The 54,557-nt window shown below is 46.3% G+C and carries 65 protein-coding genes and 1 tRNA gene (1 of these 66 running past the window's edge); 28 read left to right on the forward strand and 38 right to left on the reverse strand.

Annotated elements, in window-relative coordinates; genetic code table 11:
* Nucleotides 1-727 precede the first annotated feature (727 nt).
* The 3 genes from ABU165_RS22135 to ABU165_RS22145 form a co-directional block, all read right to left on the reverse strand.
* On the reverse strand, nt 728-1,312 hold the full coding sequence (locus ABU165_RS22135; protein ID WP_318061019.1) for a GNAT family N-acetyltransferase: 585 nt from the start codon (nt 1,310-1,312) through the stop codon (nt 728-730).
* A 54-nt stretch (nt 1,313-1,366) separates the two neighbouring features.
* Nucleotides 1,367-2,275, reverse strand: a complete 909-nt coding sequence (locus ABU165_RS22140; protein WP_306010616.1) for a DMT family transporter — start codon at nt 2,273-2,275, stop codon at nt 1,367-1,369.
* Between the two features lie 154 nt (nt 2,276-2,429).
* A complete protein-coding gene (locus ABU165_RS22145; protein ID WP_009795389.1) occupies nt 2,430-3,131 on the reverse strand; it encodes an MgtC/SapB family protein in 702 nt (233 codons plus the stop codon).
* A 251-nt stretch (nt 3,132-3,382) separates the two neighbouring features.
* On the opposite strand from ABU165_RS22145, the gene ABU165_RS22150 reads away from it, so the two are divergent.
* Nucleotides 3,383-3,455: transfer RNA gene (locus ABU165_RS22150), tRNA-Ala, on the forward strand.
* A 398-nt stretch (nt 3,456-3,853) separates the two neighbouring features.
* On the opposite strand, the gene ABU165_RS22155 is transcribed toward ABU165_RS22150, so the two are convergent.
* The 3 genes from ABU165_RS22155 to ABU165_RS22165 all read right to left on the reverse strand — a co-directional run bounded on the left by ABU165_RS22155 (nt 3,854) and on the right by ABU165_RS22165 (nt 6,885).
* Nucleotides 3,854-4,663, reverse strand: a complete 810-nt coding sequence (locus tag ABU165_RS22155; RefSeq protein ID WP_009795391.1) for a YitT family protein — start codon at nt 4,661-4,663, stop codon at nt 3,854-3,856.
* A gap of 97 nt (nt 4,664-4,760) precedes the next feature.
* A complete protein-coding gene (locus ABU165_RS22160) occupies nt 4,761-5,846 on the reverse strand; it encodes a nitric oxide synthase oxygenase (RefSeq protein ID WP_318061018.1) in 1,086 nt (361 codons plus the stop codon).
* A 52-nt stretch (nt 5,847-5,898) separates the two neighbouring features.
* Nucleotides 5,899-6,885, reverse strand: coding sequence for a Gfo/Idh/MocA family protein (locus tag ABU165_RS22165; protein ID WP_318061017.1), 987 nt, complete (start codon nt 6,883-6,885; stop codon nt 5,899-5,901).
* 138 nt (nt 6,886-7,023) lie between these two features.
* On the opposite strand from ABU165_RS22165, the gene ABU165_RS22170 reads away from it, so the two are divergent.
* Nucleotides 7,024-7,812 (forward strand): SDR family oxidoreductase, encoded by a 789-nt coding sequence (locus tag ABU165_RS22170; RefSeq protein ID WP_318061016.1) that lies wholly within the window; start codon nt 7,024-7,026, stop codon nt 7,810-7,812.
* Nucleotides 7,813-8,227: 415 nt separating this feature from the next.
* Entirely contained in the window at nt 8,228-9,214 is a 987-nt protein-coding gene (locus ABU165_RS22175) for a potassium channel family protein (protein WP_318061015.1), read from the forward strand.
* Between the two features lie 6 nt (nt 9,215-9,220).
* Here the strand turns inward: ABU165_RS22175 and ABU165_RS22180 are convergent, their stop codons facing one another.
* From ABU165_RS22180 to ABU165_RS22195, 4 genes are all read right to left on the reverse strand, one after another.
* Nucleotides 9,221-9,628 carry a YugN-like family protein gene (locus ABU165_RS22180; RefSeq protein ID WP_009795397.1) on the reverse strand — a complete coding sequence of 136 codons (408 nt, stop codon included), beginning with the start codon at nt 9,626-9,628 and terminating at the stop codon, nt 9,221-9,223.
* Entirely contained in the window at nt 9,621-9,794 is a 174-nt protein-coding gene (locus ABU165_RS22185; RefSeq protein WP_009795398.1) for a hypothetical protein, read from the reverse strand. Before ABU165_RS22185 ends, ABU165_RS22180 begins: the two co-directional genes overlap by 8 nt.
* Nucleotides 9,775-11,124: a glucose-6-phosphate isomerase gene (locus ABU165_RS22190; protein ID WP_009795399.1), complete on the reverse strand. Its 1,350-nt coding sequence runs from the start codon at nt 11,122-11,124 to the stop codon at nt 9,775-9,777. Before ABU165_RS22190 ends, ABU165_RS22185 begins: the two co-directional genes overlap by 20 nt.
* 192 nt (nt 11,125-11,316) lie before the next feature.
* Complete coding sequence (locus ABU165_RS22195; protein ID WP_094769481.1) at nt 11,317-12,480, reverse strand: iron-containing alcohol dehydrogenase; 1,164 nt, start codon at nt 12,478-12,480, stop codon at nt 11,317-11,319.
* A gap of 175 nt (nt 12,481-12,655) precedes the next feature.
* Here ABU165_RS22195 and ABU165_RS22200 point away from each other — a divergent pair, with 175 nt between their 5' ends.
* Nucleotides 12,656-12,886 (forward strand): DUF378 domain-containing protein, encoded by a 231-nt coding sequence (locus ABU165_RS22200; RefSeq protein WP_009795402.1) that lies wholly within the window; start codon nt 12,656-12,658, stop codon nt 12,884-12,886.
* Nucleotides 12,887-12,958: 72 nt separating this feature from the next.
* Here ABU165_RS22200 and ABU165_RS22205 read toward each other — a convergent pair whose 3' ends face one another.
* Entirely contained in the window at nt 12,959-14,149 is a 1,191-nt protein-coding gene (locus ABU165_RS22205; protein WP_009795403.1) for an ornithine--oxo-acid transaminase, read from the reverse strand.
* Nucleotides 14,150-14,444: 295 nt separating this feature from the next.
* Here ABU165_RS22205 and ABU165_RS22210 point away from each other — a divergent pair, with 295 nt between their 5' ends.
* A complete protein-coding gene (locus ABU165_RS22210) occupies nt 14,445-15,848 on the forward strand; it encodes a sigma-54 interaction domain-containing protein (RefSeq protein WP_170939581.1) in 1,404 nt (467 codons plus the stop codon).
* A gap of 52 nt (nt 15,849-15,900) precedes the next feature.
* Here the strand turns inward: ABU165_RS22210 and yugI are convergent, their stop codons facing one another.
* Nucleotides 15,901-16,293 carry a S1 domain-containing post-transcriptional regulator GSP13 gene (gene yugI, locus ABU165_RS22215; protein WP_009795405.1) on the reverse strand — a complete coding sequence of 131 codons (393 nt, stop codon included), beginning with the start codon at nt 16,291-16,293 and terminating at the stop codon, nt 15,901-15,903.
* A 330-nt stretch (nt 16,294-16,623) separates the two neighbouring features.
* On the opposite strand from yugI, the gene ABU165_RS22220 reads away from it, so the two are divergent.
* Nucleotides 16,624-16,974 carry a helix-turn-helix domain-containing protein gene (locus tag ABU165_RS22220; RefSeq protein ID WP_009795406.1) on the forward strand — a complete coding sequence of 117 codons (351 nt, stop codon included), beginning with the start codon at nt 16,624-16,626 and terminating at the stop codon, nt 16,972-16,974.
* A 137-nt stretch (nt 16,975-17,111) separates the two neighbouring features.
* Here the strand turns inward: ABU165_RS22220 and ABU165_RS22225 are convergent, their stop codons facing one another.
* Both ABU165_RS22225 and ABU165_RS22230 read right to left on the reverse strand, forming a co-directional pair.
* On the reverse strand, nt 17,112-18,281 hold the full coding sequence (locus ABU165_RS22225) for an aminotransferase (RefSeq protein WP_094769478.1): 1,170 nt from the start codon (nt 18,279-18,281) through the stop codon (nt 17,112-17,114).
* Entirely contained in the window at nt 18,278-18,778 is a 501-nt protein-coding gene (locus ABU165_RS22230) for an Lrp/AsnC family transcriptional regulator (protein ID WP_022544325.1), read from the reverse strand. The genes ABU165_RS22225 and ABU165_RS22230 overlap by 4 nt, the downstream gene beginning before the upstream one ends.
* A gap of 339 nt (nt 18,779-19,117) precedes the next feature.
* On the opposite strand from ABU165_RS22230, the gene ABU165_RS22235 reads away from it, so the two are divergent.
* Nucleotides 19,118-19,948: an alpha/beta fold hydrolase gene (locus ABU165_RS22235; RefSeq protein ID WP_009795410.1), complete on the forward strand. Its 831-nt coding sequence runs from the start codon at nt 19,118-19,120 to the stop codon at nt 19,946-19,948.
* Nucleotides 19,949-20,504: 556 nt separating this feature from the next.
* On the opposite strand, the gene ABU165_RS22240 is transcribed toward ABU165_RS22235, so the two are convergent.
* Nucleotides 20,505-20,765, reverse strand: coding sequence for a YugE family protein (locus ABU165_RS22240; RefSeq protein ID WP_318061014.1), 261 nt, complete (start codon nt 20,763-20,765; stop codon nt 20,505-20,507).
* Nucleotides 20,766-20,852: 87 nt separating this feature from the next.
* Here ABU165_RS22240 and ABU165_RS22245 point away from each other — a divergent pair, with 87 nt between their 5' ends.
* Nucleotides 20,853-22,022 (forward strand): MalY/PatB family protein, encoded by a 1,170-nt coding sequence (locus ABU165_RS22245; protein WP_318061013.1) that lies wholly within the window; start codon nt 20,853-20,855, stop codon nt 22,020-22,022.
* 35 nt (nt 22,023-22,057) lie between these two features.
* Here ABU165_RS22245 and ABU165_RS22250 read toward each other — a convergent pair whose 3' ends face one another.
* Nucleotides 22,058-22,270 (reverse strand): hypothetical protein, encoded by a 213-nt coding sequence (locus tag ABU165_RS22250; RefSeq protein ID WP_009795413.1) that lies wholly within the window; start codon nt 22,268-22,270, stop codon nt 22,058-22,060.
* Between the two features lie 71 nt (nt 22,271-22,341).
* Nucleotides 22,342-23,097, reverse strand: a complete 756-nt coding sequence (locus ABU165_RS22255; RefSeq protein ID WP_009795414.1) for a peptidylprolyl isomerase — start codon at nt 23,095-23,097, stop codon at nt 22,342-22,344.
* Nucleotides 23,098-23,278: 181 nt separating this feature from the next.
* Between ABU165_RS22255 and kapB the strand changes: the two genes are divergently transcribed.
* A complete protein-coding gene (gene kapB / locus ABU165_RS22260) occupies nt 23,279-23,659 on the forward strand; it encodes a kinase-associated lipoprotein KapB (protein WP_022544326.1) in 381 nt (126 codons plus the stop codon).
* 37 nt (nt 23,660-23,696) lie between these two features.
* On the opposite strand, the gene kapD is transcribed toward kapB, so the two are convergent.
* Nucleotides 23,697-24,317 (reverse strand): 3'-5' exonuclease KapD, encoded by a 621-nt coding sequence (kapD, locus tag ABU165_RS22265; protein ID WP_318061012.1) that lies wholly within the window; start codon nt 24,315-24,317, stop codon nt 23,697-23,699.
* 207 nt (nt 24,318-24,524) lie between these two features.
* Between kapD and ABU165_RS22270 the strand changes: the two genes are divergently transcribed.
* Complete coding sequence (locus ABU165_RS22270; RefSeq protein WP_318061011.1) at nt 24,525-26,348, forward strand: transglycosylase domain-containing protein; 1,824 nt, start codon at nt 24,525-24,527, stop codon at nt 26,346-26,348.
* 45 nt (nt 26,349-26,393) lie between these two features.
* Here the strand turns inward: ABU165_RS22270 and ABU165_RS22275 are convergent, their stop codons facing one another.
* The gene (locus ABU165_RS22275; protein ID WP_009795418.1) at nt 26,394-26,951 is read right to left on the reverse strand and encodes a YufK family protein; all 558 of its coding nucleotides are present in this window, start codon (nt 26,949-26,951) and stop codon (nt 26,394-26,396) included.
* A 161-nt stretch (nt 26,952-27,112) separates the two neighbouring features.
* Between ABU165_RS22275 and ABU165_RS22280 the strand changes: the two genes are divergently transcribed.
* Nucleotides 27,113-27,685, forward strand: coding sequence for a hypothetical protein (locus ABU165_RS22280; protein WP_009795420.1), 573 nt, complete (start codon nt 27,113-27,115; stop codon nt 27,683-27,685).
* Between the two features lie 26 nt (nt 27,686-27,711).
* Here ABU165_RS22280 and ABU165_RS22285 read toward each other — a convergent pair whose 3' ends face one another.
* Nucleotides 27,712-27,948, reverse strand: a complete 237-nt coding sequence (locus tag ABU165_RS22285; RefSeq protein ID WP_009795421.1) for a hypothetical protein — start codon at nt 27,946-27,948, stop codon at nt 27,712-27,714.
* A gap of 419 nt (nt 27,949-28,367) precedes the next feature.
* Between ABU165_RS22285 and ABU165_RS22290 the strand changes: the two genes are divergently transcribed.
* Genes ABU165_RS22290 through mnhG form a run of 7 tightly spaced genes read left to right on the forward strand, consistent with a single transcriptional unit; the run spans nt 28,368 to nt 34,112 of the window.
* Nucleotides 28,368-30,758, forward strand: coding sequence for a Na+/H+ antiporter subunit A (locus ABU165_RS22290; RefSeq protein WP_318061010.1), 2,391 nt, complete (start codon nt 28,368-28,370; stop codon nt 30,756-30,758).
* On the forward strand, nt 30,755-31,177 hold the full coding sequence (locus tag ABU165_RS22295) for a Na(+)/H(+) antiporter subunit B (protein ID WP_009795423.1): 423 nt from the start codon (nt 30,755-30,757) through the stop codon (nt 31,175-31,177). The genes ABU165_RS22290 and ABU165_RS22295 overlap by 4 nt, the downstream gene beginning before the upstream one ends.
* A complete protein-coding gene (locus ABU165_RS22300) occupies nt 31,177-31,518 on the forward strand; it encodes a Na(+)/H(+) antiporter subunit C (protein ID WP_009795424.1) in 342 nt (113 codons plus the stop codon). The genes ABU165_RS22295 and ABU165_RS22300 overlap by 1 nt, the downstream gene beginning before the upstream one ends.
* Nucleotides 31,511-32,992 (forward strand): Na+/H+ antiporter subunit D, encoded by a 1,482-nt coding sequence (locus tag ABU165_RS22305; protein WP_318061009.1) that lies wholly within the window; start codon nt 31,511-31,513, stop codon nt 32,990-32,992. Before ABU165_RS22300 ends, ABU165_RS22305 begins: the two co-directional genes overlap by 8 nt.
* Nucleotides 32,993-32,996: 4 nt before the next feature.
* Nucleotides 32,997-33,473, forward strand: a complete 477-nt coding sequence (locus tag ABU165_RS22310) for a Na+/H+ antiporter subunit E (protein WP_009795426.1) — start codon at nt 32,997-32,999, stop codon at nt 33,471-33,473.
* A complete protein-coding gene (locus ABU165_RS22315) occupies nt 33,473-33,757 on the forward strand; it encodes a Na(+)/H(+) antiporter subunit F1 (RefSeq protein WP_009795427.1) in 285 nt (94 codons plus the stop codon). Before ABU165_RS22310 ends, ABU165_RS22315 begins: the two co-directional genes overlap by 1 nt.
* Complete coding sequence (gene mnhG, locus ABU165_RS22320) at nt 33,741-34,112, forward strand: monovalent cation/H(+) antiporter subunit G (protein WP_094769490.1); 372 nt, start codon at nt 33,741-33,743, stop codon at nt 34,110-34,112. Before ABU165_RS22315 ends, mnhG begins: the two co-directional genes overlap by 17 nt.
* A gap of 46 nt (nt 34,113-34,158) precedes the next feature.
* Here the strand turns inward: mnhG and ABU165_RS22325 are convergent, their stop codons facing one another.
* Nucleotides 34,159-34,542, reverse strand: coding sequence for a PaaI family thioesterase (locus ABU165_RS22325; protein WP_035403284.1), 384 nt, complete (start codon nt 34,540-34,542; stop codon nt 34,159-34,161).
* 372 nt (nt 34,543-34,914) lie between these two features.
* Here ABU165_RS22325 and ABU165_RS22330 point away from each other — a divergent pair, with 372 nt between their 5' ends.
* Nucleotides 34,915-35,097, forward strand: a complete 183-nt coding sequence (locus tag ABU165_RS22330; protein ID WP_009795431.1) for a hypothetical protein — start codon at nt 34,915-34,917, stop codon at nt 35,095-35,097.
* 49 nt (nt 35,098-35,146) lie between these two features.
* Here the strand turns inward: ABU165_RS22330 and ABU165_RS22335 are convergent, their stop codons facing one another.
* Nucleotides 35,147-35,752 (reverse strand): DedA family protein, encoded by a 606-nt coding sequence (locus tag ABU165_RS22335; protein WP_009795432.1) that lies wholly within the window; start codon nt 35,750-35,752, stop codon nt 35,147-35,149.
* A gap of 251 nt (nt 35,753-36,003) precedes the next feature.
* On the opposite strand from ABU165_RS22335, the gene ABU165_RS22340 reads away from it, so the two are divergent.
* On the forward strand, nt 36,004-36,411 hold the full coding sequence (locus tag ABU165_RS22340; RefSeq protein ID WP_009795433.1) for a YuzC family spore coat inner layer protein: 408 nt from the start codon (nt 36,004-36,006) through the stop codon (nt 36,409-36,411).
* A gap of 120 nt (nt 36,412-36,531) precedes the next feature.
* Here ABU165_RS22340 and ABU165_RS22345 read toward each other — a convergent pair whose 3' ends face one another.
* The 3 genes from ABU165_RS22345 to ABU165_RS22355 all read right to left on the reverse strand — a co-directional run bounded on the left by ABU165_RS22345 (nt 36,532) and on the right by ABU165_RS22355 (nt 37,349).
* On the reverse strand, nt 36,532-36,717 hold the full coding sequence (locus ABU165_RS22345; RefSeq protein WP_022544332.1) for a hypothetical protein: 186 nt from the start codon (nt 36,715-36,717) through the stop codon (nt 36,532-36,534).
* Nucleotides 36,718-36,873: 156 nt separating this feature from the next.
* Nucleotides 36,874-37,065 carry a hypothetical protein gene (locus ABU165_RS22350; RefSeq protein WP_022544333.1) on the reverse strand — a complete coding sequence of 64 codons (192 nt, stop codon included), beginning with the start codon at nt 37,063-37,065 and terminating at the stop codon, nt 36,874-36,876.
* A 29-nt stretch (nt 37,066-37,094) separates the two neighbouring features.
* Entirely contained in the window at nt 37,095-37,349 is a 255-nt protein-coding gene (locus ABU165_RS22355; protein ID WP_142385249.1) for a hypothetical protein, read from the reverse strand.
* A 229-nt stretch (nt 37,350-37,578) separates the two neighbouring features.
* On the opposite strand from ABU165_RS22355, the gene ABU165_RS22360 reads away from it, so the two are divergent.
* From ABU165_RS22360 to ABU165_RS22370, 3 genes are read left to right on the forward strand one after another with little or no spacing between them, the layout of a single operon-like run.
* Nucleotides 37,579-38,352 (forward strand): SDR family oxidoreductase, encoded by a 774-nt coding sequence (locus ABU165_RS22360; protein ID WP_009795438.1) that lies wholly within the window; start codon nt 37,579-37,581, stop codon nt 38,350-38,352.
* 26 nt (nt 38,353-38,378) lie between these two features.
* Nucleotides 38,379-38,987 carry a hypothetical protein gene (locus tag ABU165_RS22365; RefSeq protein ID WP_009795439.1) on the forward strand — a complete coding sequence of 203 codons (609 nt, stop codon included), beginning with the start codon at nt 38,379-38,381 and terminating at the stop codon, nt 38,985-38,987.
* Entirely contained in the window at nt 38,977-40,041 is a 1,065-nt protein-coding gene (locus tag ABU165_RS22370; protein ID WP_009795440.1) for an alpha/beta fold hydrolase, read from the forward strand. The genes ABU165_RS22365 and ABU165_RS22370 overlap by 11 nt, the downstream gene beginning before the upstream one ends.
* Nucleotides 40,042-40,240: 199 nt before the next feature.
* On the opposite strand, the gene ABU165_RS22375 is transcribed toward ABU165_RS22370, so the two are convergent.
* From ABU165_RS22375 to ABU165_RS22390, 4 genes are all read right to left on the reverse strand, one after another.
* Nucleotides 40,241-40,834, reverse strand: coding sequence for a sulfite oxidase-like oxidoreductase (locus ABU165_RS22375; RefSeq protein ID WP_101549590.1), 594 nt, complete (start codon nt 40,832-40,834; stop codon nt 40,241-40,243).
* 114 nt (nt 40,835-40,948) lie between these two features.
* Entirely contained in the window at nt 40,949-42,262 is a 1,314-nt protein-coding gene (locus ABU165_RS22380) for a Na+/H+ antiporter family protein (protein ID WP_009795442.1), read from the reverse strand.
* A gap of 266 nt (nt 42,263-42,528) precedes the next feature.
* On the reverse strand, nt 42,529-44,031 hold the full coding sequence (locus tag ABU165_RS22385; RefSeq protein WP_022544335.1) for a leucyl aminopeptidase: 1,503 nt from the start codon (nt 44,029-44,031) through the stop codon (nt 42,529-42,531).
* A gap of 61 nt (nt 44,032-44,092) precedes the next feature.
* Nucleotides 44,093-44,470 (reverse strand): DUF309 domain-containing protein, encoded by a 378-nt coding sequence (locus ABU165_RS22390; RefSeq protein ID WP_022544336.1) that lies wholly within the window; start codon nt 44,468-44,470, stop codon nt 44,093-44,095.
* A gap of 216 nt (nt 44,471-44,686) precedes the next feature.
* On the opposite strand from ABU165_RS22390, the gene ABU165_RS22395 reads away from it, so the two are divergent.
* Together ABU165_RS22395 and ABU165_RS22400 are read left to right on the forward strand one after the other, a co-directional pair.
* On the forward strand, nt 44,687-45,166 hold the full coding sequence (locus ABU165_RS22395) for a divergent PAP2 family protein (protein ID WP_009791424.1): 480 nt from the start codon (nt 44,687-44,689) through the stop codon (nt 45,164-45,166).
* 10 nt (nt 45,167-45,176) lie between these two features.
* Nucleotides 45,177-45,953: a cobalamin-binding protein gene (locus tag ABU165_RS22400; protein WP_094769467.1), complete on the forward strand. Its 777-nt coding sequence runs from the start codon at nt 45,177-45,179 to the stop codon at nt 45,951-45,953.
* Between the two features lie 282 nt (nt 45,954-46,235).
* Here the strand turns inward: ABU165_RS22400 and ABU165_RS22405 are convergent, their stop codons facing one another.
* The 5 genes from ABU165_RS22405 to ABU165_RS22425 form a co-directional block, all read right to left on the reverse strand.
* Nucleotides 46,236-46,946: a 3D domain-containing protein gene (locus ABU165_RS22405; protein WP_101549585.1), complete on the reverse strand. Its 711-nt coding sequence runs from the start codon at nt 46,944-46,946 to the stop codon at nt 46,236-46,238.
* Between the two features lie 334 nt (nt 46,947-47,280).
* Nucleotides 47,281-47,604 carry a YuiB family protein gene (locus ABU165_RS22410; protein ID WP_022544338.1) on the reverse strand — a complete coding sequence of 108 codons (324 nt, stop codon included), beginning with the start codon at nt 47,602-47,604 and terminating at the stop codon, nt 47,281-47,283.
* 158 nt (nt 47,605-47,762) lie between these two features.
* Complete coding sequence (locus tag ABU165_RS22415) at nt 47,763-47,888, reverse strand: YuiA family protein (protein WP_022544339.1); 126 nt, start codon at nt 47,886-47,888, stop codon at nt 47,763-47,765.
* Between the two features lie 153 nt (nt 47,889-48,041).
* Nucleotides 48,042-48,527, reverse strand: a complete 486-nt coding sequence (locus ABU165_RS22420) for an NUDIX domain-containing protein (protein WP_170939579.1) — start codon at nt 48,525-48,527, stop codon at nt 48,042-48,044.
* A gap of 108 nt (nt 48,528-48,635) precedes the next feature.
* Nucleotides 48,636-49,853 carry an NAD(P)/FAD-dependent oxidoreductase gene (locus tag ABU165_RS22425; RefSeq protein ID WP_009791430.1) on the reverse strand — a complete coding sequence of 406 codons (1,218 nt, stop codon included), beginning with the start codon at nt 49,851-49,853 and terminating at the stop codon, nt 48,636-48,638.
* 314 nt (nt 49,854-50,167) lie between these two features.
* Here ABU165_RS22425 and ABU165_RS22430 point away from each other — a divergent pair, with 314 nt between their 5' ends.
* Nucleotides 50,168-51,208, forward strand: coding sequence for an NAD(P)/FAD-dependent oxidoreductase (locus ABU165_RS22430; protein WP_263625372.1), 1,041 nt, complete (start codon nt 50,168-50,170; stop codon nt 51,206-51,208).
* Between the two features lie 52 nt (nt 51,209-51,260).
* On the opposite strand, the gene ABU165_RS22435 is transcribed toward ABU165_RS22430, so the two are convergent.
* From ABU165_RS22435 to ABU165_RS22445, 3 genes are all read right to left on the reverse strand, one after another.
* Complete coding sequence (locus tag ABU165_RS22435) at nt 51,261-51,497, reverse strand: hypothetical protein (protein WP_022544342.1); 237 nt, start codon at nt 51,495-51,497, stop codon at nt 51,261-51,263.
* A gap of 110 nt (nt 51,498-51,607) precedes the next feature.
* Nucleotides 51,608-52,294, reverse strand: coding sequence for a hypothetical protein (locus ABU165_RS22440; RefSeq protein WP_101549583.1), 687 nt, complete (start codon nt 52,292-52,294; stop codon nt 51,608-51,610).
* Between the two features lie 102 nt (nt 52,295-52,396).
* On the reverse strand, nt 52,397-52,762 hold the full coding sequence (locus tag ABU165_RS22445; RefSeq protein WP_009791435.1) for a HesB/IscA family protein: 366 nt from the start codon (nt 52,760-52,762) through the stop codon (nt 52,397-52,399).
* Between the two features lie 194 nt (nt 52,763-52,956).
* On the opposite strand from ABU165_RS22445, the gene ABU165_RS22450 reads away from it, so the two are divergent.
* Entirely contained in the window at nt 52,957-53,649 is a 693-nt protein-coding gene (locus tag ABU165_RS22450; RefSeq protein ID WP_094769463.1) for a DUF2225 domain-containing protein, read from the forward strand.
* A gap of 232 nt (nt 53,650-53,881) precedes the next feature.
* Here the strand turns inward: ABU165_RS22450 and ABU165_RS22455 are convergent, their stop codons facing one another.
* Nucleotides 53,882-54,121 carry a YuzB family protein gene (locus ABU165_RS22455; RefSeq protein WP_009791437.1) on the reverse strand — a complete coding sequence of 80 codons (240 nt, stop codon included), beginning with the start codon at nt 54,119-54,121 and terminating at the stop codon, nt 53,882-53,884.
* A 343-nt stretch (nt 54,122-54,464) separates the two neighbouring features.
* Between ABU165_RS22455 and ABU165_RS22460 the strand changes: the two genes are divergently transcribed.
* A protein-coding gene (locus ABU165_RS22460) for an NAD(P)/FAD-dependent oxidoreductase (protein ID WP_009791438.1) crosses the window boundary here: on the forward strand, nt 54,465-54,557 show its 5' portion. Its footprint extends 975 nt past the window's final position; the window shows 93 of its 1,068 coding nt (coding positions 1-93); its start codon is at nt 54,465-54,467; its stop codon lies beyond the right edge, outside the window.

Genomic DNA, 54,557 nt, shown 5'->3' on the forward strand with positions numbered 1-54,557 from the left:
GACAATCTCCGTCGCTCAGAAGCGACTTTATGAATATAACATCTTCAATCGAAGAAGTCAACATCTTTTTTTGTTTATCAAAACTTGAATTGGATGTTTTCGTTTCTTCCTCGTGAGGACAAGTAATAATATATCATGGTGAAATTACAATTGCAATATAATTTTTTAATTTAATTTCATTTTTTGTCCGTTAATTTTTCAGATTAAGGAATGGTTGAAACACTGCTCTGATGTGTTCCCCTATCTCAATCAGGCTGGGCTTCTTAAAAATGCCTCAGCTGTCGCCCCGTATTCCTGCAATCAACACGAAAAAAAAGAAACTTATATGAATGGGTCATACATTCAAAGCCAGTCCATATAATATATTAACATATTCGAAAGGTGAGATTTATGCTTCAAACCGCCGCACTCTACTTATCATTTATCATGGCTGTATTCTTGTTGGCATTTTCCTATTTCGAAGGAATTAAAATTGCAGACTCGGAAGAAAAAGTCTACGGAGGCACTTTTATTTTCACCACGGTATCCGGTTTTATTTTCTCCGGGCTTACTTTTGCTTTTATTTAATACCAATTAAAAGTGGCCATCCTGCTGAGGATGGCCACTTTTAAGCTTTGCATGAATTCCCCTTACCTTTGCTCTAAAAAGCAAGAAGGGGCGTACGAGCAGGATGAACGGAGGATAAAGGCATCACAGCCTGTATCTGCTTCTCCTCATTCTTTAAGTTTTATTTCTCAAATCTGTCTCTAGTGTACTCCTCCTGCAGCAGCGCAGAAATGACAGCATCTTTGTATATTCCTCTGTGAACAAACCGCTTCCTTAGTATTCCTTCTATTTTAAAACCCTTTTTTTCAAGAAGCTTTTTTGAGGCAGCGTTCTCCGGAAGGTAGACCGCCTCTATCCTGTTCAGGTCCATGCAGATGAAGCCATAGCGGATAATCGCATCCAAGGCTTCTGACATAAAGCCTTTGCCCCAGGTGTCCGGGTGAAGCTCATAACCGATTTCCGCCTTATTATGAAGCTTTTCAACTGAATGGAATCCGCAGGTTCCCTGGAGGGTTTTGTCTTCTTTCCAGCAGATAGCCCACCTGATCTGCATCTCCATACTGTATCTCCACAAAAGACTTTCGAGAAGATCTTCTGCTTCACTGACGGACCTAAAGGGCTCTACATCATAAAACCTGGTTGCTTCAGGATCAGAAAATATGCTGTACAGCTTGGGAATATCATCCGCCTCAGGCTTCCTGAGCAGAAGCCTTTCAGTCTCTATAATGGGGAATTCTGAAGCAAAGGCCGCATCAATCCCTGCCATACCAATCACCCTCCTCTCAATAACACTCAGCATATACAATAAAAGCTTCATTACCTAATGGCTTGGGTGATTTCCGCTTGCTTCTGCCTTCTTTGCTTTCCTCTTCATCATTCTGCCATCTGCAAGGAACAGCATGATCCCCCCGATGACAATCATTCCTCCAGCAGCCTGATACCAGGCCACTAACTCCCCGAGCAAAAAATATGCCAGGACAGCAGCACCCACCGGCTCAAAGAGGATAGCCATAGAAATCGTGGAGGTGCTGAGCCATTTCAGGGACCAATTGAAAAGCGTATGGCCGAGCAGGGTGGGAATAACCGCAAGGAGAATAAAGTAGACCCAGTCGCTTGCGGGGTAAGGCCCAAGAGGCTCACCAACAGCGATTACGTAGATCAAAAGGGTTAAGGCACTTATACTGTACACGGTGAATGTATAAGTAATAAGAGACAGCCTTTTTCGCACTGTCTGCCCAAACATCAGGTAAGCTGTAACCAGTGCACAGGCAGCAAGGGCCAAAAGATCTCCAAACAATGCAGTTCCGCTGACCCTGAAGTCCCCCCAGCTGATAAGTACACTTCCTCCAATAGCTATCACTCCGCTCAATATTGCTTTCACAGTAAACCTTTCTTTGAAAAATAAGTAGGTCCCGGCAAAAGCGAACAGCGGCTGCAAGGTAACAAGGACAGTTGAGCTTGCCACTGAAGTATAGCGGAGAGATTCAAACCAGAGGATAAAATGAAAGGCAAGGAATATCCCGGCTACGGCCGAATACATCCAATCCCGCCGGCCAATCTGTTTGAGCTCTGGCCCATATTTAAATAATACGAGAGGCAGCATCAGCAAAACAGAAAAGAATAAACGATAAAAAGCTATCACTCCTGATGGTGCAGCTGAGAACTTAACCAGAATGGCAGATGTGGAAACAGACACCACACCAATCGCCAATGCTGCATAAGGGTTCATCTTGGGCAAGTCATTGCATCTCCTTCTAAGAAAACTCCAGTTTAGCTATAATATTACACTTACCGGTTTTTACATGGCCATCTTTTTTCGCTTGCAAGTTTCAAATCTAAATAATAAAGCGCCCAGCCCAAGATGGGGCAGGCACTTCTTTGTTCTATTCCCCGCTCTCAACCTCTGCAGCAATCACACCTATCAACGATTTCATCGTATAGTAAACATCGGTCGTATACATGCTCCTCGTTGTAGTTATCACACAATTGATCAATATATCATCTGCTTCCTCTTTGACACGGACCCGCTTGATTCCTAATTTCTTGCTTTTTATTTCCTTCATCAGGGTTGTCAGGTCCGTACATTTCTCAATATACAGCTTTACCCTGATTTCCTTTTCCTTCAGTTTTTTTGGTCCTATCCGTTCAAATAAAGCAGGAATGATTTTAACTCCAATAATGATAAAAATGACTCCCAGCAGCGCTTCTATATAGAACCCTGCACCAATGGTAATGCCAATTCCAGCTGAAGCCAGCACAAGAGCGGCTGTTGTCAGCCCGGAAATAGCTTCGTTGCCCCTGCGCAGAATCACGCCCGCTCCAAGGAATCCTATTCCGCTTATTACATAAGAAGGAATCCGCCCCGGGTCCATCGGCCTTGAATATTCCTTTGAATACAGGAAAGCTGATTCGTAAGACACGATGGTCAGCAGGCATGCCATCACCGAAACAATCAGGCAGGTCTTAAGCCCAAGCGGCTTCCCTTTCAGCTCCCTCTCTAAACCGATGACAAGACCCGCTAAGGCTGCGAACCCCAGCTTCATAATTACATCATTCTTTATCACCAAATAGAACATTTCTTCCATATGTATCCCCTCTTCAATTACTATCTATATAAATATTCCAATATAGATAGTTGAATAAACTAATTTTTGAATAAAAATAGCGGTACGCATACTTTTCTTTTCCTACTTTATGCGGCCTTGCTCTCTAATATTATGGTATACTTTTAGGTTCACTGGCAGAAAACTTAAGATTTTATTTTTAAAAAGAAAAATTAGAATTTCCTCTTGCATATTTGATCAAATACGGATATAATTTTTCTTGTACCGAACACGGGGCATTAGCTCAGCTGGGAGAGCGCTACGCTGGCAGCGTAGAGGTCAGCGGTTCGAGCCCGCTATGCTCCATACATTCAAAAACCAAAATCCAAGAGGATTTTGGTTTTTTTGTTTTATCAGCATAATAAATATAGTTTTTGAAATACTAATTTTCATTCCATTATGTTATGCAGGCAAAATATACCATGACCATTAACGTGTTTAAGGCACTGCAAAACGGGAATAATGCCCATAACACAATAAAAATGATGGGAGAGATTAGCATGATCTCAACGATTGCTATTTTGGCAGCAGCCTTTACTGCCGCAGCAGGCTTGAATTACTTTGCAGTGAAAGAGGCGGATTTTACAGAGGAAGATTTACTAAAGGACAAATGAGGATGGCCGAATATTTAAATACAGCAGATAAAACATGACCCTTGACCAATTGCAGCAATTGGCCAAGGGTCTTTATTTTTGTACAAATCCTCAGGTTCTATGGAAAGAGCCCAGAACTTCGGTCGTTTCTGTAATATTGACAAAGGCCTGCGGATCAACCTCATCAATCATGCTCTTGACCTCAGTCAGCTGATAGCGGGTTATGACTGTCATGAGGATCTTCCTGCCTTCCCCTGTATAGCCGCCCTCTCCATTGATAACCGTAATTCCCCTGTAGATGCTTGAGAGAAGCTTTGCTTTCATTTCTTCGCCTTTGGCTGTTACGATCATCACTGTCAGCTTAATATGCTTCGTATGAATAGTATCAACCACCTTGCCTGTGGCATAGATGGCTACCATTGTATTCAATGCAGCATCCCAGCTGAAGATGAAGCCTGAAGCCAAAACCACGATTGCATTCATCAATGAAAGAATGGCGCCAAGCGGGAAATCTTTTTTCCTCGTCAAAAGCATAGCAATGATATCAAATCCCCCTGAGGAGCCTGAAGCCTTGAACACAAGCCCGATTCCCGCACCCGTCAATACCCCGCCGAACACGGATGACAATATAGGCTCAGAAGAGATTGCGTTGACTGGTATTAAGTAAAGACTGACGGAAAGCGTCAGCACAGAAACGATTGTATAGAAAATAAACCGTTTCCCAAGCTTAATGACACCAAGGATCAGCAAAGGCAGATTCAACAGAAAGTTGAGGAGGCCAGTATTGAAGGGTGTAATGATGCCGAGCATGATTGCCACCCCGCTCAGACCGCTGCTCAGGATTTCATGGGGGATCAGGAATAGATTATAAGCAAAGCCTACAATCGCAGAACCCAGAATAATGATCAGTAAATTTTTCATATGGCATCCCCCTTTATTTCCACAACAATAATAATTTAATTTATTATAGTAGAGAAATAAAGGAATCCCTAAAAAATAGTGTTTTCAGAATAAATAACTATAACTGGAAATCAGTTTTCTGGTAAAAGAAATTTGGCGTTTTGATTTCATTTTTATAGCTGCTGTGAAAAATATGTGTAGCTGCCGGAGAAATGGGCGGAATCAGCCAGGTCCATTCACCAGTTACCGGCCTGCCGCATGCTGATTCTTTTTCTTCAAACAGCCTGAACTGCTGTGCGGCTGTATGGTGGTCAACAATGCTGACCCCCTTCTTTTTATAGGAATGAAGAACAGCTGTATTCAGCTCAACCAGCGCACGGTCCTTCCACAAGGAGGCGTTTCTCTTAGTATCAAGCCCCATCCTGTCCGCTATTTCCGGGACCAGATTATACCTGAAATCGTCTGCAAGATTCCGGGCGCCGATTTCTGTCCCCATATACCAGCCATTAAAGGGTGCAGCCGTATACCGGATTCCGCCGATTTCAAGGCACATATCCGATATGAACGGAACAGCATACCACTTTAATTGCAGATCGCTGAACCACTCAAACTCAGGATGCTCAAGCGGCACTTCAAGAATATCTTCAGCAGATACATCAAATAGCGCCGGCTTCCGCTCATCTATCTGGACAAGAAGAGGCAGTGGGTCAAACTGCCCGTATTTCCCTTCCCATCCCAATTCACGGCACAAGTTCGTCAGTTTGACGGAGGCTGGGTCGCCTATAATCTTATCACCGGTATCATAGCCGGCATACCTGATCAGCTGGTGGTTAAGAATCCTTACTCTTTTGTTTTTTTCCTCCTGACGGAATACAGTGATGGCGGACCTTACCTTGCCGCCGTTCGTAGCATAGCTGATATGCCTCATCAAAGCTTGGCCAATTTCGTCTTCAGTCTCAAGCTCCCTTTCATCGAACACTTTAAGGCTGTCCCAAAAGAGCCTGCCGATGCATCGGTTGCTGTTCCTCCAGGCCGTTTTTGCACCATACTCAAGCTCTTCATAGGTGTGATGATAACTGCCTGTACGATCTATCTCCTCAAGGATTTCAATGAGGCGCTGTTCTGTTTCGCTGCTGCTTTTATTCAGCTCTCTATGGCATAAAGCAATAAAGTTCTCTGCTTCCTTCCTCAGTTCCTTTGCCAAAAATTTGCCCCCCTGTATCGTATAGTGATCCTGATGCAATGGCCATTTCCATTCAGTTCTTGTCTGCAGGGTAGACGATGCCAAGCTGGCTTCTCACAGAATCAAGAATTTCCATGACAGCAAGGGAGTTGGACAATGTGTTCGTTGCCGATTCCAGCTTTCCGCTTTTGACAAGCCCGACGAATTCTTCTGCTTCATAATACATCGAGGCTTCCTTCTGCTCTCTTGTTATTGATTCTGAACTGCCGCCGCGATAGCAGATTTCAGCCTTTTCCGGCGTATGGATTTTATCGATTACAATATTTCCGTTCTCTCCCTGAATTTCTGCAGGAAGCTGGGAGTCAGTGATTTTTGAATACATGATGACAGCATCCATTTCTTTATACTTCAATACCATGCTTCCTTCCCCATCAACTCCTGAATCAAGCATAACACCCTGCGCCTTCACCCCATCCGGCTTGCCGAATAGGACCACCAGCGGATAGATGCAGTAAATGCCTATATCCATCAATGCACCGTTGGAAAACTCAGGTTTGAAGGCATTCAGGATCCTCCCTTCCTTGTATGCGTCATATCGCGAGGAATATTGGCAATATGATGCAAAATACCTTCTGACCGGTCCGATTTTTCCTAAATTCTCCCGGACGGCTTTAAAGTTCGGCATCAAAGTGGATTTCAGCGCCTCCATCAGTACCACCTTATTCCTCTGTGACGCTTCAATCATGAGCTTTAATTCAGCCGCATTGCTGGCTGCAGGTTTTTCGCAGAGCACATGCTTTCCATGTTCCATCATCAGAATTGATTGTTCCGCATGAAGTGAATTGGGGCTGGCAATGTAGACAGCGTCAATCTCACTGCTTGCCGCCATTTCCTCTAAGGACGTATATGTATGTTTCACTCCATATTTATCTGCAAATTCCCTTGCTTTTTCTTCTGTCCGTGAATAAACAGCCGTAAGCGCAAAATCCTGCACTTTATCTGCTGCATCAAGGAACCTCTCTGTTATCCAATTTGTTCCAACTACACCGAAACGAACCATTACGGCACCTCCATGAATGCTTTTTATTCTCTCCAACAAGGATACATTTTTTCTGCTTATTTCGCCAGCAGCTGCAATTTGTGGTTTCTTATCCAGCAGACTGGGGGAAAATGACTGGAAAAAGGAGGTCATGTACGGATGGGCCGATCAGCGCTGAATGGGAAGGTCGCTTTAATCACCGGGGCAAGCTCTGGAATCGGAAAGGCTGCCAGCATCAGGCTTGCTGAAGAAGGGGCTAAAATTGCTCTTGTCGATGTTAAGGAAGAGTTTGCAAAAGAAGTCAAAGCTCAAATAGAGTCAGCAGGCGGAGAAGCCATGATCATTGAAACAGATGTTTCTGTTCCATTGCAGGTGGAGGAGGCTTTCCAGAAGGTATCCAGTAAATGGGGACGCCTTGATATAGTTTTTGCGAATGCAGGAATAAATGGTGTTGTTGCCCCTATTGAAGATCTGACTCCTGAAGAATGGGATACGACCATTTCAACAAACCTGAAAGGAACCTTCCTGACAGTGAAATATGCGGTGCCCCTTCTCAAGGAAGAGGGCGGGAGTATCATTATCACCAGCTCTATCAACGGCAACAGAACCTTCCGCAATTTTGGGATGTCAGCATACAGCACCTCCAAAGGGGGGCAGGTCAGCTTTGGAAAAATGGCTGCCCTTGAATTGGCAGGATACCGCATACGCGTCAACTTGATTTGCCCGGGAGCCATCAGGACGAATATAGGCGAAAATACTTTTCCAGAAGAAGAAAATCTGAAAAAAGTAAAAATACCAGTTGAATTTCCGGAGGGAAGCATGCCCCTCGAGGACCATCCCGGATCTGCCGAACAGGTTGCCGACCTGGTTCATTTCCTTGCATCCGATTTGTCCAGCCATATTACCGGCACGGAGGTATATATTGACGGAGCCGAATCACTCCTGTGACAATGTGCTTAATGAAATAAAAGCCCGGCTGCTGCCGGGCTCTCTTCTGCTATATGTAATATGACTTCTTTTTTTCAACCTCTTTCCGGGATATCTCCTGTAAAAAGATTTTTTCTTTTAAAGTAAGCTCCCTTTTAAGGTTTGTGCGAAAATAAAGCATAAGCTCCGCATATCTGATATGTATAATCCTCCATTTCCCCTTTCCCTGAGAATCCCAGCACCCTATTTATTTCTCCATTTCTTCTGTAATTCCTTGCCCGCAATAAAATATTTTTCTATATGCATGTGGGTTTATAACAGAGAGAATCATTGGTAAATACAATTGAGGGTATAAGTTCTATTCCTTTTATTATGTTTTGGAAAAAGGGACTTTGTTCATACTGGTAGGTGTCTGCATTTAGAAGGAGTGAACAGCATGCCGCATTTCATTTATTCCAGCTTCATAAGGCTCCCGCTCGCTATACGGATACTTCTCATTGCACTAATGGTGATTCTGACATTCGGGTTTATCATTTCCATCCTGGAGCCGCATAATTTTCCTACGGTGTTTGACGGAGTATGGTGGGCAGTCATCACAGCTTCCACAGTGGGTTATGGGGATTATGTGCCGCATACCATACCAGGGAAAGTAACTGGCATTATTTTAATTCTTACCGGGGCAGGCTTTTTATCAACCTATTTTGTAACTCTGGCTGCAGCTGCTGTAACAAGACAAAATGATTTTTTGGAGGGCAAAGTGAATTTTAAAGGAGAACAACATCTAATCATTATCGGCTGGAATGAACGTTCAAGAGAACTTATCACGGCATTGGCGGAGGAGCATAAAGGGGTTTCTATTGCACTTATTGATGAGACGCTCCGATCCAATCCATCCCCGGGGGAAGTTCATTTCATACAGGGACGGTCAAATCAGGATCAGGTGCTCCTGAAAGCAAATATCCGGAAAGCAAACAAAGTAATCATTACAGCCGACCAGAACAGGGATGAACTTCAGGCCGATATGAATTCAATTCTGTCGCTCCTTGCCGTAAAAGGATTGAATCCCGGCGTTCCATGCATTGTCGAAATCCTCACATCTGAACAGGTTGCGAACGCAAGAAGGGCAGGAGCGGATGAAATCATCCAGACGAATATCCTGACCAGCTCCGTTATGATCCACAGCATTTCAGCACAGGAAATGGTCACTTCTTTCCTGGATCTGCTTGGTCACCTGAACGGCAGAAGACTGAGGCTCATGCCGGCCAAGGAATTTGAATACGAAGTGACCTTTACTGATTTAAGTGCGCTGCTGCTGAAGGATGGCATGCTTCTTTTTGGTATAAAAAGAGGAGAGGAAACTTTTGTGAATCCTCCCCACCCTTTCAGCATTGATTCAGATGACGAGCTGATCGTCATTGCCTGATTTAGTTCAGCCGTCCAGCAAAAGCGACTCCAGCTCCTGGACAAGCGAGCGGCCGATATCTACGTATTTGTCCGGGAAACTGGCGTCTTTGTCCACCGGCTCTGAGAATTGGTTAAAAGAAGCGGTATGGTTCCATGTATAAGCATGATCATCCAGCCCGCGCTGATATTTATGGGAGAGAAGGAATGGCCGCTCAATTTCCACAGTGCATCCTCTTGAATCAAGCTGGCCATCAATTGATCTGAAAGGTACGCGCAGGAATTGATAGCCCACTTCATCGTCTATTTTATAATCAAAAGCACCATGGTCATACTCCCAGCCGCCTCCAACCGTATAGCCAGCCGGCTTAAGCAGCTGCTCAAGCTTATACAGATCAAAGTGTTTCCCTTCCACCCGGGATGGTAATTCAATCATTTTCCAGCACCTCTTTTCTTTTTTTTAGTATCCCCGGTCTGGTTTTATCTATCATATTTTCTCGCAGGAAGGGCTTATTGAGGAAGTCAGCCAGTGAATAAAATAAAAAAGAGTGCTGAACATTTTCAGCACTCTCGTTTTTGTCTCTATTTAAGCCTTTTTTCAAGCTCTGCTTTTTTCTCCTCGAAGCCCGGCTTTCCAAGCAGCGCGAACATATTGACTTTATAAGCCTCTACTCCAGGCTGGTCAAAAGGATTGACCCCCAGAAGGTAACCGCTCATAGCGCACGCCTTTTCAAAGAAGTAAGCGAGATATCCGAATGTATAGGCATCCATTTCAGGAATGGTAACGATCAGGTTGGGAACCCCGCCATCTGTGTGAGCAAGCATTGTTCCTTCAAAGGCTTTGTTGTTAACAAAGTCTACGGTTTTGCCGGCAAGGTAGTTCAGGCCGTCCAGATCGCTGTCAGCTTCTTCAATTGTCAGCTCGTGGCGCGGTTTTTCCACCTTGATGATCGTTTCAAAGATATCTCTGCGCCCTTCCTGCACATACTGTCCAAGGGAATGCAGATCTGTAGAGAAGTTAGCTGATGCCGGGAAGATCCCTTTCTGGTCTTTCCCTTCACTCTCGCCAAACAGCTGCTTCCACCATTCCGCAAAATACTGAAGCCCCGGCTCATAGTTAATCAGCATTTCAATAGTCTTTCCTTTATTGTAAAGCGCATTGCGGACAGCTGCATACTGGTAGGCAGCATTCTCTTCGACTTCAGAGCTGCTGTATTCCTCACGGGCCTTTGCAGCACCTTCCATCATAGCCTGGATATCCGCCCCGCTTGCCGCAATCGGCAGAAGGCCGACTGCTGTCAGTACTGAATAGCGGCCGCCGACATCATCAGGGATGATGAAGGATTCATAGCCTTCTTCGTTAGCCAATGTTTTGAGTGCGCCTCTCGCTTTATCTGTTGTAGCATAGATGCGTTTGCGCGCTTCTTCTTTTCCATACTTTTCTTCAAGCAGACTGCGGAAAATACGGAAGGCAATCGCCGGCTCTGTCGTCGTTCCTGACTTGGAAATAACATTGACTGAAAAGTCTTTTCCATCGAGCAGGTCCATAACGTCCTTCATGTAAGTTGAACTGATATTATTTCCAACGAAGAGCACCTGCGGAGTGGTCCGCTTTTCCTTTGGAAGTTCATTATAAAAGCTGTGCTGCAGCATTTCTATGGCTGCACGGGCACCAAGATATGAGCCTCCGATGCCTATGACGAGCAGCACATCAGAGTCGCTCTTGATTTTTTCAGCCGCTTTCTGGATGCGGGCAAATTCTTCTTTATCATAGTCAGCAGGCAGATCGATCCAGCCAAGATAGTCGCTCCCTGCCCCGGTTTTTTCATGCAGGGAATGGTGGGCAACCTTAACGGCATCCCTTAAATATGTAATCTCGTGTTCACCAAAGAAGCTTAGTGCTTTTGAGTAATCAAAACGAACATGTGTCATGAATGATCCTCCAATTATTTTTATTCTCTTTCACTTTAACGAAAGGTGTGACAGTAATCAAGAAACTAGTCATAATGTAAGCGTGTCCAATTTCGGTTTTTTTTTTACACAGGAACCAACTGGAAAAAGTGGAGCAGGAACTGATGTTTTTCAGCTAAAATAAAACCCGGTGCCAGGCACCAGGTTTGAATTTTATAAAGAGGCTTTATAGATACTCACGACATCTTCTCGGTTCAGTTTTTTGAAGTTTCCGAACTCGCCGTTGGCCATAGCTTTGTCAGCCATCGTTTCAACGCCGCTTTCATCTATATCATAATCTGCCAGGCGTGATGGAGCACCGATGCTGTTCCAGAATTCCCTCAGCTTTTCAATGCCTTCAAGTCCTGCTTCTTCATCTGTCTTTCCTTCAGGATCTACACCGAAGACACGGACTGCCAGCTGCTTGAATCTGGAAGGCTTCACGCTCAAGTTATGCTTCATCCAGTTCGGGAACAAGATGGCAAGGCCTCCGCCATGCGGGATATCATAAACAGCTGAAACCGCGTGCTCTATATTATGGGTTGCCCAGTCTCCCCGGTAGCCCATTGACAGCATGCCATTGAGAGCCATTGTTCCGTTGTAGAGGATGGTTGCTCTGTGTTCATAATTCTCGAGATCTTCGAGGAGCTTAGGCGCTGTTTCCATTACTGTCAGCAGGAGTCCTTCACACATGCGGTCCTGCAGCAATGTGTTTTCTTCCAGATGAAAATAATGCTCAAACACATGTGACATCATGTCCACAATGCCGTAAATCGTCTGGTCTCTTGGAACTGTGAATGTGTTGACCGGATCCAGAATAGAGAACTTAGGAAAAGTGACGGGGCTTCCCCATCCATATTTTTCATTTGTTTCCCAGTTAGTGATTACAGAACCAGCGTTCATTTCTGAACCGGTTGCCGCAAGGGTCAGTACAGTCCCAAAAGGAAGCGCCTCACTTGCGAAGGCCTTTTTAGTGACAAGATCCCAGGCATCTCCATCATATTTGGCCCCTGCCGCGATTGCCTTTGTGCAGTCGATCACACTTCCGCCGCCGACAGCAAGGATGAAATCAATGCCTTTTTCCTTGCAGATTTCCACTCCTTTATGGACCGTTGAAAGCCTTGGATTCGGTTCAACTCCCGAAAGCTCGGACACTTCTGCACCGATATCCTTCAGCTCAGCCAATACTTTATCATAAAGGCCGCTTCGTTTAATGCTCCCTCCCCCATATACCAGCAGTACGTTCTTTCCATATTGGGGAATCTCATTTTGCAGCTCCTTCAGCGTATCTTTGCCGAAGATCAATTTCGTCGGATTTGAAAATGTAAAGTTTTGCATGAAAGCATCCTCCTTTTCTTCGTTATTATTATCTGTTATTTGCCCTAGTAATGCAAAAAGTACGTTTTTTGATATAGAGCTTGGGAACACTAAAAACAAAGTCATTAGAGCATGAATAATTACTGGATGACTGTATCACATTAGTAAAGAAAGAATAACAAAAGGAGGAAACAACATGAGTGCCATTCAACGCATTGCACTGGTTTTAACGATCATTGGTGCTATCAACTGGGGTTTAGTCGGCTTCTTCCAATTTGATCTTGTTGCAGCAATTTTCGGCGGACAAGACTCTGCTCTTGCCCGCATTGTGTATGGACTAGTAGGTATCGCAGGTCTTATCAACCTCGGCCTTTTATTCAAGCCAAGCGAAGAAGTAGAACGTGCTCCTGAAACAAATCGTTCATAATTCGGCTGGCGCCGGATACATTGAGGATTCTAATGGAAAAACTCCCCCGCTGCCGGGGGAGTTTTTGTGTTTTTAGCTCAATACTTTTTTGATTTTTTCAATTGCCCAATCAAGATCTTCTTCACTGATTACCAGCGGCGGCGCAAAACGGATGACCGTATCATGTGTCTCTTTGCAGAGCAGCCCCTCTTCTTTCAAGGCTTCGCAATATTTGCGTGCAGGCTCCGTCAGCTCTACACCGATAAACAGGCCCCTGCCCCTCACTTCTTTAATGACCGGGTTCTCGATTTCTTTAAGCTTGGACATAAAATAATCCCCGAGCTTCCGGGATCTTTCCGCCAGATTTTCATCTACCAGAACATCCAGCGCGGCTACTGACACTGCACAGGCCATCGGATTGCCTCCAAAGGTTGAACCATGCGAGCCAGGATTGAACACGCCAAGAACATCCTCATCGGCAGCCACACATGAAATCGGGAATACACCGCCTCCAAGCGCCTTGCCGAGAATATACATATCCGGCTCAACACCCTCCCATTCACAGGCGAACATTTTACCTGAACGGGCCAGGCCAGCCTGGATTTCATCCGCGATGAACAGAACATTGTTTGCGCGGCACAGATCGGAAGCCTGCTTCAGGAAACCGTCTTCAGGGATGACGATCCCGGCTTCCCCTTGGATGGGTTCAATCAGGAAGGCTGCTGTCCGTTCAGTGATAGCATTCTTCAATGCTTCCAGATCCCCATATGGAATAAGCTTGATGCCAGGCAGCATCGGACCAAAGCCCCTCTTATACTCTTCTTCAGAAGATAGAGAGACGGCTGTCATCGTCCTGCCGTGGAAGTTCCCGATACAGGCAATGATTTCTGCCTGGTCCCCGGCCACCCCTTTACGGTCATATGCCCAGCGGCGCGCCGCCTTCACAGCTGTTTCGACCGCTTCGGCGCCGGTGTTCATCGGCAGTACCATTTCCTTGCCTGTCAGCCTGCTGACCTTTTCATACCATGGACCCAGCTGATCGTTATGGAAAGCGCGGGAAGTCAGGGTGACCCTGTCGGCTTGATCCTTCAAAGCCTGTATGATCTTAGGGTGGCGGTGACCCTGATTGACTGCCGAGTAGGCGCTGAGCATATCCATATACCGCTCACCTTCAGGATTTTTCACCCAGACTCCCTCAGCTTCTGAGATGACGATCGGAAGAGGATGATAATTATTTGCCCCAAACTTTTCTGTCTGCTGAATTAACTGGCTGCTGTTTGCCATATAATGTTTCCTCCATTCACACTTAGAAATTGTCTTTTTCATTGTAACGTTAATAGCTCGCCCTTTAAAGAAAAGATGCCTGATTCTTCTGAAAAAACCTATCTGAAATCACTTATTGTATATGCAAGTTATATGCCAGCTTCCAATAAAGGAAAGATCCTGGCCTTCCTATCTCAAAAGCAAAATTCCTTTGCTCTGTAATCCAATTGAAAGTAAATAACGCAAAAATTATTTGCTCCATAAGACAGGAAAGCCTTACAATAAAAAAAGACAATACAAGGGAGCTGCAAACAATATGAAGAATGAACAGCACCATTTAACAGAAATCATCCTTGAGCAGATCCTTGAACATGTGGATGCCGGAATCCATGCCATTGACCATGAAGGCAGGACCATCATCTATAACCGCAAGATGGCTGAAATAGAAGGAATGGATCCGGAATCAGTGATTGGACGAAGCCTTCTTGAGGTGTTCCCCTTCAGCCGCCGGGAAGACAGCACACTTTTGCTGGCGCTGCAGAACGGGAAAGGGACACAGCCCGCCAAACAGACTTATTTTAACAGCAAAGGAAAAGAGATAACCGCCATTAATCATGCCATTCCCATCCTGGCAGCCGGCAAGTCATTAGGAGCCATCGAAATCGCAAAGGATGTCAGCCGGATCGAGAGGCTTGTAAAAGAAAACCTATCCAGGAAAAATAGTGACCGCTATACATTTGAAAGCATCATAGGAAGCAGCAAAGCAATCCTTGAAGTCGTGGAAGCGGCAAAAAGGGCGGTCAGGACCACCTCTCCTATCCTGATTGCCGGAGAGACAGGAACAGGGAAGGAATTATTCGCCCAGAGTATACACAGCGGAAGTCTCCGCTCACCAGGTCCGTTTGTTGCCCAAAACTGCGCAGCCCTCCCGGAAAATCTGGTTGAAAGCATCCTTTTTGGCACAAAAAAAGGCGCCTTCACAGGGGCGGTGGATCGTCCGGGACTTTTTGAACAGGCAGAAGGAGGGACATTGCTTCTGGATGAAATCAATTCGATGCCCGCTCCCCTGCAGGCAAAGCTTCTGCGCGTACTGCAGGAGAAAAAAGTCAGAAGGATCGGGGACACGAAAGATCGGGAGATAGATGTAAGGGTTGTGGCCGCCATTAATGAAGACCCTGTCGATGCCATTGCAGAAGGGCGCCTCCGGAAGGATTTGTATTACAGGCTCAGCGCAGTCTCCCTCTTTATCCCCCCGCTTAGGGAGCGGAAAGAGGATATTCTGCTGCTTTCCTCCTTTTTCATCCAGAAATATAACGACTGGTTCGGCATGGAAGTCCCTGGGCTGGATGAAGAGACAGAAGAGCAGTTTCTCCGGTACGATTGGCCGGGTAATATCCGCGAGCTTGAGCATGTGATTGAAGGGGCCATGAACATGGCTGAGGATGATGCCAGGATAACATCGGAAATCCTGCCCCATCATTTCAGGCAAAAAGCCGAGACCTCTCATTCTTCCCCAGGAAGAAACTTGGGAGAACCGGCCGGGCCGCAGCCCAGTCTATCTGACTATGTGGCTTCTGCGGAAAAAGCTTATATAAACAAGGTGTGGCGCGAACAGGACGGCAATATCACCAGGACCGCAAAAATTCTTGGCATGAGCAGGCAGAACCTGCAATACCGGATTAAAAAACACGGCCTAGTCCATCCCGGAAATCATGCTTGATTATACGAGAGAAGGCCGGGCATAAATGCCCGGCCTTCTCTCGTATAACAGATTAGCGCTGTGACTGGTCAATCCACTCTTGAAGCTTATCCTTGAGCGTGTTGAAACCCTGGGAAGAATCAGAATCATTGTACTGAATCGCTGCAGCCTGGCGTGGTTTGCGAGGCTTTCTTGCTTTTGCATCAGCAGCTTCAGCTGGTGCTTCTTCAGTTGCACGGATAGATAAACCGATCTTTCCTGCAGCTTCATCCACTGAAAGAACCTTTACGTTTACTTCATCTCCAACCTTCAGGTGCTCGTTAACATCCTTTACATACCCGTGAGTAATTTCAGAAATGTGAACCAAACCTTGTGTATTTTCATCAAGAGCAACGAATGCGCCGTAAGGCTGGATTCCAGTAACCTTTCCTGTTAATACGCTGCCCACTTCGATTTTCTCTGACATATGAACACTCCTAATACCTATTTATTTTCGTCGATTATACGCAATTAAAAATTATATCATACATCATCCTTTTTATCAAAGCAATCCTTTTGGAGAAAATGACCATTGCATATGCCATCGGGTACTGGCACTTCAGGAGTTATCAGAAGTCTGGCTTAAGAGCACTCAATTACGGTTGCTCTCTCTTGAGTGCCGCATCTCCTTTTCTTAAAGCTGTTATTAATAACATTTATCGACCTGTAACAAAAAATACAAGGATCTCAAATTTCATCTATCTGATTCCGCAGTAAAATAAGTGTGTAAGATCATTCTGTGAAAGGGTGGGTACAAATGTCCGCAATCGGTCTTGCTATTAAGCAGAATAGAGAAAGGTTGAATCTGACTCAGCAGGAATTGGCTGTAAAGCTTAGAATAGGCACAAGCACTATCGAAAAATACGAAAACGGCTGCCAGCAGCCTGACACCCAGACCATCTTAAAAATCTCAACGATCCTGGACGTGCCGGCATCCGAGCTGTTGGAGCATGGTTTCACAGCTTGCCAGACAGGACTGGATCCTGAACTGGAGCAGCTCCTTTTAGAAACAGGCATACACGATGCAAAAATGATTTTAAAAAATGCGAAGAAAATGGGAAAAGAAAATTTTTTGAGGATGATGGATGCGATCCAGGCAGCGAGATAAACTTAATTGAGATCTTAATTAAAATATTTTCTGAGTTTCTATGTATACAAAAGGGGGAATCCGGAAAAGCTTAAAACATAAGCTTTCTAGTATTCCCCCCCTTTTTGAAGTGGATATCCTGATGGGTATCCCTTTTTTTATTTTCTGTTTTCAAGGAATCGGCCGATTCTTTTTACGGCTTCCTGCAGCTGTTCCATGGATGATGCATAAGAACAGCGGATATGCCCTTCCCCGCTCTCCCCAAAGACATTCCCTGGAACGACGGCTACCTTTTCCTCCAGCAGAAGCTGTTCCGCAAACTGCTCAGAAGTTAATCCTGTTCCTTCAATGGAAGGAAAGGCATAGAAAGCACCGCCGGGAATATGGCACGGCAGCCCGACATCCTCGAGGGACTGAACAAAATAATTGCGGCGGCGCCGGTAGCTTTTTTGCATGCTTTCCACATCGCCCCTGCCTGTCCTCAGCGCTTCCAGAGCGGCAAACTGCGCCATGGTCGGAGCACACATCATACTGTACTGGTGAATTTTCAGCATAGCCTGGGATATCTCCTTCGGCGCACAAATAAACCCAAGCCTCCAGCCCGTCATGGCAAAGCCTTTCGAAAATCCTGAAATCAATAAAGTCCTTTCCTTCATCCCGCTGATGCTGGCAAAGCTTGTATATTCCTCATCATAGACGAGCTCTGCATAGATTTCATCTGACAGGACGAGCAGATCATGCTTTTCAGCAACAGCCGCTATGGCCTCCAGTTCTTTGCCCGACAGCATCGTTCCGGTAGGATTATTGGGAGAGCATAGAAGAATCGCTTTTGTCCGCTGCGTTATCGCCTGTTCCAGCTGGGAAGGGAGGATTTTGAAATCGTCCTCCTTTCTTGTCTGGACAGAAACAGGAGTCCCGCCCGCCAGGCTTACAAGCGGAGCATAAGATACGAAGCAAGGCTCGATCACAATTACTTCGTCCCCTTGATCCAAGATGGCTCTTAAAGCGATATCGATTGCCTGGCTTGCCCCTACTGTGACGATGATTTCAGATTCTGGTTCATATTGGACGCCGAAGCTTTTCCCCATGTAAGAGGCAATTTCCTGCCTTAGTTCAAGCAGGCCGGCATTCGCAGTGTAGGAGGTATACCCCTGCTCCAGCGACAGGATCGCTGCCTCCCTGACTGACCAGGGGGTCACGAAATCCGGCTCGCCTACACCAAGGGAAATGACGCCTTCCATACCTGCCGCCAGATCGAAGAAACGCCTGATGCCTGAAGGCTTAAGCTGATCGACCTTAGCGGATATATAAGTTTTCGTTTTCATCACGGCGATACCACAATTCTTTTATCTTCGTCTGCCTGGTCAAAAATTGTTCCATCATGCTTATACTTTTTCAGAATAAAATGAGTGGTGGTTGACAGCACTGAATCCAGGGTCGAAAGCTTCTCTGATACAAACCGGGCAACCTCATTCATGGAACGCCCTTCCACAATGACAGACAGGTCGTAGGCCCCGGACATCAGGTAAACTGAGCTTACCTCCTTATACCGGTATATCCGCTGTGCGACCTCGTTAAAGCCGACTCCCCTTTTGGGGGTCACCTTTACATCAATCATAGCGGTTACGCCCTCATGGCCGTCAATCCTGGCCCAGTCCACTGCAGAGGTATATCGGACAATTACCCGGGACTGCTCCAGTTTTTCCAGCAGCGCTGCCGCCTCATCAACAGAGATCGCGGCCATTTTCGCCACATCCTCAAGCGGGGTGCGTGCGTCTTTTTCCAGTATTTCAACAATTTCAAGCTCTTTCTCACTCAGTCTCATGGACCTTCCTCCCATTCCCGTTTAAAATATTTACATTATAGCAAAATCAGCGGAATAATAAATCTCACTTTTCTATTATTTTTCTAAAATAATTTTTCCAGTGATGTGTGAAGGGCAATGAAAGGGGAATGATATAACAGAAAAGCGCGAGCGCCTTGCTTCAAAAGGAACGCAGACTATGAACGCCCTGTCCTGTGCCAGCGTCTGCATGACCAGCTTCTTCTGGCCTCGAGGGTGCAGATGGAGCAGCTGGACAGATGAAGCTGAAAATATATTTACTTTCTTATCTTTGAATAAAGCCTTCCAGGCAATACCATCTTTCATAGGAGTGAGGGTAATATGCAAGCCTTTAAGACAGATGAAATTGAAGTGAACGGGAATACAATTTATTATGAACAATACGGACAGGCCCCCTCAAAGGAGACCATCGTCCTCCTGCACGGCTTTCTTTCCTCCTCCTTCAGCTTCAGGAGGCTGATTCCTTTTCTGCAGGAAGATTTTCATGTAATCTCCATTGATCTGCCCCCGTTCGGAAAAAGCGGAAAATCGGATCAGTATAATTATTCCTACAAAAATACCGCCCAGACAGTCATGCAATTTCTTGAAAAGCTGGGTCTCGGACAAGTCACAATTGCAGGCCATTCAATGGGAGGGCAGATATCGCTCAATGTGGCCCGCCAATATCCCGATCTCATAAAAAAAGCCATCCTTCTCTGCAGCTCAAGCTATTTGCCTAAATCAAAGATGCCGCTGATCCTGTCGAGCTACCTCCCCTACTTCCATTTGTATGTAAAGCTGTATCTGCAGCGCTCTGGCGTGCGCCAGAATTTAAGGCAGGTTGTCCATGACCATAGCATGATCACTGATGAAATGATGTACGGCTATTTGGCTCCTTTTATGGAGGATGATATCTTCAAGGCTTTGACCCGGATGATCAGGCACAGAGAAGGCGACTTGGATCAAAAGGCATTGAAAGAGATCGACACTCCCTGCCTCCTTATATGGGGCGAGCATGACAGGGTTGTTCCGCTCACCATCGGAAAAAGGCTGGACAGCGACCTGCCAAACTCAAGGCTCATCGTCCTCAAAGACACCGGCCATCTTGTACCGGAAGAACGGCCGGAAGAAGTATACAGCCATATGAAGGCATTTATTTGCGCCAAATCATAATAAAGCCTTTGTCACCTTTAAGGAACCCAGGCCAATGAACGCCACGTGTTGTGGCAGCGTCTGCATGACCAGCTTCCCCTGGGCTTCAAGACAAACCTTCCGTAAACGTGTTCTTTGCCTTGTTTGGCTTGTGACCTTGTGGGGCAAGTCACAGCTGCTGGACAGTAATCGGAGTAAAAATACACCCTTTTATAATTAGATTAAAAGATATATAAAACAGGAAGTCTTATCCATACTGTAGTGACCAGCAAGCCTTAAAATAAGCGGAGATTCTCCGGTTAAGCTGTTGAATATGGCAGGAGTAAGGATAAATAAGCGGAAATTTTCCGCTTAAGCAGAGCGAAGTTGCCCATTTTTCTGTTTTTTGAGTTGATAGCCGGAATTTCTCCGTCTATTTGAGCTGTTTTTAGCGTTTTTTCGAAAATAGGGGGAATTTCTCCGCTTATTTTTCATCCTGCCATTCATTCAGGTCCGGGAAGGTCCGCTCAATTTTAACAGAGCCATAAAAACAGGCCGGACACCCTTGAGGTGCCGGCCATTCTTCAACTTATATGGTTTATATAGTGCAGCTCCCGCTGTTTTTAATAACAAGGAGTGTTTCAGCCATCTTTTTGCACTGCTCCAAAGGGATGATGCTTTCGAAGGAAAATTCGTATATGCCCTGGATATTACGTGCGAGTTTATCGGGGCTGTCCAAATCATGGACGGCGTGGATTGCGTCTGCTATCTCAGTATCATAATTCCCTTCTCCGCAGCGGAAAGGATCCCATTGATCCAGAGCCTGGTACATCATCATGTGCATAACCTGGACTTCCATTTAAAACCACCTTTTTGATTTAATTTTGCCTGACCATATCTTATCATAAGAGTATCAGGACAGAGAACTGCAATCCAGGAGGTTATCATGAGAAAATATGACTTTCATAAAGCAATCAACAGATATGAAACAGCTTCTGTGAAGTGGGAGCTGACTAAAGATGTATTTGGTTCTTCGGATGTGCTTCCTATGTGGGTGGCAGATATGGACTTCGAACCTCCTGAAGAAGTACAGAATGCAATAAGCAAACGGGCCAGCCACGAGGTCTTCGGCTACACATTTGTCCCCCCTTCTGCATCTGAAGCCGTCCAGCAGTGGCAGAAGAGTCAATCCGGCTGGGAAATAGGCAGGTCATGGGTGTTATACAGCCCAGGAGTGGTCCCATCCATCAGCATTGCCATCCAGGCAGTCACAAGTCCGGGAGATAAAATCATGCTCCAGTCTCCTGTTTACACGCCTTTCTTTGAGATGATTGAAAAAAACGGGCGCATGGTCGTCAACTCTCCGCTTGAACTAGTGGAACAGCGCTATGAAATCGACTTCCAACGATTCGAGGAAGAGCTGAAAAAGGGCATTAAGCTTTTCTTGCTCTGCAATCCCCATAACCCCGGCGGCCGGGTTTGGACAAAAGATGAGCTATTGAAAATCGGGGAATTATGCGCAAAATACGGGTGCCTGATTCTCTCAGATGAAATCCATTCAGATCTGGTGTTTTCGCCGCACATTCATATTCCGATTGCATCTCTTTCAACAGAATTCCGGGATATTTCCATTACATGCATTGCACCGAGCAAGACTTTCAATATTGCCGGGCTGCAATCGTCAGCCGTCATCATACCCAATGAGCAGCTTCGCGAGAAATTCAAGGCTGTCCAGGCACAGCAGGGCTTTTTCACTTTGAACATTTTTGGCATCACCGCCCTGGAGGCTGCTTATCGGCATGGACGTGACTGGCTGGATCAGCTCTTATCATATCTGCAGGAAAATTACGAAATCGCCCGGAGCTTCATAGAAAGGGAGCTTCCTTCAGTCAAGGTTATGGATCTTGAAGCGACATACCTGATGTGGCTTGACTGCCGGAATCTCTCACTGCCGGATAAAGAGCTTAATGCCCTTCTCATTGAAAAAGGCAGGATTGCGCTTGAGCCTGGCACGAAATACGGACCAGGCGGCGAAGGATTTGTCCGGATGAATATTGCCTGCCCGCGTGAAACTCTCGAGGAAGGACTGAAGCGGCTGAAACTAGCTTTTTCCTGATTTAAATTAAATGGCACAAAAAAGAACAGCTCAGGTCAGCTGTTCTTTTTTTGCAGGCTATCCTGCTTCATGATTTGATTTTCCAGCTCTTTAGCCTTTTTTTCCTCGCGCTTTGAAGCCCTGATGATCAGGCGCATGGCGATGATGGCTCCAATCAGGAATATTGTAAACGTTATGGATGCCGGAATATACTCCGATTTATCTTCCGGGAAATATAGGAACAAAGACAAAATATAAGCCTGGATCATTGTTTTCTTCCTTTCTGCCAAAAGCAGTGGTCAGCCTTATTATATCAGCTGGGCCTGTCCTGTCCAAGCGGCTACTTAATGACCTTTATCTCCTTGATTTTTATGTCATCAACCGGCCTGTCAGATTCATCTGTTTCGGCAGCTGCAATTTCATCGACGATTTCCATTCCCTCGATCACCTGGCCAAAGACAGTGTGGCGGGAATCCAGCCAAGGGGTCCCTCCCTTATCGTAAGCTGCAACGATTTCTTCTGGATATCCTGCTTTTTCCATCTGTTCCTTCATGCCCGCTTCTGATGTACTCTTTTGGACGATGAAAAATTGGCTGCCGTTCGTGTTTGCGCCGCTGTTCGCCATGGACAAAGCACCGCGGAGGTTATACAGCTTATCTGAGAACTCATCCTCAAACGGCTGCCCGTAGATGCTTTCTCCGCCCATGCCTGTCCCGTCCGGATCTCCTCCCTGGATCATAAAGTCATTGATGACCCTGTGGAAGATAAGTCCGTCATAATAGCCCTCTTCACTATGGGTGATGAAATTCTCTACAGCCTTTGGAGCATGATCAGGGAAAAGCTTGATCTTTATAGTCCCCATTGATGTCTCCATTTCCACGAGGCGTTCATTTTCCCCAACTTCCGCTGTAAGCTGCGGATAGCCTCCCTCAGCACTCTTCTCCTCTGCGGCCTGTTCAGTCTGTTCACCTTGGGTTCCTTCTGATGCCCCTCCACCTTCCTTGCCGGCACCGCTGTTTTGATCAGTGCTTGTTCCGCACGCTGCCAAAAGCATCATCACTGCTGCAAGGAAAAGGTATATGAAATTCTTTTTCATGATTCAGTCCTCCTCTATTATTGCTGATAGGCATGGGGCCCCCGCTTTTCCTCTGTCCATCTGCAGGAGCTGGCCCCTTCCGCTTTTCTTATAGATTACTGGATTTCCTCTTGCTTTGCACTTTGTTTTTCAAAAAAATTCGGGCATAATGGGAACAAAAGCTATAAAGGAGGGGACAGCTTTGAGTGAATTCCAGGTGGGAGCTCAGGTGACGGCTATATATAAAACAGGGAAATATATTGGGGAAATTACGGATATACGGCCTCAGCATTATCTTGTCAGGGTGCTTGCTGTCGAAAAGCATCCGATGCAGGGGGACCTTCATAATCCTAAGCAGACAGATGTCATGATGTTTCATGAGCGGAGGGCGCTTGCATACAGAGAGCAGACAAATGTTCCGAAGCAGATGGTCAGGACATATGAAGGAATCATCCCGGACTATGAAGCTTCTCTTAAGCTTGCATTGGATAAAATGAAAAGCGGGCTCTTAGAGGAAGATTCTGATTGGGCGAAGCTCTCCCTCGAGAATGCGGAGCGGCTGGAAGCCGATTATTTCAAATAAAATCAGCAAAAGCCAAATCCAACTGCGGGTTTGGCTTTTATGCAAAGCGGTTTAAAAGCTTGGAAAGGTCAATCCTGTCACCAATGGTCGTGGGCTCGTGGTTTTGGAGATATTTTTTATCTTTTTCTACAAGCTGATAGATTTTATAGGTTGTCAGGGCATCATCCAGTGCCCGGTGGTGCCTGCCTGTTCCTTCCTTTCCATATTCCTTCACCGCTTTCCATAGGCCGGTTTGGTTTTGATCGCCAAAAAAACGTTTATACTCCATCGACAAATCAACTTCCTTCCCCTTAAACGGAAAAGCGGTCCCGGCCTGGCTGCAGTTCTGGCGGAGCACCTTCATATCCATATTGCCCCAGGTTACAATTTCATCAGCATTATTTCCGCCCATCTGCTCAAGTCTGCAGATCAGGTCCGCAAATGAAATCCCCTTATCCACCTGCTCCTGGCTGATATGTAAAAAAGACTTGCATCTTTCAGACAGTTCCGTAAAATGGATGGGAGCCACAAAAGAGGAGAACTGCTCCAGTATTGCCCCATTTAGTACAGAAACGGCGCCTGCCTCGATGATCTCCGGAGAAAATCCTTTGAACTTTTCGTTTCTTTCTGGCATGGTGAATTCAAAATCAATAAATAAGCAGTGATTGCCGTCTTTCATCACCATCCCTCCTCCCTGATTTATATTACATCATTTACCATTTATTATATCATTAAAGAAAAGTATTTTAACTATTCCGCAAATAACTTTCTTGCTTTTATATTTTATCATTCTCACAAAAAAATGAATGATGCCGATAATACCTATATCACCATTTATGAAACTGGCATGAATAGCATATCTTACATAAGAAACGGAGAAGCCGGCATGAAAACACTGACGGGATATCTGACAATCGCCTTCATCCTGCCTTTCTTTGTGCTGTCTGTGTATAAAGCGGCCGATGAGGCCAGCCGCCTGGAAAGCCTTCCCCGCTTTTTGGACAGCAGGATTGAAGTGACTAATGCAGCATCATTTCCACAGACCAGCCTGATGACTGATCAGGATGGCCGTGTGATTTCTGAAATCTTTACTCCCTATAACCGCATTCCGCTTGCTGCTGAAGATATTCCCGAATTTTTGAAGAAGCTGATGATTGCTTCGGAAGATGAGCGGTTTTATGAGCATAAAGGATTCGATCTGGCTGCGATTGGCAGAGCCTTGGCTGCAAATGCAGATAACGGCACAATTGAGGAAGGCGGGAGCACGATTACACAGCAGCTGGCCAGGAACCTGTACCTGACCCATGAGCAGACATATAACCGCAAGCTGACAGAGCTGCTGTATGCCTACCAAATGGAGAGGACGTATTCCAAAGAAGAAATATTATCCTATTATTTAAACAGCATCTATTTCCAAAATGGGGCATACGGAATCGAGGCAGCTTCACAGGTTTATTTTCAAACGTCCGCCGTGAATCTTACCAATGCCCAGATGGCTTTTTTGGCTGCCATCCCGAACAATCCTGCCTTGTATAACCCGTCCAAACACTTTGACAGGACGAAGAAAAGGCAGGAGTTGCTGATTGATGTTCTTGCTGAGAAAGAAGAGATATCCCCCGAAGAGGCAAAGGCTCTTAAAGGCGAAATGATTGCCTTCACACTTTCAGACCGGGTCGATCTTTTTCCGGATTACACAACCTATGCCGAGGCTGAACTGAAAGAATTGATCAGGATCAGTGAAGGCATCCCCTCTGATTCAGAGGAAGAGCTGGATAGCAAAGTGGAGCAGGTCCTCCAATCCGGAGTGATCATTCACACTTCACTGGATCCTTCCCTGCAGCAAAAAGCTGTGGATGCAGCTGCTGCCCATCTGCCTGATCAGGAGGCAGAAGCAGCTGCCGCAGTCGTTAAAAGCAGCACCCGAGGGCTGGCTGCCCTTACAGGCGGGCGGGATTACAGGAAATATGACTTCAACAGAGGGTACCAGGCCTTCAGGCAGCCAGGCTCTGCCATCAAGCCTCTGCTTGTGTATGCCCCTTATCTGGAAAGGACACACACAGCAGTAAATTCCAAGGTGGATGCCGGCCCACTCTGCATCAGCGGCTATTGCCCCCATAATTACAGCGGTAAAAATTATGGAAAGGTGAGCCTGGAACAAGCCTTTATCCACTCCTATAATACTCCTGCGGTCAGGCTGCTGAGCATGATAGGAATAGATGAAGGCTTCAAGGATCTGGATCAATTCGGATTCAGTGAAGTAGGGGAAGCAGACCAGTCCCTTGCTGCTGCAATCGGCGGATTCAGCAGGGGGGTGTCCCCCCTTGAACTCGCAGGGGCGTATACCGTTTTTGCCAATGAGGGCTTTTATCAGCCGCCAAGAGCCATCCAAAAGATCACAGATAAAAACGGCAAACTGCTGTATGCATGGGAAGAGCAGCCAGTGAGAATCTGGAGCAAAGAAACTATAGATAAGATGAGACTGCTGCTGCAGGAAACAATCTCATCTGGAACCGGCAGGAAAGCCTATTTTCCAGGAGGTTATACAGGAGGCAAGACAGGAACCACCAATGATTATAAAGATTATTGGTTTGCGGGGCTCACTGATGAATATACGGCAGCAGTTTGGGTAGGCAAAGATCAGCCGGAAAGCATGGAATCATACGAAAAGCTCGCTCCGCACTTATTAATCTGGAAGGCTATCTTAAAATAAAGCAGCAGAGATGCATTAAGCACTCTGCTGCTTTTGCTGTGTACTCTATACAGGAAGGCTAGCCATCACGCTGTTATATAGCTTCAATGTTATAAACAAAAGGATGGAAAGCAGAGAAGCCCAGGATATGACCTGGAAGAAGATGATCCCGATCAGTCCAGCCAGAGAGATGGAACTGCCTGAGATATAGACAAAGTAAATGAAATAAATGACAGTCGCTGCAAGAAAAATTCCCGCCATAGTGTAAAAGCTGAAAAAGCTAAAAAGCGACAGCGCACCGCCGGCCAGATATATAACTGATCCGCTCCGGCTTTTCGCGATTGCTTCTCCGCTTTCATCTTTCGAAAAGAAAAGCAGGGAAAGGCCGTTGATGGTGTCTGCAATCAGCTTCAAGGCAGCAAAAATCATAAAGCAGCAGGCCATACAGATGATGAGCAATGCAAGCTTTATGCCAGCCTCCGGGAAGAACTCTTTCATGCCTTCATATACACCAATTCCCGAAAGCCAGCCCAGCAGTTCCTTCTCCGCTATGGCCGAAAAAGACAAACTGAATAACAAAATCGCCATTAAAGGGAAATAGCTGGTCAAATACTTATTTTTCATATGAAGCCCCCTTAGTCACAGATTCCCTAATAACATTATCGGCTGGTCTGGCCGGATGTACAGGCCGCACAAAAGGAACCGGCAAAAAAGCTGCTCTAAAAGCTGCAGTCATTTAATAAGATAATAAAAAATGAAAGCGCTAACATTAAGGGGGATTTAAAATGAAAAGAATGAGAATCTGCCTGCCCGCGTCTTTGCTGACAGCCTGCCTCCTGTTTGCCTGGAATTGGCCGGCAGCGTCCACACCAAAAGAGATGCAGGAATTCAAAGGGGCATTGGAAGATCACATGCAAAGTACAGTCCACTATTATCATGAAGATTCAGCAGAAATCAAGGACTTTATCACAATGAATGGAGACGTGGTAAAGATCATCCAGACAGATGACACTGCCACACCGGAAAATGAGGAAAAGATTGAGGAATATTCCACAAAGATCGCTGTCGCTTTTACTGAATTCGAATTAAAGCGCGATTCCATTTTCTTTTTTAAGAAAAGAGAAATGTATTATTATGATCTTGAAAAGAAGGAATTCCTGTCTTCTGTACATGTGATGGGGAATTCCGGGGTGGAACAGTTTTTCAAAGAATATATGCATGATTTCACGAAAGTGCTGACACCTGCCTCGCTTGCACTGCTTCTGCTGCTGCTATCCGCCATTATCATAGTACCGGTCCTGATCATGATTTTTCATAATAAAAGCAGGTCAGTCTCCGGGACAGCCGGCCAGGCTTAAGAGAGGATGAACTATTCATCCTCTCTTTATTTATGGGGCAGAACATCCACTCCTGCTTCCACCCTTACATATTCCCTTGATTCAAATGCTTTTATCTTTCTCTTATCAGGGCCCTGGCCAGACTCAGCCGGCATAACCTCTACCATTTCTTCTTCTGTATCAGAGTAAAAAAATTCTCTTTTATCCTTTGCTTCCAGCACCCATGCACCGGCAAACAAAAACCCAAAGAGGATTATGGATGCGAGTATTTTTTTATGCATCATAACCACCACCTATCCGTAGTTTGCATGCATTTTATTAAGTTTATACAGATTTTTTTCGAAATTTTTTCCGGTTTCAAACCTGTTTCTACCTATTTAATAAAGTTGGGAGAATCCTTGCGGCATAAGGTTTCCTCAAATGCACGACCGTGCCATTTAGGTTATAATTTGTTCAGAGGCAGTCTCCGGGAGGAATTTTTTTCCCCTGGCATAACTTAGAGCAGATAAAGTGCGGAGCATCTTATAACAAAGATTGGAGATAATTGTATACATACGCGTCTCTGCTTACAGCTTTTCTTCACAAGCCTGGAATACTTTCAGCCGCAAATGGGAAAAGGCCTTTGATATGTATCAATTTCTTCCTGACAAGGACTCACATGCACCAATTCTGTGCGCTTACAATTAAAAAGGAGGTCATATTGTTGTCTTTGCTGCATTTGGCGATTGTGTCGCCATTATTGTTTGCCATATTTATACCATTCTTCTATAAATATTTCAGGCAAATACATACCGGGTGGTTCCTATTGCCCCTGCCCATCCTGCTTTTCAGCTATTTCATCAGCTATCTGCCGGAAACAAAAGCGAATGGGGCAGTAAGCAGGACCCTGTCCTGGATTCCATCCTTCGGAATCGATTTTACAGCCAGGGTCGATGGCCTCGGGCTGCTTTTCGCCCTTTTAATCACAGGCATCGGAGCATTAGTGGTGCTGTATTCCATTTATTATCTTTCTAAGGAAAAAGAAAAGCTCAACACCTTTTATGTTTATCTGCTCCTGTTCATGGGGGCTATGCTGGGAGTTGTCCTATCCGATAACCTGATAGTCATGTATGCTTTCTGGGAGCTGACCAGCTTTTCTTCTTTCCTGCTGATCGGCTATTGGTACCACAGGGAAAAGTCCCGCTACGGCGCCCAGAAATCGATGATGATCACGGTACTTGGCGGACTGGCTATGCTGGGCGGGATCATCCTGCTTTATCTGATGACAGGAACTTTTTCTATTTCCGAAATCGTCCCGATGGCCTCTGAAATCATGGAGAAGCCGTACTTTGTCCCTGCTCTGCTTTGTTTCCTGCTGGGCGCTTTTACAAAATCGGCACAATTCCCGTTTCATATCTGGCTTCCTGACGCAATGGAGGCGCCGACGCCTGTCAGTGCATACCTCCATTCTGCGACAATGGTAAAAGCAGGCATCTATTTAGTAGCCAGGATGAGCCCGGTCTTTGCAGAGTCCGGCATCTGGCTGTGGCTTGTGGCATCCTTCGGGATCGTTACGCTGTTCTGGGGTTCCTTTTCTGCCGTCAAGCAGACAGACCTCAAAGGGATCCTTGCTTTTTCAACCATCAGCCAGCTCGGACTGATCATGTCCCTCCTCGGAGTTGGTGCAGCTGCCCTGCATTACGATACCGTGGAAGACAGCCTATATACGATAGCTACAACTGCGGCAGTGTTTCATTTGATCAACCATGCCACCTTTAAAGGAAGCCTCTTTATGGTGGTCGGCATCGTTGACCATGAAACCGGGACCAGGGATATCCGCAAGCTCGGCGGACTAATGAGCTTTATGCCGATTACCTTTACCCTTGCAATGATTGGAGCCTTTTCAATGGCCGGCCTGCCTCCATTTAATGGGTTCCTCAGCAAGGAAATGTTCTTTACCGGAATGGTCAACATTCTTGAAGTGGATATCTTCAATCTGGATACATGGGGTATTTTATTCCCAGTGCTTGCCTGGATTGCAAGCGTGTTTACGTTCATTTACAGCATGGTGCTTGTATTTAAGACATTCACAGGAAAGTTCCAGCCTGAAAAGCTCGATAAAAAACCGCATGAAGCTCCTTTCGGCATGCTTATTTCGCCGATCATCCTGGCTTCACTGGTCGTTATCATCGGATTCTTCCCGAATATCCTGTCAAGCACCATTATCGCTCCAGCCCTTGGAGTGATCATGCCTGGCCTTGTGTTTGACGTGCATATTTCATTCTGGCACGGCTTCACTCCAGAGCTTTTCATGACGCTTGGGGTCATTGCTTTCGGAGTACTGCTTTATACTACACTGGACAAATGGCGCCAGATTTATGATCTGTTCCCGGAGAAGCTTGCACTCAACCGCTTTTATGATGGCGGAATAGAAGGCATGCAGACCTTCTCATCAAACCTGACAAGAACCTATATGAACGGGTTTATCCGGACATATCTTGTGTACATCTTTACATTCTTTATTCTGCTGCTTGGCACGACGCTTGTCTGGAAGAATGCCTTTAAGCTGAGCACAAATGATCTGTCTTCAATCGGCTTCTATGAAGTGCTGCTGGCGCTGATCATTGCCGCTGCATCCATATCTATCCTGTTTGCCAAGTCAAGGCTGACATCGATTATCCTGCTCGGTGCAGTCGGATATACAGTAGCTCTGTTCTTTGTGTTATTCAGGGCGCCAGACCTTGCTTTGACGCAGCTTGTCATTGAAACTGTGTCTGTCTCGCTATTCCTGCTTTGCTTCTATCACCTGCCGAAGCTGAAGCGGAATGAAGAGAGAATCCGCTTTAAAGCAGTCAATCTTGCAGTATCGATCGGGGTTGGCGCCATCGTCACGCTGATCGCCCTTTCTGCACACAGCAATAAGCTTGTTGACTCTATTGCAGGCTATTATGTTGAAAATACTTATAAAGAAGCAGCAGGAAAAAATATGGTCAACGTGATACTGGTTGACTTCAGGGGCTTTGATACCATGTTTGAAATATGCGTTCTCGGGATTGCCGCCCTCGGCATCTTCGCGATGATCAAGCTCCGCCTGGCAAGGAGGAATGAAGGGTGAAAACGAACGATATCATACTGCAGACAGTGACGAAGGTCGCCCTGTTCATCATCATCCTGTTTTCAATCCATCTGTTCTTTGCCGGCCACTATTATCCGGGCGGCGGGTTTGTCGGCGGGTTGATGACATCCGGTGCCATCGTGCTGCTCCTGCTCGCTTTTGATATGAAGACAGTCGCAAATATTCTGCCGATCGACTATAAATATATGATTGCTACGGGGCTTTTGTTTGCTGTCGGAACAGGGGCAGGCGCTCTGCTGTTCAATGTCCCTTTTCTGACACACGCCTTTAATGATGTCTATCTGCCGCTGCTCGGGAAAACTTCCCTGCACACAGCAGTACTGTTCGATACCGGTGTATTCCTTGTCGTTGTCGGAGTTACAATGACCATTATTCAAACAATAGGGGAGGATGAATAATGGAGATATTAATGTCCGTTCTCATTGGCATTCTGTTTATGTCTGCCACTTATCTGATGCTTTCAAAAAGCTTGCTCAGAATCATTATTGGAACAGGCCTTTTAAGCCATGGCGCCCATCTTCTATTGATTACCATGGGGGGCTTGAAGAGGGGAAATCCGCCATTATTGGGGGAGCATGCTGAAAAATATGCCGATCCCATTCCTCAGGCCCTGATCCTTACTGCCATCGTTATCAGCTTTGGCGTTACAGCCTTCTTCCTGGTTATGGCCTACCGCGCCTACCAGGAACTTGGCACAGATAATATGGAAAGATTGAGAGGAAAAGAAGGAAATGACTAACTTATTAATGCTTCCCATTCTCATCCCGCTGGCAACAGCGATCCTTTTAATCTTTCTCGCTAAAAATGTCTCTGCACAGCGCTGGGTTTCCGGGATATCTGCCGGGGTTACGGCTGCTGCTGCCTTCGTGCTTGTGCAGAAGGTGCACAATGACGGCATTCAGACAGTCGATCTGGGCAGCTGGGAGGCGCCGTACGGAATCACACTGGTGTCTGATATGGCTTCTGCCCTGCTTGTTTTGACAACAAGCCTGATATCCCTGGCCTGCCTGATTTATTCTTTCAGATCCATTGGCATTGACCGCGAGAAATTTTATTATTACCCTGTATTCCAGTTTCTGATCGTCGGCGTCAACGGGGCATTCACTACAGGGGATATTTTCAATCTGTTTGTTTTCTTCGAAGTGATGCTCATGGCATCATATGTCCTGATCGTTCTCGGCGGGACGAAGATCCAGCTTCGGGAATCCATCAAGTATATTCTGGTGAATGTCATATCATCAGCCTTGTTCGTCATTGCAGTAGGCTATTTATATTCTATTGTAGGATCCCTGAACATGGCCGATATTTCCGTGAAAATTGCAGCGTTCGGGCAGCCTGGCATTTTGACGGTGGTCGCAGTTCTGTTCCTTATCGTGTTCGGACTGAAGGGCGCCATATTCCCGCTTTACTTTTGGCTTCCGGGCTCTTACTATGCACCGCCCATCCCGGTCATGGCCGTCTTCGGCGCCCTGCTGACCAAAGTAGGAGTCTACTCCATCATGCGGACGTATACTCTCTTCTTTTATCATGACCAGGGGTATACTCATGAAATTCTCAGTATACTCGCAGTGCTGACCATCATCCTCGGGGTGATAGGGGCAGTTGCATACTGGGACGTCAAAAGAATCATCATTTACAATATTGTTGTGGCCGTGGGGGTCATCGTATTCGGGATTGCGGCAATGACTCCGGATTCACTGGCCGGGTCGCTCTTTTATATCATTCACGATATGATCATTAAAGCAGCGCTCTTCCTGCTTGTCGGAATCATCATCAGCATTACGGGGACAAGCAACCTCCGCCATATCAGCGGGCTGATCAAAAGGTACCCCGGGCTTGCCTGGACCTATTTCATTGCGGCACTTGCCCTTGCGGGGATTCCTCCGCTCAGCGGCTTCATTGGAAAGCTCCTGATCGTCCAGGGAGGATTTGAAGCCGGCCGCTATTGGGGTACAGGAATCGTCCTTTTATCAAGCCTCCTGGTGCTGTTCTCAGTCATGAAAATCTTCATCAATGGATTCTGGGGAAATCCCCGCTCCTACAAAAATGAAGATAAAGCTCCTGTAAGGACATTGCTCATTGCTCCGGTGATGCTCACTGCCCTGTCTGTATTTATGGGAGTCGGGACAGAAGTGATCTATCCTTATATCTCGCAGGCTGCTGAAACTCTTTCGGACCCAAATATCTATATCAATGCAGTCTTAAAGGAGTAATGATATGGCATTTCAAATTTTATTGAATTTCTTTTTAGCATTTGTATGGATGTTCCTTAAGGTCTCTTATGACCCGGTAACATTCCTTGTCGGCTATTTCTTCGGGCTGCTGATCATCTTTGCATTCAGGCGGTTCTTCGATTCACGCTTTTATCTGCTCCGGGTCGCGGCTGTCCTGAATCTGCTGCTGATCTTTATGAGGGAGCTGATATTATCCAATATCGCCATACTGAAGGTAATCCTGAAGCCAAAGCTTGATATCAGGCCCGGCATCTTTGCTCTTGAAACAGAGCTGACCGAGGACTGGGAAATCACGGTCCTTTCGGGACTGATCACTTTAACGCCGGGAACGCTGGTCATCGATGTTTCCGATGATAATAGAATCCTTTATATCCACGCCATGGATATAGGGGATGTCCATGAATCGGTCAGCAGCATCAAGAATTCTTTTGAAAAAGCAATCATGGAGGTGAGCAAGTGATGCTGGAAGTGATTGTACAAATTTCGCTGCTCTGCATTTCCGTTAGCATGGTCGGCCTTATCTACCGTGTAATCAAGGGGCCAACCATCCCTGACAGAATCGTGGCACTCGATGCCATCGGGATCAATCTCGTAGCTGTCATTGCACTCATTTCCATCTTGCTGAAAACCAATGCTTTCCTGGAGATCATCCTGCTGATCGGTATCCTTGCATTCATCGGCACGGTAGCCTTCTCGAAATATCTGGAAAAGGGGGTTATTATTGAACGTGATCGAAATCATTAGAATCATCATCATAGTCCTGATCCTGATAGGGGCCTTTCTCAGCCTTGTAGCGGCTTTTGGAGTAATCAGGCTGCCTGATGTATACACACGTAACCACGCCGCCTCCAAAGCCGCTACATTGGGTGTCATGTCCGTTCTGCTTGGGACCTTCCTTTATTTTTATGCAGAAGAAGGGCATTTCAACTCAAGGCTTATCCTGGGAATCGTATTTATCTTTATGACATCCCCTGTTGCCGGCCACCTGATCAGCCGTGCAGCATATAACGCAGGTGTCCCATTGGCGGATGTAAGCGTCCAGGATGATTTAAAAACAAAGAAAAATTCACAGGTAAGCGTCAAACAAGAAAAGCCATGAGGGAATCCCTCATGGCTTTTCTTGTTATTCTCATGCCCAGATGCTGCTATTTCCTTTGAATGACCGCCATTGTGCATCTTGAAACACACACAAGCTTCCCTTCTTCATCAGTGATTTTGATATCCCAGACCATTGTTGATTTTCCCTGATGAAGAACAGTGGCAGCTGCAGTGACGACTCCGTCTTTTTTTGCCCTGATATGGTTGGCGTTGATCTCAAGGCCGACCACAGCTTGTTTTTCCTGGTCCACTAATTCAAATGCACCGATGCTGGCCACCGTTTCAGCCAAAGCTACCGAGGCGCCGCCATGCAAAAGCCCGAAAGGCTGCCTGGTCCTCTCATCGACCGGCATGGTCGCTGTCACATGCCCTTTCCCAAGCTCAGTCACTTCTATTCCTAAGGCATGTATCAGCGTATTCTCCAATTTCATCATTCCAGTTCCCCCTCCATGTTTTTAACCATGGTGCATGACTATGTATGTACTTTTACTATAACTTCAATCCTTGTGACAGACAACCTGGCAAAGTATCCTTGCTCTTCATTCCCTGCCCCAAAGGCCGGGAGCAGTGTGTTGCTTCGGAGTCAGTGAACGCCAATCTAATACAAAATAACTGCTTAAATAAAAGGCTGCGTTAGTGTACCTTGTTGATTTTGGGCTGCATTTCAGCACAGCTGAAATGCAGCCCAAAATCAACAATAATGTTTAACAAAGCTAAATAAAAAAAGCCTGCTGCGGCAAACTAAAGATGTCCATCAAGTTCCGCAAAAACATGGACGAAACCATAGACAGGGGTGTTCATTTATGGATCATATCCGTGAAGGTTTAATTCCAGCAGTTCTTGGTACAGCTGTAACAGCAACAGGCTACGCGCTGAAGCAATCCAGAAAAGTAGACAGCACGCTGTCCGACACCATCGTCGGCTTCGGACTTGCCCATATCGTTCTGGGAGCCATTGACCTGGTTGAACACCGCCATCACTATTAGCACACAAAAAGGCAGCTTTTGCACGCTGCCTTTTCTTTTTTTAGCTCCCTCACGCCAGCTCCCTTTGCTTTTCTTTTTTTCTTCTGCTGCGTGTCTTGATCACGAGGATGATAAGCGCAAAGACGGCACCGGCCAAGAGCGCCTCTTTTCCATAAAGGATGATGGCATCTATATGATCGCCGAACAGATATCCTAAAGTGAAAGCAACCGCAAGCCAGAGCAGTGCCCCGCTGAAGGCAAACAATGCGAAGGTTTTGAATGGAAGCCTGCTGAAGCCATAGAGGAATGGGACAAAATTGCGCAGCCCCGGTATGAAATAGCTGAGTGAAAGGGAAAAGGCATGATGCTTATCCATCAGCCTCAAAGAGTCATCAATTATTTTTGCAAACCGTTTTCTTTTATGGAAATATTTGATCAGCGGCCGGCCGATAAACCGGCCAAGTGTATAGCAGGTCGTCAGCGCGGCAGTCATGCCGGCATAGGTCACTAGAAAAGCCCCAAGAGGATGAAGCACACTCATCGAGGAGACCATCCCGACTGTCATGGCAATGACTTCATTTGGGACGGGGATGCCGAAGACGCCGAACCAGAGCCACAGGAATAGGCCGACATAGCCATTTTCTTCAATCAGCAGCAAAATATAATCCAGCTCCATCTTCAGCACCTCCCCCGCTCTCCATCTATTTAAGAATTCTCCATTACCCTTGTTTACCCCTCTTTTATCTTTATGAATCCATACTAATACGCTCATGCTACTTAAATGTATATTCCTTCCTGCAAAGCACATAACCGATTAAGATGGCTGACAGTTTTTTTTTCACTGGCAATCGTAAGAAAGGGGGCCGCCGCATATAGATGGAATGAATGGGTGCACCTGGATTATGTTCCATGAAAGGAGCCAAATAAATGTTTCCGCATTATTATTACGGAAGAAGAAACAGCATCAGCCGCTACCCGCAGCCTGTATGCCATTTTCCTCCGCCTCCCCGCCAGCTCTATTATACAGCCAGCGTGAGGCAGTTTCCTTCTGTCAATCCTGCCACCTTTATGAGCTCGGCCAAGCATATGCAGGATCTAATGAGTGATGCCAGGTCACTGCTTGACAGGATGGCTACTTCCAAGCAGTTTTCCAATGATCTGATGTCAGCTGCCCAGCAATCCCAGACAAAAAAAGCAGAAGAGATGATCAAGGCAACCGGAATTAAGTCGCAGCCCCGTGTCACATATACACCGGACGGGCTCACCCTGGTATTTGAAGCAAAAGATGACCATGCTCAGTGCTGCAGCCTGACCTTAAAGCTCAGATGGATGTAAGTGCAAGTGCAGGCCGCAGCACTGATGCAGGAATTTCAGCACAACAGAAAAAAGCTCTCCTAACCAGAGAGCCTTAAAAGAAAGAGTCTATTGTTAAATGGCACTTCATACCTTCATCAATCAGTAATACGGATATCCTCCGCCGTATGGCGGGCCGTAAAATGGCGGCGGGTAAAAGTATGGCCTTGGCCGCGGAAAAAACAGTGCACTGCCGACAAGCCCTCCAAGCAATCCGCCTACAAACGGCGCCCCAAAGAAAAATCTTGAACCGCCTCCAGCATAATATGGCGCTCTATATGGATGCATAAAAGGTCTACCTCCTTATTTTCTTCCCTACACTACTACATATGCAGGCGAATGCCTTTTGGACTGGGCATTTGTCCGCTTTCCGGGGCATTCACCGCCGGGCTGTTCTTCATCGGCAAAAAAAACACAGGAGAAGCTCCCCTGTGTTTTTCAGCATTATTTTTGTTCCAATATATCTGCCGTTTGTCCGCACGCCTGCAGTGCCTGTTCGACCGCCTGGAGGGATTCCTCGATGCGCTCACGGTTTGAACCCTGTTCTACCGTTGATAATGCCTGCTGCAGGGAATCTTTCGCCTGATTCAGGGATCCATATGAGTCCTGTACATATCCTCTTGCATTTTTCTGCATGATAGCACCTCTTCTTTGCTTCTTATTTTTCACTGCCAATAACCAATGGGAAGGCAATTCCGTTCATCTGCAGAGCTGACCAGCCGGAGCTGGAACAGAAATTGGTCGAAGAGGATCGGCTCACCATCATCGAAAGAGCATGCTTCCAAAAGGAGCTCCAGCGGATTATCTCCTGCCCCGGAATGCTCCATCACGCCTGAAAGCCAAAGCTTGAAGCTCAATGACTGCCCAAGTGCACTATATCCCGCTTCATCGAATATTTCCCTTATCTGCTTTTCATCCATCCGGCCGCCTCCCTGCATACCAGAAATCTTCCATTTTTGATTTTTCCCAAACAGGCTGTTTTTATACTTTCCCCAGGCAAGAAAAGGCGCTGGGAGAACAACCATTTTCTGCACTTTTGCATGATGGCTCGTCTATAATATAGCGAAGCATAAATCGGCAGCCTGCAGGGTATTCCAGAATTCATCATATGTAGCCTTACAGCTGTTCCAATAAGGAGGGATATCATAAATGGATACTAAAGAACTTTTCGATTTGTCCAATAAAACGGCCATCGTCACCGGCGGCGGGCGGGGGCTCGGCGAGCAGATGGCCTATGCACTTGCAGAGGCAGGAGCAAATATAGTCGTCTGTTCCAGGAATCTTGAGGCGTGCCAGACTGTCAGCAAGAAACTGGCATCCATGGGAGCCCAGTCATTGGCATTGGAATGCGACGTGACCAATGAAAACAATATCAGCTTTGTCATCGCGGAAACGATCAGCCATTTCGGCCGGCTTGACATCCTGATCAATAACAGCGGAACTTCCTGGGTCGCTCCGCTCCTGGACTACCCGGAAGACAAATGGGACAAAGTGATGGATGTAAATGTGAAGGGCGCATTCCTGTTTACCCAGGCAGCTGCCAGAGCCATGAAGGATCAGGGCAGCGGAAAAATCATCAATATCGCATCTGTCACAGGATTCAGGGGGGCTCCATCCGGCTTCCTGGATACACCGGCATACAACACCAGTAAAGGGGCGCTGATGGTGCTGACAAAGGATCTGGCTGTGAAGCTCGCCCCTTATAACATCCAGGTCAACAGTATTGCCCCGGGCCTGTTTCCGACAAAAATGACGGCATCCATGGAAAAAACCAATAAAATATTGCTGAAAAAAATACCTGCCGGAAGGTTTGGCAAGAATGAGGATTTAAAGGGAACAGCGTTGTTTCTGGCTTCCAGTGCTTCTGATTATGTGACAGGCCATACGCTTGTAGTAGATGGCGGCTTGACGGCAACCATCTAGAAAAACAGCGGAAAGGAGCAGGCGAAATGTCAAATGAACAAGCGCAGGAATTATTCAGTTCATTAAAAAAAATGGGAATGAAGCTTGAATTTGAACTAAATGAGCTGATAAAAAAGCAGCTGAATAAAGAAGAACTTCTGCTTTCAGCCAGCTCGAATTCAGCTGTAATCGCGAGTATGATCAGCCAATGCAGGAATATGGTTGAGTTGCTTTCCATACCTTTAAACTTCCCTACAAAGAACGATGTTGCCCGGGTGGCAAAACTGGCCATTCAGGTTGAAGAAAAAGTCGATCAGCTTGACGAACAAATGATGGCACTGTCCAGTACACTTGCCGATATAAAAAGTTCGGTCGAAATGCTTGGGGCAGGAGGCTTAACAGAAAAGCCGGACAGCCCGGCTATGGACCTTCCTAAATCCGGTCAGAACCCGCAATTGAAAGCACCTTCCTCCAAACCAGAATCTGTTAATGATTCAGGAACTGCGGCTTCCAGGAAAAAACCAGAAGACAGTCCGGCTGAGAAGAGACGGAAAGCACGGTCCAGGGCACTCAGCATCCTTCTGGATAATATCCAGAAAAATGCTGAAATCCAATCCGGATTGCCTTTGAAAGGATCGAAAAGTAATGGGAGATAATAGCAGCAGCTCCAATGGATTCTGGTCCGAGAAGGAACAGGAGAGATGGAGAGGATTTTTCCGGACTCTCTCGGCAGCACAGCCCGATCAGGGATGCACATACAGAAGGGCAGTCTGGAAAAAGAACAAAGCGGTCTTATGGCATTACCCCCCGGCGGAAAGAAAGTACAGCACTCCCATGTTCCTGATTTATTCACTCATCAACCAGCCTTATATCCTGGACCTTGCACCAAATGAAAGCATGATCGAGGTACTTGTCAATAAAGGCTATGATGTGTACCTTATTGATTTTGGCGCCCCGGGATATGAAGATAAAGACCTGACGATCACCGACTATATCAGGGATTATATTGCGAAAGCCGCCGCAAGAGCGCTCAGGCACTCAGGGGCATCAGAGCTGACAGTTATGGGCTTTTGCCTTGGCGGGACCATTGCAGCCATCTATGCAAGCATCTCAGAGGAGCCAATCAAGAACCTGGTTCTATTTGTTACACCAATTGATTTCAGCATCCTGCCCGCCTATGATGAGTGGATTGAAGCCGTTTCAACAGGCAGGGCTGATTTTGACGCTGTCATTGATGCACTAGGAATCATCCCGGCCCCCTTAATGGAAGCCGGCATGCGGCTGCTTACTTCACCTATCTACTTATCTCACTACCTCTCTCTTTTAAACCGCTCATATGATGAGAAATACACAGAAAAGTGGCTGAGGTTCAACACCTGGACATCAGGCCATATCCCTTTTTCCGGAGCAGCCTTAAAACAGATTTTCCATGAGCTCGGGAGAAGGAACTCCCTGATGGACGGCTCTCTCATCATCGACGGAAGAAAAGCCGACCTGGCTAATATCCAGGCAAACCTGCTTGCTGTAGCAACAGCAGGAGACAGGCTGGTTCCCAGAGAACAGGTTGAGCCTGTGATCGGCCTCGTTTCGAGCAGAGACAGAACTTTTCACTTGCAGCATGGAGGGCACGCCAATCTTGCATCGGGCGGACAGCTTCCTCCCTACCTGACCGATTGGCTCCATGAACACTCAGAGCCTTCCGGCAGTTAAAATCTGGACAATGGAGGGATACGATGTTTTATACCTTGAACTATGAGAAGCTTTTTGGACCAACAGCTCACTGCAGCTATTACGGGTTTGCCTCAATTGTGTTTGCAGATTACTTCAAGAGATGCTGCAGCTAATAGTGGGGCTTATCTTTTATAAAAAACCTCATCTTCATTGGGATGAGGTTTTTTCCATGGCCAGGTCAATCAAAGCTGAACCTTTCTTCTTTGAAAGGATCCCCATAATTATGGTAGCCATTTCTTTCCCAGAATCCAGGCTTATCCACAGCAGAAAACTCGATGCCGCGGAGCCATTTGGCGCTTTTCCAGAAGTAAAGGTGCGGAATGACGGCGCGGAGCGGATATCCGTGTTCCGGGGTAAGAGTCTCGCCATTATGGGAGTGTGCCAGGAGGCTCGTTTCCTTCAGGAAGTCTGCAAGCGGCAGGTTGGACGTCCATCCTTCCTCTGCATGCAGAATGACAAATGATGTTTCAGCTCTAAGCTTTACCAGCCTGACAATCTCACTTGCAGCTACACCTCTCCACACATTATCCAGCTTTGACCAGCCAGTGACACAATGGATATCATTTCCGGACTCTGTCTGCGGCAGCTTTTGAAGATCACTGTAGCTGATTACCTTTTCCTTTTCCACTGTCCCGAAGATCCGCAGCGACCAGTTATCCAGATTCGAGTAATAAGGAACATTGCCATGGTGCAGGACCGGAAAAGATGCGGTCACATTCTGGTTCGGCGGTACACGCCCCCCGTCCCCTTTCCTTACTTTTCCGAAATACATGCAAAATCACCCCATTCACTTCTGTATGTAAGGATATATTATCCTATATTTCTGTTCATACACAGGAATATGCAAAAAGAGGGGCTCCATCATTACAGGAGCCCCTCTGCTTGATTATAGAACCATTGCTGCAATCCAGCCAAAGGCAATCAGCGGAATATTATAGTGCACAAAGGTTGGCACACATGTATCCCAAATGTGATTATGCTGTCCATCAGCATTAAGCCCGGCCGTCGGCCCGAGCGTACTGTCTGAAGCCGGCGACCCTGCGTCACCAAGAGCAGCAGCTGTTCCGACCAAAGCGATGGTCGCCATTGGACTGAAGCCAAGCTCCATGGCAAGCGGGACAAAGATCGTCGCAATAATCGGGATGGTCGAGAAGGATGATCCGATGCCCATTGTCACGAGCAGGCCGACAAGGAGCATAAGGAAAGCTGCAAGAGGCTTGCTGCCGCCGATAATTCCCGCTGCCTGCTCAACAAGCCTCTCAACATCGCCCGTTTCTTTCAGCACATCAGCAAACCCAAAGGCCGCCAGCATGACAAAGCCGATGAAAGCCATCATTTTCATTCCCTCGGTCAACAGGGCATCTGCTTCCCTCCAGCGGATTGCTCCGCTGATATAAATGACCAGGATGCCGCTCAGCGCCCCGAATATCATAGAATCCAGGATAATCTGAACTGTAAGTGCCGCGATAATGGCGAGGATGGAAAACAGGATTGCCATTTTTGAATAGCTTCCTTTTTCCGGAGCAGCGATTTCGATAGTCTCATAGCTTCTTGATTTACGGTATGAGAAGAACACTGCGATGATAAGGCCTGCTGCAAGACCGGCAGTCGGAATCAGCATCGCTTTTGGGATATCTCCCATTTCAATGACAAGGCCGCTGTCAGCCATATTGCTGGCCAAAATTTCGTGGAAAATCTTCCCGAAGCCTGCAGGCAGCAGGATATAAGGTGCAGTCAGCCCGAATGTCAGGACTGAAGCAATCAGGCGCCGGTCGATGTTCAATTCATTCATAACATGAAGAAGCGGCGGTATTAAGATTGGAATAAAGGCAATGTGAATGGGAATCAGGTTCTGGGAAAAACAGGCCATCAATAGAATCGCGAACACGATCAATGCCTTTGAATAGGCCTTTCCCTTGGATCCGCCGTTTTTGCCGACAACCCCAAGCACCCAGTCCACCATTAAGTTGGGAAGCCCGGTTTTGGAAATGGCAACGGCAAACCCGCCAAGAAGCGCATAGCTGAGGGCCACCTCGGCACTCCCTCCAAGCCCGTTTGTAAATACTTCAATTACTTTATCTACAGACAGCCCGCCAGTCAAACCGCCAACCAATGCCCCTGCAATCAGTGCAAACACAACATTCACACGCAAAAGGCTCAGCGCCAGCATCACAAGCACAGCTGCTATTACTGCATTCATGTTAAATCCCCTCTCTTGATGTAAAAACGTATAAGTATATGGAATGAATAGTTCAGCCTGTTTTAGCAGGTTGAGAAGTGTAAGCTTCTTCTTGATTGCTTTACTCTGATAAATTGGTAAAGAACTAAAACACAAATATTAAAATACCATACAGGGGCAGGCCTGTCAATGATCCCGGGGGACTTCCAGGGATTGGAGGACGGTGCAGGGGTGATATTGAAAAATGAAAAAAGCCCGACCCCTTGAGGGCCAGGCCAAATTAGTTCTTATTCAAATGGCTCAAATCGTTCTACCATAAGTGCAAGTGTTCTGGCCATCACTCCGGTGGCACCGGAAGGACCGAGATCATGCGCCTTGTCAACAGTAGCAGTGCCGGCAATATCCAAATGCACCCAAGGAGTCCCTTCGGCAAATTCCCCGACAAAGCCCCCGCCCATGATGGCATGGCCTGCACGTCCAGGAGAGTTGTTCAGATCGGCAATCTTGCTGCTCCTGATGCGTGCCTTGTCTTTTTCAAATAATGGAAGCCTCCAGATCGGTTCTCCGGCTTCAAATGAAGCTTCGAGCACCTGCTCATAGAGAGCCTCATTATTCGCCAATGCGCCGGTTGTATCATTGCCAAGCGCGACGATCACACCGCCTGTCAAAGTCGCTACATCTACCAGATAGCCTGCTCCATGATGCTTCGCATAGGTAACAGCATCAGCAAGAGCAAGGCGCCCTTCTGCATCTGTATTCAGTACTTCAATCGTTTTTCCGCTCATGGAAGTGATAACGTCATCCGGCTTGAATGCAGTACCGCTCACCATATTGTCTGTAGACGGAATGACGGCAACAACATTCTGTGCCGGCTTCAGTTCACCAATGATTTCCATGGCGCCAAGCACAGCGGCAGCTCCGCCCATATCGGTCTTCATGCCGACAATGCCGTCTTTCGGCTTGAGTGAATAGCCGCCTGTATCAAAAGTGATGCCTTTTCCGACCAGACCGACCACATCGGTCCACTCATCCCTGCCCTGGTATTTCAGGACAATCATTTTCGGAGGCTCAGAAGATCCCTGATTGACGGCAAGAAGTGCGCCCATGCCGAGCTTCAGCATATCTTCTTTTTCAAGGATTTCCGCTTCGAAATGATATCTGCCTGCGAGCTCAAGCGCGTAGTTCGCCAAATCTGTTGCTGTCAGCATATTACCTGGAAGGTTTACAAGCGTCCTCGCGGAGTTTGTCCCTTTTCCGTGGGCAGTCCCGACTTCAAGTGAAGCCTTAACCTCAGCTTCATCTGCAGTACTGTACACGGTCAGGCTTTCGACTTTCCTTTCAGGCTCATTAGACTTTTGCTTATAGCCCTGGAATTCATATGCTGAAAGCTCGAAAGCTTCTGCTGCAGCATGCGCCGCATCATTTGCGTCTGCATCCTCCGCTGTAAATGAGTCAAGATAAAGCGCAGCCTCCTGCAGCCTGTCTTCTTTTAAACGCTTAAAGACCTTTCCGAAAGCTTCCCTCAGCACTTCAAAATCCAGTTCCTTTTCTTTTCCAAGCCCTACAAAATAAATCCTTTTGACTCCTGTTTTGCCAAATGTATGTATTTTGGAGACTGCTTTTTTCTTAGCTGAAATGTCTCCGCTTTTCATCAGTTCTGTCAGATTTCCTTCAAAAATGTCATCCGCCTTTGCCAGATTGCCTTCAAGCTTGGCAGGCTTATCAAATAATCCGATGACAAGGGCCTCATGGCCGGCACCGAAGTCCAAATCCTGTTTGATTGTATACATTCTGATCACCTCCAGTATTAATACCTATATTATATCGGATAAAGTGATTTATTTCGAGAATCTAATCATCTTCCAAAAATAAATAGATATGAGGCAGGACGGGAAGGGTTTTTACCTCCTCATAAGGAATTGTATCTATAGTCTCTGGTATAATGGAGAGGCATGCAGAGATGAATCCGTACACCTTTTCAAGGTCCAGCCCCCAATGCTTCGGCCTGTAGGATTGAAGATAAGAATGGGCAGCCCGCATCATGAGCCTGGCGCCTTTTACATTGCCGTACTCGTAATGGTAGATGGCCACACTCATTTGCAGCAGCCCTTTGAAGAACAGATTGGCTTTATCTTCCATCCACATTTCCTCCAAAAGGTCATGGCAAGTATAATAGTCGCCTTCATTGAAACAGATGAAGAACTCATAATATTCTTTGGGATAAAGCATGCAATCACCCCTGCACAGAATGTATTCATACTCCTGGTTATCCATATCATATCAGATGTACATAAATTACAGTATTCAACTTCCGCCCCGGCGGGTATAAAAAACAAAAGGGCACTCCGCCCTGCAGCTGAGGCATAATGGAAGTTCCAGCTCCACTTGCTTCCTGTCAGCCCAGGCAGCTGCAAAACAGCCAAAAAATGAAAAGGTGGTTTCCCGATGGATTTATTGCTCAACTTCCCTTTATGGTCTGCACTGGCCGCAATCTTTTTTGCACAGTTTGTAAAGGTGCCCATTCAGTATATTGCGACGAGGAGACTGGACTGGTCACTCTTGACAAGCACGGGAGGCATGCCCAGCTCCCACTCGGCCGCCGTCACTGCCCTTTCCACGGGAGTCGCCCTGGAAACCGGGATGGATTCTGCTGTATTCGCGGTGGCGGCTGTATTTGCCATCATCACGATGTTTGATGCAACCGGTGTAAGAAGGCAGGCAGGTGAACAGGCCATTGTCCTGAATCAGCTTGTGAACGATTTTAATAAATTCGTCGAAGAAGCGAAAGTATGGCAGAAAAAGGCCGAAAAAGAAAAACAGAAAGAACTGAAGGAGCTCCTCGGCCACAAACCGATTGAAGTGTTTTTCGGGGGCCTGACAGGGATTGCTTTGACCCTTGTTCTCGATATGCTAGTTAATCTATAAGGAGACTTTTATGAGAATAGTATCTATCTGTCCCAGCAACACAGAAATTATCGCTTACCTCGGGCTGACACATCTTCTGGTCGGAATCGATGACTATTCTGACTGGCCGGAGGAAGTGCTTCATCTGCCAAGGCTCGGACCTGATTTGTCAATTGATATGGATAAGGTTGAAGCGCTGAAGCCTGATCTCGTACTGGCATCCTTGAGCGTGCCGGGGATGGAGAAAAATATCGGGGAATTAAGGAATAGGAACCTGCCTTTCATTACCCTTAATCCCCAAAGCCTTGAGGATATTGCACGGGACCTGGGTACAGCAGCCGAGGCTGCCGGATATCCCGGATTGGGTGAAAAGGCAGCCGGCGAATTCAGGACGAAAATTAAAAGCCTGCAGGAAAAATCGGCAGGCGCCGGGTACAAACCCTCCCTCTACTGGGAATGGTGGCCAAAGCCGGTTTTCACCCCTGGAAGCATCAACTGGCTCACTGAAATCAGCGAGCTTGCCGGCGCCGTCAATCTGTTCAGGGATGTGGAACTCGCCAGCGTCCAGACAGATTGGGATGACGTCCTCCGCCGCCAGCCTGATTATATCTGCCTTGCATGGGTAGGCGTCCGCAAAGAAAAGGTAAAGCCGGAGATTGTCGTGAAAAGGCCAGGATGGAAGGAACTTGAGGCAGTCAAACATGAAAGAATCCTCGTACTGGAGGAAGAACTGTATTGCCGCCCTTCCCCCCGCCTGATTGAAGGCGCTGAAAGGCTCGCCCGTATACTGCATCCGGAATGCTTTTAGCGATAAAAAGAGGGAGGCCGTTTGATCCGGCCTCCCTCTTTCTTAGTTTTATTTTCTTTTTTGGCTTTTATTTGCGACTTTCCGGATTTATTTGCGACAGCCTCAAATTCGGACTTTCAATTCCTCGTTCCTCTACTGAACAAGGCTTATCAGCTTTTCTTGATCCAGCTCCGGCGTCTAGGGCCTCGAGTCATAATCCACTTTAGGATTGAAGGCAAAGACCGCCTTCTATCCTAAAGCGTCTTATGCTTGTCTGCCTCGGGCAAGCCGCCTCCGCGTTTCCTATTCCTCCACAGCCCTGTACTGGTGGCGGAATACCTGCATGGATTCGTTCTCGTTAAGGGCGCTTAGTTCCTCTTCGGTCAGGCTTCCGTCTCCCTCTTCAATCACATAAACATCAAGCGTTTTTTTGCCCCAGCTGCTGTAGACGTCTTCGACGGTTTCATAATATAGATCAAGTTTATTACCTTTGATGGCGCCGCCTTTGTCAGCTACGACCCCGTATCCATAACCCGGTATGAACAGGATGGTGCCGATCGGGAAAACGTTCAGGTCTGCTGCTACTGTAGAGTACAGATCTCGTTTTACCTTGACCCCAGAGTATGTAATGCCAAAGGACGGGTGCCCCGGATTCTTTCCTGTTGATTCATAATAGGCCGTATAGCCGGTCGCCACTACAGATTTGGCGGGATATTCTGACCAATTGAATGCTTCTTCCAAGGACTGTGGCTCGGCAGTAACCGCCTCCGCTGAGGAAATCAGCTCATTCGCTTCCAGCCTCGGAAGATATTTGTAGGCAAGTCCCATTGTTTTATATGTATGGTCTGAGAAAGCATAATCTTCCATTTCAGCTGCTGCCCCGCCGCCTTCGTACTGATAGGACTCAAGGGTTTTCGCGCCTACTCCGGATATGGATTGAAAGGTGGTAAGCAGTGCCCCTAAAAATAAAACTGACATGATGATGCGTTTTGTCCATTTTTTTAGTCTATTCATATAATAATTCACTCCTCCCAAGTTAATCATTTCCCAACTTTAGAAAAAGTATTCCTGGGAGGATTGGAATTAAGGCAATACCGCGGTTTCTGTATTAGAAGTAAAATTCATATAAAGCCTGCTGTATCAAGGTTTTAGTACAGGAATGGTATTTCCTAAAAAAAAATTATAAAATTTATGATTCTGAAGTTTTTTAGTCGCCTATCTCAGACTTTTGTTATATTTTTTAATAGTAGGGTCTGTTGGTATTCTGTATTGATTTTAGACTCATTCATATGAAAAGGTGTGTTTCACAGAGCAAAAAAAACACTCCCAATATGGGAATGCTTTTACATTAAAACATTCTGTAGCCTTTGCTTCTCAGCAGTTTAATAGTAATACCGGCTGCAACTGCACCAGCCATCCCGCTGCTTAAAATCAGGACATCAGCCATGGCGAGCTCTGACAAAAGCCTTCCCAGCTCAGGAAATGCTTCACCGCTGTTGGTGAAATATTCTATGAAACGGACCTGGTCAACAATCAGGATAGCGATGATTGGATAAATAATGGCCATGATCCAGGACATTCTAAGCAGCATATTCAATATAAAACCGATTCCAAAAAATAAAACGAAAAATAGCAGCATTGAAATTGGCAACACAAAAATAGTCATCTGCACAGGCAGTACCCCCTTAAAACATCACTTTTAAGTGTACTGAATGGCCGAAAGGTAGTCAATTTTAATTTTGTGAACACTTTTTAACAACTATAACTGTTCAGGCCTTGCCGAAGGAAAATCCAGCCACGGAAAAACCCTGCAGTCAGCAGGGTTTTATTTTATCCTTTCTTTTTGCCGGAACCGTTGCAGCAGGTGCATGTTTCAGAGCCGCCTAATAAAAGCTGGAAATAGCCCTTCCCTGAACAATAGTCGCATTCTTTGGTTTCATAAGTCATTGCTGCCATCCTGCTCATCCCCTTTACACACTGAATTTTCTGATAATATATCAAGGATTGAGGAAAATGGAAAGCTTCATATTAGCCGGAAAAGCCCTTCTGTAAACGCATACATGTTAGATTATCTTACAATATCTAATGAATTCTAATAATTTCTGAAAATTATAAAAATAGTTTATATGCGGAGTATCCGAAGTGGTCGCCAGGGTTTACGCCGTCTATCAGCTGTTTGGCAGCCCCTTCATTAAGTTCTGTCAAATACTTGAGAAGGATCGAGGCATCTTCATGGACCGCTGCTTCTCCAGGTTCCATAAACTGCACATCCATCAGCTCGCTTTCCTGGACAGTGATGCTTTGGCCTTTTTCAGGCGCCATAAGAAAAAGGATCATATTGTCGCTGACCTCGCCGCGGATCACACCAGTCCTCAGCCCTATCATGCCAACCGGCCTGCTTGCAATGCCCGTTTCTTCCTTTACTTCCCTTACAGCTGCTTCATCGGCAGTCTCCCCTGGATTAACAAAGCCTGCAGGCAGCGACCATTTGCCCTTCAGCCCGCCGTATTTTTTCTTAACTAAAAGCCACTTTCCCTCCGGTGAAATAACCAGGCCTGAAACAGCAAGCCACACTTTGCCTCGTTTGCTCTCCATTACGTTTATGACCTCCATGCATAATGATCTTTCTATTGTAGCAGAGCTCTGCTTCTAATTGGTTTTTGGACACAAAAATACCGGGGAAATGATCCCCGGCAGTTTTTATTAAAAGATATTGAATTTGCCTTTTTTCAGGACAAGTCCAGGTCCGCCAATCATGAAGAGGGCACGGTTGTCGATCATCTTCTTCATGAAGGAAGCCTTTGATCCTACCAATTTCTTGCCGAAAGCCACACCAATGGCATCGTCTTCGCCCAATGAACATACTGTACCTTTGATATCAGGAGTGAAGGTCTCAAGCTCACCCTTGTTGCGGATCAGTGCAACGATATTGCGCGCGCATACCTCTCCCTGCTGCATGGCGATTTGGGCAGTAGGAGGATAAGGACGGTTGATTTCTTCATTGATGATCAATGAGCAGTCGCCGATAATGAATAGATCTTCATGGCCAGGAACCCTTAGGTCAGGCTGAACCTTTACACGTCCGCGCATCGCTTCAATGCCGGAATTTTCGATGATGGAGTTGCCGCGAACACCTGCAGCCCAGACGACAGTGCCTGCTTTGATGTGCTCAACTTCTTCGTCGCCTTTTCCGACCGTGATTCCATCTTCATTGCATTCTTTGATGGCAGTGCCAATCAGGAATTGAACACCCTTTTTCTCCAGGTGGGAGACTGCATAGTTGACAAGCTCAGGGTCAAAGCCAGGAAGGACCGTAGGAGCAGCTTCAACACAGATGATCTTAACCTTGCTGTAGTCCACATCATATTCCTTGCACAGCTCAGGCACTCTGTTTGCCAGCTCGCCAAGGAATTCAATGCCTGTGAAGCCGGCGCCTCCGACTACAATTGTCAGCCTTTCATCCTTTTTCTCTTCTTCAGTATTGTAAGTGGCAAATTGATATTCAATATGCTCGCGGATCTGTCTTGCAGCATTCACATTTATAATAGAGAAAGCATGTACATCCAGGCCTTTGATGCCGAATGTTTCCGGCTCAGCACCAAGTGAAACGACCAAGTAGTCATAGGTTACTTCGCCTTCCTCGAGGATGACCTTCTTTTCTTCAGTTTTAATTTCAACAGCAGTACCCTGGACAAATTCGATTTTGTTTCGGTCAATGACATTTTTAACATCATAGCGAACTCGATCGTGATGAAGAGTACCTGCAGAAGCTTCGTGCAGCCAAGTCGTTTCATAGTGATAGTCATTCTTGTTCACTAATACGATTTCTGCTTCATTCACTCCAACCTGCTTTTGCAAACGTGTTGCCACCATCAATCCGCCGTAGCCGGCACCTAGAATTACTATTTTTGGCTTTTTCAAAGCGTATCACTTCCACCTTTATTAGTATTTTCGAAAACTCTTCTGCTTTTTCTTATCTTCCACTGCTTTATGAGTTTTTATTTTATAAGTACAAGAAAAAGTTTGTGATATTCTTCACGAAGCAGAGCAAAAAAATGTCCGAAATTTGTCACAAAGTTTATGTCTATAATACATAATATTCTTTTTTCCGCGGTTTTTCAAGGTTAAAAGCAGAATATATCCTATTGAGAAAATTAAGATTTTTACGCAATTTTTCTCATTATTCCAACAACTTTCAGTTCTGCTATGTGAGGTTTTTCATTATTTATGATATGATGAAGGCTAGAAATGTTACTACATATGTTGAGGTGATTAGTGTGAAGGAAGATCAGACAATCTATGATATAACGATTATCGGCGGAGGGCCTGTCGGGCTGTTCACTGCTTTTTACGGCGGCATGAGGCAGGCCTCTGTTAAAATAATTGAAAGCCTTCCCCAGCTTGGCGGGCAGCTGTCAGCTCTTTATCCGGAGAAATACATATATGATGTAGCCGGTTTCCCGAAAGTGCGGGCACAGGAGCTCGTCGATAATTTAAAAGAGCAGATGAAGAAATTCGAACCTACGGTATCGCTTGAGCAGTCGGTTGAAAAGCTCGAAAAACAGCCGGACGGCATTTTCAAGCTAACCACCAACAGCGAAATCCACTATACAAAGACGGTCATCATCACGGCCGGAAATGGCGCATTCCAGCCGCGCCGCCTTGAGCTTGACTCGGCTCCGCAATATGAAGGCAAGAACCTGCACTACTTCATTGATGACCTGAATCATTTCTCCGGGAAGAAAGTGGTTGTATTCGGAGGAGGCGATTCAGCAGTAGACTGGGCCTTGATGCTTGAGCCTATCGCAGAGAACGTAAAGATCATCCACCGCCGCGACAAGTTCCGCGCCCACGAGCACAGTGTAGAAAACCTTCACAATTCCAAGGTTGAAATCAAGACTCCGTTTGTTCCTGCCGAACTGATCGGCAATGAGGAGGGCATTTCCCAGGTGATCATCCAGGATGCCAAAGGGGAAGAAAAAGAAGCCATCGATGTTGATGCCGTCATCGTCAACTACGGCTTTGTTTCATCGCTTGGCCCGATCAAAGAGTGGGGCCTGGAAATTGAAAAAAATAATATTGTCGTCAACAGCAAAATGGAGACAAATATCCCGGGCATTTACGCAGCCGGCGATATTTGCACCTATGACGGCAAAGTGAAGCTGATTGCTTCCGGTTTCGGAGAAGCGCCGACTGCAGTGAACAATGCTAAGGCCCTTATTGATCCTAAAGCACGGGTGCAGCCTCTGCACAGCACGTCCATGTTTGATAAATAATCAATAAAATGGCCCCGCCGGAGAGAAACTCCGGCGGGGCCGCTTTTATTTCTTACCAATAGTGTCTGCGTTTTCTGCGGCGGTCTGTTTCTGCCCCGGCTACGTCATCAGCCAGGCAGCGCCTTACAGCCCTGCAAAATTCCTCACTGTCAATAAAGGCCTCAACCCTTACCTTAAAGTCATCATCGCGTTTCTTGTGATGACAGTCAGATGCACCAGCCACATCATCCTGCTTCCAGTGCCTGTTGCCCGATAAGCCTGCTACATTGTCATTATACCAGCAGCCCATAGATTCACCCCCTCTGCAGCAAGATATGTTTCATCTTATGCATGAGGGAGACAAGCCGGCAGTGCGAACATCCTTTTTCTGAAAAAATGGATGCTGCCCGGCAGCCCAATTTAGTACAATCCTGACCCTTCGAGGATTTCCCCTCCTGTTCTATCTACAGCAAACCATGCGGAAGCATCCCCATCTTCCTTCGGGCGGCTCCACGCTGCCACAAAATGGACCTGGCAAAGTTCACCCTTTCTTATTTCCGGGATTGGAACTGCAATCGCATTTGGCAAATACCTGACGATTTGGATTTGTGAAATTTCATCTTCAGCATAGAATGAGTCCGGCATCATATCCTTTATTCTTGACCTTTGAACTAAGGCAGCCCCATCCTCTGTGCCAAGAGTGAGCTTCCATTCCCCATACTCCCAGGTCATCGCCTCGAGCCTTTCTCCGCTGTCCGGCCACCCGGCGCTTCCTATTGGTTCCATCTCTGCTTGAAATATACAGTCCCTTAAATTATGACAAGCTCTCAGCCTCCAGACGGCAGCAGCTGCTTTTTCTATTTTCATATGTGATGGAATCCTGGTGTCAGGTTCGCAGAGGAGAAGCTCGGCTATGTAATCCTTATGTGAATATCTCAGCAAGAGTTCTCCATTTTCCAGCCTATAGCAGGAAGGTTTGCTATGGCACCTGGATGGGACTTGGCCATTGATTCGGAGGTCAAATGCAATGGCTCCTGCCGGCGTCTGGATAATCGGGCTGCACCCAAACTCGCTCTCAGACTCCTGCGTATTTTGAAAAAGCTTCATTTTTTAACCCCCCCTTCTCTTTTTCCATGTAAAAAACGCTTCCTGATATGCTCGATTGAGGTCAGGAAGCGTTCTGTAAGGTATATGATGACAATTAAGGAATCAGCAATTTTCAGGTGTCCCTGCATTCTTGGCCGTTCTAAACGAAGAACCGCAGCCGCAGGAAGCGATGGCATTAGGGTTGTCGATCGTGAATCCGCCGCCCATCATGGATTGCTTATAGTCGATCTTTGTGCCGTTAAGGATGGCAGCATCTTCCTTGCTTACAAGGATTTGCAGGCCATGGAGCTCGAACTGGGCATCGTTTTCTTCAACTTCATGCGCAAAGCCCATGCCGTATGACAACCCGCTGCAGCCCCCTCCTTTTACTGCAACACGCAGGAATGCATTTTCCTCTTCATTTTGCTTCATCATATCTTTAATTTGAAAAGCCGCAGCTTCAGTAATTTCAACAATTTGGTTTTCCATTTTAAATCCTCCTTAATCTTGAGGTTTTTACTCTTATATATAGTATATACAGACTTTGAGCGGGACTCAACTGAGCAGGCTTCAATTTTAGGGCCCTTTTATCAAATCCGCTCCTGAATTAGAACTTATTACCTAAAACACCCTGTTGTTTATGGTATAATAAACCTACTATTTTATAATGGAAGGTGAGAAAATTGGCCATACTGGAGCCATTGTATGAAAAAAGCTGCAGCTGCCCTGTATGCAAGAACAACTTTACAAGCCAGAAGGTCCGTTCCCGCTTCGTAAAAATCAAAGGCTATGACACTGATTTTCTTCCTTTTTATGACTCAGATGCAAGCAATCCGATATTCTATTATATACAAGTATGTCCTCAATGCGGCTTTTCGTTTTCCGAGGAATTCAGCCCATATTTCCCCCCGGGTTCAAAGGAACAGATTGATGAAAAGATCACGAGCCAATGGAAGCCCAGGGACTTCGGCAGGAAGAGGAGCAGGAATGAAGCAATCCAGACATACAAGCTGGCTGTCTACTCAGCACTTTTGAAGAAGGAAAAGCATGTGTCCATCGCGGGATTGTATATGCGGCTTGCCTGGCTGTACAGAAATGGCGGCGATGAGACACAGGAACAGCGCTTTATGAAATTGGCTGCCCATGAATATGTGGAATCCTATTCAAGCGGTGATTACCAGGGCACGCAGATCTCTGAAACCAGACTTCTATACCTCATTGCAGAACTTTCAAGGAAAATAGGCAGCGATGGGCAGGCAATCAAGTTTTTCTCCAAGGTAATCGAACAGCAAAGCCGTTCGCTTGAGCCGGGGATCATTGATATGGCAAGAGAACGCTGGCATGAAATGAGGGAAAGCAGAAGGCAGACCTGCTGATGTCTGCTCCTTCAAGAACAAAAGCGCAAGCGCCTTGATCACCCCCGACAAGCATAAGACGAACCTCCCGGAAAGGCATTCTTTGCCTTTTTGGGAGGTTTGGCTTATGACCACGAGGGGGTAGGCGGTGGAGCTGGACGTGGATCAAGCATTGAAAAGTATCCACAAGTCTTCCAATTTATAAATTCCTTAACTATAAGAAAAAGGCCGCATCGATATGCGGCCTTTTATATTAAAACATCGGATTTTCATCCAGGAATTGATATATGTTTTCCACCAGTTCCTCCGGCGTCTCTCCTGTTACAACCTCACCGTTCACCAGGGCATATAAAGAGCTTGCACATTTTCCGCAGTACCCAAGGCAGCCATACTCAATCACATCCAGATCCGGGTCCTTTTCAAGGATTTCCAGGGCCTTCTGCGCACCGCTTGCCAGGTTGCTGATGCAAAATTCTATGATTGGCTGAATCACATCTATTCACCTCTCTACTAATTGTTAATGTACTTGGTTTCAGGCAAAAACGCAAGCAAAGGCATACTGTCACATACACAGTAAGCGCTGGATTATCATTATTGGATGATTGAAGGGCGTATAATGTCGACTTTTGCCTGGATTATTCAGATATGTGTTGTGATTTAGCTATAATTTCGTTATACTTTTTATGTTGTTTCATGAATATTCTTGTGAATTAATATTCTAATTATTTTGCTAATATAATAATGTAAACGTTTAATTCTTATTCTGTCATTGTGTTCTATTATTTTAATATATTACTATAGCTGCTTACATACTGGACAAAAGGGGAAATTTGGTTATGAAAAATCTTGTCATACTTGGCGGAGGATATGGCGGCATGAGAGCTCTTGCCCGTCTGCTGCCAAACTCATTGCCGGAAGATACAAGCATT

This window comes from Cytobacillus sp. T106 (genome assembly GCF_040492155.1).
GTDB lineage: Bacteria > Bacillota > Bacilli > Bacillales > Cytobacillaceae > Bacillus_AB > Bacillus_AB infantis.

Bases quoted from the DNA above. Each gene is read 5' to 3' on its own strand.
- ABU165_RS22135 (WP_318061019.1), bottom strand. From the start codon at position 1,312: ATGGCAGGGATTGATGCGGCCTTTGCTTCAGAATTCCCCATTATAGAG.
- ABU165_RS22140 (WP_306010616.1), bottom strand. From the start codon at position 2,275: ATGAACCCTTATGCAGCATTGGCGATTGGTGTGGTGTCTGTTTCCACA.
- ABU165_RS22145 (WP_009795389.1), bottom strand. From the start codon at position 3,131: ATGGAAGAAATGTTCTATTTGGTGATAAAGAATGATGTAATTATGAAG.
- ABU165_RS22155 (WP_009795391.1), bottom strand. From the start codon at position 4,663: ATGAAAAATTTACTGATCATTATTCTGGGTTCTGCGATTGTAGGCTTT.
- ABU165_RS22165 (WP_318061017.1), bottom strand. From the start codon at position 6,885: ATGGTTCGTTTCGGTGTAGTTGGAACAAATTGGATAACAGAGAGGTTC.
- ABU165_RS22170 (WP_318061016.1), top strand. From the start codon at position 7,024: ATGGGCCGATCAGCGCTGAATGGGAAGGTCGCTTTAATCACCGGGGCA.
- ABU165_RS22175 (WP_318061015.1), top strand. From the start codon at position 8,228: ATGCCGCATTTCATTTATTCCAGCTTCATAAGGCTCCCGCTCGCTATA.
- ABU165_RS22180 (WP_009795397.1), bottom strand. From the start codon at position 9,628: ATGATTGAATTACCATCCCGGGTGGAAGGGAAACACTTTGATCTGTAT.
- ABU165_RS22190 (WP_009795399.1), bottom strand. From the start codon at position 11,124: ATGACACATGTTCGTTTTGATTACTCAAAAGCACTAAGCTTCTTTGGT.
- ABU165_RS22195 (WP_094769481.1), bottom strand. From the start codon at position 12,480: ATGCAAAACTTTACATTTTCAAATCCGACGAAATTGATCTTCGGCAAA.
- ABU165_RS22200 (WP_009795402.1), top strand. From the start codon at position 12,656: ATGAGTGCCATTCAACGCATTGCACTGGTTTTAACGATCATTGGTGCT.
- ABU165_RS22205 (WP_009795403.1), bottom strand. From the start codon at position 14,149: ATGGCAAACAGCAGCCAGTTAATTCAGCAGACAGAAAAGTTTGGGGCA.
- ABU165_RS22210 (WP_170939581.1), top strand. From the start codon at position 14,445: ATGAAGAATGAACAGCACCATTTAACAGAAATCATCCTTGAGCAGATC.
- yugI (WP_009795405.1), bottom strand. From the start codon at position 16,293: ATGTCAGAGAAAATCGAAGTGGGCAGCGTATTAACAGGAAAGGTTACT.
- ABU165_RS22220 (WP_009795406.1), top strand. From the start codon at position 16,624: ATGTCCGCAATCGGTCTTGCTATTAAGCAGAATAGAGAAAGGTTGAAT.
- ABU165_RS22230 (WP_022544325.1), bottom strand. From the start codon at position 18,778: ATGAGACTGAGTGAGAAAGAGCTTGAAATTGTTGAAATACTGGAAAAA.
- ABU165_RS22235 (WP_009795410.1), top strand. From the start codon at position 19,118: ATGCAAGCCTTTAAGACAGATGAAATTGAAGTGAACGGGAATACAATT.
- ABU165_RS22240 (WP_318061014.1), bottom strand. From the start codon at position 20,765: ATGGAAGTCCAGGTTATGCACATGATGATGTACCAGGCTCTGGATCAA.
- ABU165_RS22245 (WP_318061013.1), top strand. From the start codon at position 20,853: ATGAGAAAATATGACTTTCATAAAGCAATCAACAGATATGAAACAGCT.
- ABU165_RS22250 (WP_009795413.1), bottom strand. From the start codon at position 22,270: ATGATCCAGGCTTATATTTTGTCTTTGTTCCTATATTTCCCGGAAGAT.
- ABU165_RS22255 (WP_009795414.1), bottom strand. From the start codon at position 23,097: ATGAAAAAGAATTTCATATACCTTTTCCTTGCAGCAGTGATGATGCTT.
- kapD (WP_318061012.1), bottom strand. From the start codon at position 24,317: ATGAAAGACGGCAATCACTGCTTATTTATTGATTTTGAATTCACCATG.
- ABU165_RS22270 (WP_318061011.1), top strand. From the start codon at position 24,525: ATGAAAACACTGACGGGATATCTGACAATCGCCTTCATCCTGCCTTTC.
- ABU165_RS22275 (WP_009795418.1), bottom strand. From the start codon at position 26,951: ATGAAAAATAAGTATTTGACCAGCTATTTCCCTTTAATGGCGATTTTG.
- ABU165_RS22280 (WP_009795420.1), top strand. From the start codon at position 27,113: ATGAAAAGAATGAGAATCTGCCTGCCCGCGTCTTTGCTGACAGCCTGC.
- ABU165_RS22285 (WP_009795421.1), bottom strand. From the start codon at position 27,948: ATGATGCATAAAAAAATACTCGCATCCATAATCCTCTTTGGGTTTTTG.
- ABU165_RS22300 (WP_009795424.1), top strand. From the start codon at position 31,177: ATGGAGATATTAATGTCCGTTCTCATTGGCATTCTGTTTATGTCTGCC.
- ABU165_RS22305 (WP_318061009.1), top strand. From the start codon at position 31,511: ATGACTAACTTATTAATGCTTCCCATTCTCATCCCGCTGGCAACAGCG.
- ABU165_RS22310 (WP_009795426.1), top strand. From the start codon at position 32,997: ATGGCATTTCAAATTTTATTGAATTTCTTTTTAGCATTTGTATGGATG.
- ABU165_RS22315 (WP_009795427.1), top strand. From the start codon at position 33,473: ATGCTGGAAGTGATTGTACAAATTTCGCTGCTCTGCATTTCCGTTAGC.
- ABU165_RS22325 (WP_035403284.1), bottom strand. From the start codon at position 34,542: ATGAAATTGGAGAATACGCTGATACATGCCTTAGGAATAGAAGTGACT.
- ABU165_RS22330 (WP_009795431.1), top strand. From the start codon at position 34,915: ATGGATCATATCCGTGAAGGTTTAATTCCAGCAGTTCTTGGTACAGCT.
- ABU165_RS22335 (WP_009795432.1), bottom strand. From the start codon at position 35,752: ATGGAGCTGGATTATATTTTGCTGCTGATTGAAGAAAATGGCTATGTC.
- ABU165_RS22340 (WP_009795433.1), top strand. From the start codon at position 36,004: ATGTTTCCGCATTATTATTACGGAAGAAGAAACAGCATCAGCCGCTAC.
- ABU165_RS22345 (WP_022544332.1), bottom strand. From the start codon at position 36,717: ATGCATCCATATAGAGCGCCATATTATGCTGGAGGCGGTTCAAGATTT.
- ABU165_RS22350 (WP_022544333.1), bottom strand. From the start codon at position 37,065: ATGCAGAAAAATGCAAGAGGATATGTACAGGACTCATATGGATCCCTG.
- ABU165_RS22355 (WP_142385249.1), bottom strand. From the start codon at position 37,349: ATGGATGAAAAGCAGATAAGGGAAATATTCGATGAAGCGGGATATAGT.
- ABU165_RS22360 (WP_009795438.1), top strand. From the start codon at position 37,579: ATGGATACTAAAGAACTTTTCGATTTGTCCAATAAAACGGCCATCGTC.
- ABU165_RS22365 (WP_009795439.1), top strand. From the start codon at position 38,379: ATGTCAAATGAACAAGCGCAGGAATTATTCAGTTCATTAAAAAAAATG.
- ABU165_RS22370 (WP_009795440.1), top strand. From the start codon at position 38,977: ATGGGAGATAATAGCAGCAGCTCCAATGGATTCTGGTCCGAGAAGGAA.
- ABU165_RS22375 (WP_101549590.1), bottom strand. From the start codon at position 40,834: ATGTATTTCGGAAAAGTAAGGAAAGGGGACGGGGGGCGTGTACCGCCG.
- ABU165_RS22380 (WP_009795442.1), bottom strand. From the start codon at position 42,262: ATGAATGCAGTAATAGCAGCTGTGCTTGTGATGCTGGCGCTGAGCCTT.
- ABU165_RS22385 (WP_022544335.1), bottom strand. From the start codon at position 44,031: ATGTATACAATCAAACAGGATTTGGACTTCGGTGCCGGCCATGAGGCC.
- ABU165_RS22390 (WP_022544336.1), bottom strand. From the start codon at position 44,470: ATGCTTTATCCCAAAGAATATTATGAGTTCTTCATCTGTTTCAATGAA.
- ABU165_RS22395 (WP_009791424.1), top strand. From the start codon at position 44,687: ATGGATTTATTGCTCAACTTCCCTTTATGGTCTGCACTGGCCGCAATC.
- ABU165_RS22400 (WP_094769467.1), top strand. From the start codon at position 45,177: ATGAGAATAGTATCTATCTGTCCCAGCAACACAGAAATTATCGCTTAC.
- ABU165_RS22405 (WP_101549585.1), bottom strand. From the start codon at position 46,946: ATGAATAGACTAAAAAAATGGACAAAACGCATCATCATGTCAGTTTTA.
- ABU165_RS22415 (WP_022544339.1), bottom strand. From the start codon at position 47,888: ATGGCAGCAATGACTTATGAAACCAAAGAATGCGACTATTGTTCAGGG.
- ABU165_RS22420 (WP_170939579.1), bottom strand. From the start codon at position 48,527: ATGGAGAGCAAACGAGGCAAAGTGTGGCTTGCTGTTTCAGGCCTGGTT.
- ABU165_RS22430 (WP_263625372.1), top strand. From the start codon at position 50,168: ATGAAGGCTAGAAATGTTACTACATATGTTGAGGTGATTAGTGTGAAG.
- ABU165_RS22435 (WP_022544342.1), bottom strand. From the start codon at position 51,497: ATGGGCTGCTGGTATAATGACAATGTAGCAGGCTTATCGGGCAACAGG.
- ABU165_RS22440 (WP_101549583.1), bottom strand. From the start codon at position 52,294: ATGAAGCTTTTTCAAAATACGCAGGAGTCTGAGAGCGAGTTTGGGTGC.
- ABU165_RS22445 (WP_009791435.1), bottom strand. From the start codon at position 52,762: ATGGAAAACCAAATTGTTGAAATTACTGAAGCTGCGGCTTTTCAAATT.